General features: G+C 42.5%; 61 protein-coding genes, 2 pseudogenes and 1 riboswitch (1 of these 64 only partly in view). Of the genes and pseudogenes, 42 read left to right on the top strand and 21 right to left on the bottom strand.

Annotation, left to right across the window (positions count from 1 at the left end; all coding sequences use genetic code 11):
* The 3 genes from N482_RS08330 to N482_RS08320 form a co-directional block, all read right to left on the bottom strand.
* Positions 1–824: the 5' portion of a LysR family transcriptional regulator gene (locus tag N482_RS08330; protein ID WP_063376595.1), read on the bottom strand. 85 nt of this gene lie to the left of the window's left edge; the window shows 824 of its 909 coding nt (coding positions 1–824); it begins with the start codon at positions 822–824; the stop codon falls past the left edge of the window.
* A 109-nt stretch (positions 825–933) separates the two neighbouring features.
* The gene (locus N482_RS08325; RefSeq protein WP_063376594.1) at positions 934–2,460 is read right to left on the bottom strand and encodes a DUF3369 domain-containing protein; all 1,527 of its coding nucleotides are present in this window, start codon (positions 2,458–2,460) and stop codon (positions 934–936) included.
* Between the two features lie 57 nt (positions 2,461–2,517).
* Positions 2,518–2,916 carry a DUF2721 domain-containing protein gene (locus tag N482_RS08320; RefSeq protein ID WP_063376593.1) on the bottom strand — a complete coding sequence of 133 codons (399 nt, stop codon included), beginning with the start codon at positions 2,914–2,916 and terminating at the stop codon, positions 2,518–2,520.
* Between the two features lie 35 nt (positions 2,917–2,951).
* On the opposite strand from N482_RS08320, the gene N482_RS08315 reads away from it, so the two are divergent.
* The 3 genes from N482_RS08315 to tsaD are packed head-to-tail and all read left to right on the top strand — an operon-like array spanning position 2,952 to position 4,944.
* Positions 2,952–3,311, top strand: coding sequence for a DUF2007 domain-containing protein (locus tag N482_RS08315; RefSeq protein ID WP_231100815.1), 360 nt, complete (start codon positions 2,952–2,954; stop codon positions 3,309–3,311).
* A complete protein-coding gene (locus tag N482_RS08310; protein ID WP_063376618.1) occupies positions 3,295–3,894 on the top strand; it encodes a YjaG family protein in 600 nt (199 codons plus the stop codon). The genes N482_RS08315 and N482_RS08310 overlap by 17 nt, the downstream gene beginning before the upstream one ends.
* 33 nt (positions 3,895–3,927) lie before the next feature.
* Positions 3,928–4,944, top strand: coding sequence for a tRNA (adenosine(37)-N6)-threonylcarbamoyltransferase complex transferase subunit TsaD (tsaD, locus tag N482_RS08305; protein ID WP_063376592.1), 1,017 nt, complete (start codon positions 3,928–3,930; stop codon positions 4,942–4,944).
* On the opposite strand, the gene plsY is transcribed toward tsaD, so the two are convergent.
* Positions 4,941–5,540: a glycerol-3-phosphate 1-O-acyltransferase PlsY gene (gene plsY, locus N482_RS08300; protein WP_155730546.1), complete on the bottom strand. Its 600-nt coding sequence runs from the start codon at positions 5,538–5,540 to the stop codon at positions 4,941–4,943. The genes tsaD and plsY overlap by 4 nt on opposite strands.
* Positions 5,541–5,643: 103 nt before the next feature.
* On the opposite strand from plsY, the gene folB reads away from it, so the two are divergent.
* The 3 genes from folB to N482_RS08285 are packed head-to-tail and all read left to right on the top strand — an operon-like array spanning position 5,644 to position 7,286.
* A complete protein-coding gene (gene folB, locus N482_RS08295; protein WP_063376590.1) occupies positions 5,644–5,997 on the top strand; it encodes a dihydroneopterin aldolase in 354 nt (117 codons plus the stop codon).
* Entirely contained in the window at positions 5,997–6,476 is a 480-nt protein-coding gene (gene folK, locus N482_RS08290; RefSeq protein WP_063376589.1) for a 2-amino-4-hydroxy-6-hydroxymethyldihydropteridine diphosphokinase, read from the top strand. Before folB ends, folK begins: the two co-directional genes overlap by 1 nt.
* 6 nt (positions 6,477–6,482) lie before the next feature.
* The gene (locus tag N482_RS08285) at positions 6,483–7,286 is read left to right on the top strand and encodes an undecaprenyl-diphosphate phosphatase (protein ID WP_063376588.1); all 804 of its coding nucleotides are present in this window, start codon (positions 6,483–6,485) and stop codon (positions 7,284–7,286) included.
* Positions 7,287–7,330: 44 nt separating this feature from the next.
* On the opposite strand, the gene N482_RS08280 is transcribed toward N482_RS08285, so the two are convergent.
* Positions 7,331–7,861 (bottom strand): GNAT family N-acetyltransferase, encoded by a 531-nt coding sequence (locus tag N482_RS08280; protein ID WP_231100817.1) that lies wholly within the window; start codon positions 7,859–7,861, stop codon positions 7,331–7,333.
* Between the two features lie 74 nt (positions 7,862–7,935).
* On the opposite strand from N482_RS08280, the gene N482_RS08275 reads away from it, so the two are divergent.
* The gene (locus N482_RS08275; protein ID WP_063376586.1) at positions 7,936–8,607 is read left to right on the top strand and encodes a tRNA-uridine aminocarboxypropyltransferase; all 672 of its coding nucleotides are present in this window, start codon (positions 7,936–7,938) and stop codon (positions 8,605–8,607) included.
* Between the two features lie 96 nt (positions 8,608–8,703).
* Here the strand turns inward: N482_RS08275 and N482_RS24780 are convergent, their stop codons facing one another.
* Positions 8,704–8,853, bottom strand: a complete 150-nt coding sequence (locus tag N482_RS24780; protein ID WP_155730545.1) for a hypothetical protein — start codon at positions 8,851–8,853, stop codon at positions 8,704–8,706.
* Between the two features lie 465 nt (positions 8,854–9,318).
* Here N482_RS24780 and N482_RS08270 point away from each other — a divergent pair, with 465 nt between their 5' ends.
* Genes N482_RS08270 through N482_RS08255 form a run of 4 tightly spaced genes read left to right on the top strand, consistent with a single transcriptional unit; the run spans position 9,319 to position 13,938 of the window.
* Positions 9,319–10,323 carry a Fe(3+) ABC transporter substrate-binding protein gene (locus tag N482_RS08270; protein ID WP_063376585.1) on the top strand — a complete coding sequence of 335 codons (1,005 nt, stop codon included), beginning with the start codon at positions 9,319–9,321 and terminating at the stop codon, positions 10,321–10,323.
* Complete coding sequence (locus N482_RS08265) at positions 10,323–11,954, top strand: ABC transporter permease (RefSeq protein WP_063376584.1); 1,632 nt, start codon at positions 10,323–10,325, stop codon at positions 11,952–11,954. Before N482_RS08270 ends, N482_RS08265 begins: the two co-directional genes overlap by 1 nt.
* Positions 11,954–12,985 carry an ABC transporter ATP-binding protein gene (locus tag N482_RS08260; protein ID WP_063376583.1) on the top strand — a complete coding sequence of 344 codons (1,032 nt, stop codon included), beginning with the start codon at positions 11,954–11,956 and terminating at the stop codon, positions 12,983–12,985. Before N482_RS08265 ends, N482_RS08260 begins: the two co-directional genes overlap by 1 nt.
* Before the next feature lie 26 nt (positions 12,986–13,011).
* On the top strand, positions 13,012–13,938 hold the full coding sequence (locus N482_RS08255; RefSeq protein ID WP_063376582.1) for a Dyp-type peroxidase: 927 nt from the start codon (positions 13,012–13,014) through the stop codon (positions 13,936–13,938).
* Positions 13,939–13,941: 3 nt separating this feature from the next.
* Here N482_RS08255 and argR read toward each other — a convergent pair whose 3' ends face one another.
* A complete protein-coding gene (argR, locus tag N482_RS08250) occupies positions 13,942–14,409 on the bottom strand; it encodes a transcriptional regulator ArgR (RefSeq protein ID WP_063376581.1) in 468 nt (155 codons plus the stop codon).
* A gap of 242 nt (positions 14,410–14,651) precedes the next feature.
* Between argR and mdh the strand changes: the two genes are divergently transcribed.
* Entirely contained in the window at positions 14,652–15,587 is a 936-nt protein-coding gene (mdh, locus tag N482_RS08245; protein ID WP_063376580.1) for a malate dehydrogenase, read from the top strand.
* A 120-nt stretch (positions 15,588–15,707) separates the two neighbouring features.
* Here the strand turns inward: mdh and serA are convergent, their stop codons facing one another.
* From serA to N482_RS08220, 5 genes are all read right to left on the bottom strand, one after another.
* A complete protein-coding gene (gene serA, locus N482_RS08240; RefSeq protein ID WP_063376579.1) occupies positions 15,708–16,937 on the bottom strand; it encodes a phosphoglycerate dehydrogenase in 1,230 nt (409 codons plus the stop codon).
* Positions 16,938–16,949: 12 nt separating this feature from the next.
* Positions 16,950–17,603 (bottom strand): ribose-5-phosphate isomerase RpiA, encoded by a 654-nt coding sequence (rpiA, locus tag N482_RS08235; protein ID WP_063376578.1) that lies wholly within the window; start codon positions 17,601–17,603, stop codon positions 16,950–16,952.
* Positions 17,604–17,701: 98 nt separating this feature from the next.
* On the bottom strand, positions 17,702–18,334 hold the full coding sequence (locus tag N482_RS08230) for a 5-formyltetrahydrofolate cyclo-ligase (RefSeq protein WP_063376577.1): 633 nt from the start codon (positions 18,332–18,334) through the stop codon (positions 17,702–17,704).
* Positions 18,334–18,870 carry a hypothetical protein gene (locus N482_RS08225; RefSeq protein WP_063376576.1) on the bottom strand — a complete coding sequence of 179 codons (537 nt, stop codon included), beginning with the start codon at positions 18,868–18,870 and terminating at the stop codon, positions 18,334–18,336. The genes N482_RS08230 and N482_RS08225 overlap by 1 nt, the downstream gene beginning before the upstream one ends.
* A 265-nt stretch (positions 18,871–19,135) precedes the next feature.
* Positions 19,136–20,659, bottom strand: coding sequence for a S10 family peptidase (locus N482_RS08220; RefSeq protein WP_063376575.1), 1,524 nt, complete (start codon positions 20,657–20,659; stop codon positions 19,136–19,138).
* Between the two features lie 247 nt (positions 20,660–20,906).
* On the opposite strand from N482_RS08220, the gene N482_RS08215 reads away from it, so the two are divergent.
* The 4 genes from N482_RS08215 (at position 20,907) to mrcB (ending at position 26,334) form a co-directional block, all read left to right on the top strand.
* A complete protein-coding gene (locus tag N482_RS08215; RefSeq protein WP_063376574.1) occupies positions 20,907–22,175 on the top strand; it encodes a response regulator in 1,269 nt (422 codons plus the stop codon).
* 131 nt (positions 22,176–22,306) lie between these two features.
* The gene (locus N482_RS08210) at positions 22,307–22,645 is read left to right on the top strand and encodes a P-II family nitrogen regulator (RefSeq protein ID WP_063359370.1); all 339 of its coding nucleotides are present in this window, start codon (positions 22,307–22,309) and stop codon (positions 22,643–22,645) included.
* A gap of 11 nt (positions 22,646–22,656) precedes the next feature.
* Positions 22,657–23,886 carry an ammonium transporter gene (locus N482_RS08205; protein ID WP_063373147.1) on the top strand — a complete coding sequence of 410 codons (1,230 nt, stop codon included), beginning with the start codon at positions 22,657–22,659 and terminating at the stop codon, positions 23,884–23,886.
* 117 nt (positions 23,887–24,003) lie between these two features.
* Positions 24,004–26,334 (top strand): penicillin-binding protein 1B, encoded by a 2,331-nt coding sequence (mrcB, locus tag N482_RS08200; protein WP_063376573.1) that lies wholly within the window; start codon positions 24,004–24,006, stop codon positions 26,332–26,334.
* Between the two features lie 5 nt (positions 26,335–26,339).
* On the opposite strand, the gene N482_RS08195 is transcribed toward mrcB, so the two are convergent.
* The 5 genes from N482_RS08195 to N482_RS08175 all read right to left on the bottom strand — a co-directional run bounded on the left by N482_RS08195 (position 26,340) and on the right by N482_RS08175 (position 32,940).
* A complete protein-coding gene (locus N482_RS08195) occupies positions 26,340–28,181 on the bottom strand; it encodes a methyl-accepting chemotaxis protein (RefSeq protein ID WP_063376572.1) in 1,842 nt (613 codons plus the stop codon).
* Positions 28,182–28,299: 118 nt separating this feature from the next.
* The gene (hemL, locus tag N482_RS08190) at positions 28,300–29,619 is read right to left on the bottom strand and encodes a glutamate-1-semialdehyde 2,1-aminomutase (RefSeq protein ID WP_063376617.1); all 1,320 of its coding nucleotides are present in this window, start codon (positions 29,617–29,619) and stop codon (positions 28,300–28,302) included.
* A gap of 16 nt (positions 29,620–29,635) precedes the next feature.
* The gene (locus N482_RS08185) at positions 29,636–30,652 is read right to left on the bottom strand and encodes an aspartate carbamoyltransferase (RefSeq protein ID WP_063376571.1); all 1,017 of its coding nucleotides are present in this window, start codon (positions 30,650–30,652) and stop codon (positions 29,636–29,638) included.
* A gap of 151 nt (positions 30,653–30,803) precedes the next feature.
* A complete protein-coding gene (locus tag N482_RS08180; protein WP_063376570.1) occupies positions 30,804–31,238 on the bottom strand; it encodes a CopD family protein in 435 nt (144 codons plus the stop codon).
* Positions 31,239–31,257: 19 nt separating this feature from the next.
* The gene (locus N482_RS08175; RefSeq protein ID WP_063376569.1) at positions 31,258–32,940 is read right to left on the bottom strand and encodes a chloride channel protein; all 1,683 of its coding nucleotides are present in this window, start codon (positions 32,938–32,940) and stop codon (positions 31,258–31,260) included.
* A 210-nt stretch (positions 32,941–33,150) separates the two neighbouring features.
* Here N482_RS08175 and erpA point away from each other — a divergent pair, with 210 nt between their 5' ends.
* Together erpA and N482_RS08165 are read left to right on the top strand one after the other, a co-directional pair.
* Entirely contained in the window at positions 33,151–33,489 is a 339-nt protein-coding gene (erpA, locus tag N482_RS08170) for an iron-sulfur cluster insertion protein ErpA (protein ID WP_063376568.1), read from the top strand.
* 579 nt (positions 33,490–34,068) lie between these two features.
* Positions 34,069–34,314, top strand: a complete 246-nt coding sequence (locus N482_RS08165) for a helix-turn-helix domain-containing protein (RefSeq protein WP_023399554.1) — start codon at positions 34,069–34,071, stop codon at positions 34,312–34,314.
* Between the two features lie 45 nt (positions 34,315–34,359).
* Here the strand turns inward: N482_RS08165 and N482_RS08160 are convergent, their stop codons facing one another.
* Genes N482_RS08160 through N482_RS08145 form a run of 4 tightly spaced genes read right to left on the bottom strand, consistent with a single transcriptional unit; the run spans position 34,360 to position 38,109 of the window.
* Positions 34,360–35,739 carry an AmpG family muropeptide MFS transporter gene (locus tag N482_RS08160; protein ID WP_063376567.1) on the bottom strand — a complete coding sequence of 460 codons (1,380 nt, stop codon included), beginning with the start codon at positions 35,737–35,739 and terminating at the stop codon, positions 34,360–34,362.
* An 8-nt stretch (positions 35,740–35,747) separates the two neighbouring features.
* On the bottom strand, positions 35,748–36,371 hold the full coding sequence (locus N482_RS08155) for a peptidylprolyl isomerase (protein WP_063376566.1): 624 nt from the start codon (positions 36,369–36,371) through the stop codon (positions 35,748–35,750).
* Between the two features lie 16 nt (positions 36,372–36,387).
* Positions 36,388–36,951 (bottom strand): YajG family lipoprotein, encoded by a 564-nt coding sequence (locus N482_RS08150; protein WP_063376565.1) that lies wholly within the window; start codon positions 36,949–36,951, stop codon positions 36,388–36,390.
* 3 nt (positions 36,952–36,954) lie between these two features.
* Entirely contained in the window at positions 36,955–38,109 is a 1,155-nt protein-coding gene (locus N482_RS08145) for a methyltransferase (RefSeq protein WP_063376616.1), read from the bottom strand.
* A 40-nt stretch (positions 38,110–38,149) separates the two neighbouring features.
* Here N482_RS08145 and N482_RS08140 point away from each other — a divergent pair, with 40 nt between their 5' ends.
* From N482_RS08140 to N482_RS24265, 24 genes and pseudogenes are all read left to right on the top strand, one after another.
* Positions 38,150–38,731, top strand: a complete 582-nt coding sequence (locus N482_RS08140; protein ID WP_063376564.1) for an alpha-ketoglutarate-dependent dioxygenase AlkB family protein — start codon at positions 38,150–38,152, stop codon at positions 38,729–38,731.
* A 64-nt stretch (positions 38,732–38,795) separates the two neighbouring features.
* Complete coding sequence (locus N482_RS08135) at positions 38,796–39,110, top strand: BolA family protein (protein WP_063376563.1); 315 nt, start codon at positions 38,796–38,798, stop codon at positions 39,108–39,110.
* Between the two features lie 140 nt (positions 39,111–39,250).
* A complete protein-coding gene (fabV, locus tag N482_RS08130) occupies positions 39,251–40,441 on the top strand; it encodes an enoyl-ACP reductase FabV (protein ID WP_063376562.1) in 1,191 nt (396 codons plus the stop codon).
* A gap of 368 nt (positions 40,442–40,809) precedes the next feature.
* On the top strand, positions 40,810–42,153 hold the full coding sequence (locus N482_RS08125; protein WP_063376615.1) for a Na(+)-translocating NADH-quinone reductase subunit A: 1,344 nt from the start codon (positions 40,810–40,812) through the stop codon (positions 42,151–42,153).
* Positions 42,154–42,155: 2 nt separating this feature from the next.
* Positions 42,156–43,355, top strand: coding sequence for an NADH:ubiquinone reductase (Na(+)-transporting) subunit B (locus tag N482_RS08120; protein ID WP_063376561.1), 1,200 nt, complete (start codon positions 42,156–42,158; stop codon positions 43,353–43,355).
* On the top strand, positions 43,348–44,094 hold the full coding sequence (locus N482_RS08115) for a Na(+)-translocating NADH-quinone reductase subunit C (RefSeq protein ID WP_063376560.1): 747 nt from the start codon (positions 43,348–43,350) through the stop codon (positions 44,092–44,094). The genes N482_RS08120 and N482_RS08115 overlap by 8 nt, the downstream gene beginning before the upstream one ends.
* Positions 44,094–44,726, top strand: coding sequence for an NADH:ubiquinone reductase (Na(+)-transporting) subunit D (locus tag N482_RS08110; protein ID WP_063376559.1), 633 nt, complete (start codon positions 44,094–44,096; stop codon positions 44,724–44,726). The genes N482_RS08115 and N482_RS08110 overlap by 1 nt, the downstream gene beginning before the upstream one ends.
* A gap of 10 nt (positions 44,727–44,736) precedes the next feature.
* The gene (nqrE, locus tag N482_RS08105; protein ID WP_063376558.1) at positions 44,737–45,345 is read left to right on the top strand and encodes an NADH:ubiquinone reductase (Na(+)-transporting) subunit E; all 609 of its coding nucleotides are present in this window, start codon (positions 44,737–44,739) and stop codon (positions 45,343–45,345) included.
* A 19-nt stretch (positions 45,346–45,364) separates the two neighbouring features.
* On the top strand, positions 45,365–46,591 hold the full coding sequence (gene nqrF / locus N482_RS08100) for an NADH:ubiquinone reductase (Na(+)-transporting) subunit F (protein ID WP_063376557.1): 1,227 nt from the start codon (positions 45,365–45,367) through the stop codon (positions 46,589–46,591).
* A gap of 99 nt (positions 46,592–46,690) precedes the next feature.
* A complete protein-coding gene (locus N482_RS08095; protein WP_063376556.1) occupies positions 46,691–47,713 on the top strand; it encodes an FAD:protein FMN transferase in 1,023 nt (340 codons plus the stop codon).
* A 140-nt stretch (positions 47,714–47,853) separates the two neighbouring features.
* On the top strand, positions 47,854–48,066 hold the full coding sequence (gene nqrM / locus N482_RS08090; protein WP_039611686.1) for a (Na+)-NQR maturation NqrM: 213 nt from the start codon (positions 47,854–47,856) through the stop codon (positions 48,064–48,066).
* 168 nt (positions 48,067–48,234) lie between these two features.
* Complete coding sequence (locus N482_RS08085) at positions 48,235–48,720, top strand: histidine phosphatase family protein (protein WP_081227835.1); 486 nt, start codon at positions 48,235–48,237, stop codon at positions 48,718–48,720.
* Positions 48,711–48,864, top strand: a riboswitch (cobalamin riboswitch). Its footprint overlaps the gene before it by 10 nt.
* Before the next feature lie 86 nt (positions 48,865–48,950).
* Positions 48,951–49,784, top strand: a complete 834-nt coding sequence (locus N482_RS08080; RefSeq protein WP_063376555.1) for an ABC transporter ATP-binding protein — start codon at positions 48,951–48,953, stop codon at positions 49,782–49,784.
* Positions 49,775–50,767 carry a FecCD family ABC transporter permease gene (locus tag N482_RS08075; protein WP_063376554.1) on the top strand — a complete coding sequence of 331 codons (993 nt, stop codon included), beginning with the start codon at positions 49,775–49,777 and terminating at the stop codon, positions 50,765–50,767. Before N482_RS08080 ends, N482_RS08075 begins: the two co-directional genes overlap by 10 nt.
* 126 nt (positions 50,768–50,893) lie before the next feature.
* On the top strand, positions 50,894–51,316 hold the full coding sequence (locus N482_RS25590) for a nicotinate-nucleotide--dimethylbenzimidazole phosphoribosyltransferase (protein WP_231100814.1): 423 nt from the start codon (positions 50,894–50,896) through the stop codon (positions 51,314–51,316).
* Positions 51,303–51,836, top strand: coding sequence for a nicotinate-nucleotide--dimethylbenzimidazole phosphoribosyltransferase (locus tag N482_RS25585; RefSeq protein WP_419555016.1), 534 nt, complete (start codon positions 51,303–51,305; stop codon positions 51,834–51,836). Before N482_RS25590 ends, N482_RS25585 begins: the two co-directional genes overlap by 14 nt.
* 1 nt (position 51,837) lies before the next feature.
* Positions 51,838–52,571: pseudogene (locus N482_RS26105) on the top strand (adenosylcobinamide-GDP ribazoletransferase).
* A 36-nt stretch (positions 52,572–52,607) separates the two neighbouring features.
* Positions 52,608–52,826, top strand: a complete 219-nt coding sequence (locus N482_RS26100) for a bifunctional adenosylcobinamide kinase/adenosylcobinamide-phosphate guanylyltransferase (RefSeq protein ID WP_155730544.1) — start codon at positions 52,608–52,610, stop codon at positions 52,824–52,826.
* 173 nt (positions 52,827–52,999) lie between these two features.
* Positions 53,000–53,149, top strand: coding sequence for a bifunctional adenosylcobinamide kinase/adenosylcobinamide-phosphate guanylyltransferase (locus N482_RS26095; RefSeq protein WP_419555015.1), 150 nt, complete (start codon positions 53,000–53,002; stop codon positions 53,147–53,149).
* Positions 53,146–54,615, top strand: coding sequence for a cobyric acid synthase (locus N482_RS08055; protein ID WP_063376553.1), 1,470 nt, complete (start codon positions 53,146–53,148; stop codon positions 54,613–54,615). Before N482_RS26095 ends, N482_RS08055 begins: the two co-directional genes overlap by 4 nt.
* Before the next feature lie 9 nt (positions 54,616–54,624).
* Complete coding sequence (cobO, locus tag N482_RS08050) at positions 54,625–55,224, top strand: cob(I)yrinic acid a,c-diamide adenosyltransferase (RefSeq protein ID WP_063376552.1); 600 nt, start codon at positions 54,625–54,627, stop codon at positions 55,222–55,224.
* The gene (locus N482_RS08045) at positions 55,224–56,078 is read left to right on the top strand and encodes a cobalamin-binding protein (RefSeq protein ID WP_063376551.1); all 855 of its coding nucleotides are present in this window, start codon (positions 55,224–55,226) and stop codon (positions 56,076–56,078) included. The genes cobO and N482_RS08045 overlap by 1 nt, the downstream gene beginning before the upstream one ends.
* Positions 56,075–56,734 carry a uracil-DNA glycosylase gene (gene ung / locus N482_RS08040; protein ID WP_063376550.1) on the top strand — a complete coding sequence of 220 codons (660 nt, stop codon included), beginning with the start codon at positions 56,075–56,077 and terminating at the stop codon, positions 56,732–56,734. Before N482_RS08045 ends, ung begins: the two co-directional genes overlap by 4 nt.
* Positions 56,735–56,873: 139 nt before the next feature.
* Positions 56,874–57,282, top strand: a pseudogene (locus N482_RS24265) (transposase DNA-binding-containing protein); the annotation flags it as partial.

Genomic DNA, 57,282 nt, shown 5'->3' with positions numbered 1-57,282 from the left:
CCACTAATTTGATGGTTAGTATTAATAACCAACTGCTCGTGACTATCATCTTTATTAGTCTTTAAAAGTGCTAATTCAGGATCTTGCGCAATTGTTTTTGAGTGTTCAATACTCGCGATAGCAAAGCTTTGGCTACACTTCAAACCATCAATAACTTGCGTGATGTTACCTATTTTAACACTTGTTGATTTGTTCAGACCTTCAACAGCTTCGTTAAGCATGCTCTGCACCTGTTTGGATTGAGAGAAACAACCGTACATAGGGTACTGAGAAAGCTCTGCTCTGCGAATGCAATCCTGTGAAGCCAACGGATGCATTTTAGAAACGAAGAGAATAAGCTGATCTGGCAAATGGATATCACTTATTAAGCTTGTCGCAGAAGAAAGGTAAACACTAATGTCGACTTCACCGAGTTGCACCTTTCTCGTTAATTCGTGTTCGTTTAGAAGCTGCATCTCAATTTTCACATTAGGATAATCAGCTAAGAACTTACCGCAAGACATCGGCACAATTTCACTTGCTTTGGCCGTATAGCCTACGATTAGCTTTTGTTGATCTCTACCGAATAAGCTTTGCTTAATCGTGTTCTTAGTTACGTCAAGCTCACTTAGTGTGGTTTTACAATAGTTTAAAAACAGCTCTCCTTGTTCAGTTAATTTCACTGATCGTGTAGAGCGTTTAACGAGCTCACACCCAATTTCATCTTCCAGAGTTTGTATGCTTCTGGTCAACGCAGAAGTACTGATCTGGGTTTGTTCGGCAGCTTGTCTGAAATGACGAAGGTTGCCAAGAGCAACAAATTGCTCAAGTTGTTCAAATCTCATTTGAAATTCCTTTTATTTCAACAAAAATGCAATCATAACGTTGATTTCCTAATACTAATACAGATTAAGGAAACATCCAAGTGAATTTTTTACATTTCGCTACAAATTTTTAGTCGGGATGGTTATCCCTAATTAAAATGAATTGTTCCAGATTATTTATAAACAAATCAACTAATTTGGGATCAAATTGCTTGGCTTTTTGAGATTTAATCTCAGAAATCACTTTTTCAAGTGGCCAAGCCGTTTTATAGCATCTTTTACTGCCGAGGGCGTCAAAAACGTCAGCCAAGGCAGTGATTCTGCCTACTATGTCAATATTTTCGCCACTTAGACCTTGTGGGTAGCCACTGCCATCCCACTTCTCATGATGTTGATGGGCAATTGTTGCGCCACATTGTAAAATTTCATTCGTAGAATTTTTCAATATCTCGTAGCCTAACTGGGCGTGAGTTTGCATTAATTCCCATTCGCCACTGGTAAGCTTTCCTGGCTTGTTAAGAATGACATCTGGAATGCCTATTTTGCCGATATCATGAAGAGGTGAAGCCATTTTAATAATTTCAGCTTGATAGCTATTGATACCTGAAAGTTCAGCAAGTAATTTGCTGTACATTGCGACGCGCTTAACATGGGAGCCAGTTTCTTTTGAGCGTTTCTCTACGGCTTCGCCTAAAATATAAGAGAGTTCACGTTGAGATTCTTTTACGGTTTCTCTGAGCTTTAAATTATCGTGTGCAAGCGCAATATTGTTGGCAAAGAACTCAAGAAGTTGGCAATCCGTACTCTGCAAAGAACTTTTTTTGCTTACATAAAGCATCGTTTCGAGGCCGCCTTTTGAGGTAAAATAGCCCACATATTCATTGCAGGACTTGCAAGAAGTTTTTCTGTTATGTGTTTCAATAAAAAGGTTTTTTACGTTTGTGGGGATTTTTTCTGAGCTGGGCTCTACACCTTCCCCCGATGCGGCCAATAACTTAAATTGTGAACCAGAGTCGGTTTGTCGGTTAGTGGCCGCAGCACAATATATTTCAGAATCTGATAAGCCTAAAACCTGAGAAACGTGGTTGAGTATAGTAGACGCGAAGTCTTGCACATTATCACACTCTAGAAAACTCGAAGAGGCAGCGATAATGCGCTCAAGTCCTTTTTTGTGCAGTTCTATGGTCTGCAAATCTCGATGGGAGCGCAGTGCAGAGTAGAGAAGAGTTTTTAGCTTGACGGCTGTCAGCTCTGTTTTGTTTTTGTAATCATTGATGTCATAGTCACGTATGACAGATTCTTCAGGGGCTTCCCCAGGCTGCCCTGTTCTCAAAATCAATCGAATATCATGATTGGCGATATCGTTACGAATAAACTTGATTAAGTCTAATCCGGCATGGTTGTTTTCCATAACAACATCAATCAAACCAACTGAAATTGAGTTTTCGCCCTCTAAAATTTCCATGGCTTGCTGTGCCGAATAAGCATGATGAAATCTCAATGACTTTTCTTCAAACCTGAAGTCAGAAAGAACGAGCTTGGTTACCTGATGGATGTCTTCCTCATCGTCTACGACTAGTACTTCCCAGAAGGCATCCTCTTTTTGAGTACTCGCTTCTTCTCTTAGTTGTTCATTTGAAAAAAGAAAACCACTCACACACGGCCCGCCTTTTACTGTTGTTAATGTCAGTATAGTCAGGCCAAGACGAGATGCTTACTCTTGCATTGGCTTTTTTTCAATATTATTGAGTTCAATTTCGATTGCGTCGCAAGAAATATGGATTTCGTATAGGGAGAGCATCAGTGATGCTACTAGGCAACACAAGCTTGCCCCAAATAAAACAATACCAAGCAAATTTACCTCAATGAACAAGGCGAACATGGATAGGGTACAAAGTAAAAATGAAAAGACGCCCCAGACCTGCATCAGCCTAATTAGTTTGATGCGCTTTTTTAAATTATTGATTTGTTGCACAACAAGGGGGCGTAACGTGTCCCCCTCTCGAGCATTTAACTCTCGAATCAGTTGGGCCAATACTAAAAACCGATTAGTATATGCAAGCAATAGTAAGGAAATAGCAGGAAAAAGTAATCCCGGTGTTGTGAGAGTCATAGAGCTCTTCCGATTTACACACTACAATATTGTTTATGATAGCAAAATTAGACTTGAGCGCTATGGAAAACGAATTAGACACTTGGTGTTGTTTGTTTAGTACTGATAATGTAATTGAAGCACACCTGGTCAAAGGATTGCTAAATCAAGCAAGGATAACGACTAAAATTCAAGGGGAGGTGTTGAGCTCTTCATTGGGGGAATTGCCCTTTGCCAATAACGCAATAAAGATCCTTGTACCTGCGATAAAGTTGCCCCTTGGCGAAGAAATATTGGTAAACTACCACCAGTCAAAATCAAATGAAGATTGGCAGTGTCCAAATTGTAATGAGCAAAATGGTGCGGCATTTCAATGTTGTTGGCATTGCGGAAATGAATATGAACAAAGCAAATAACTTTCAGCGGATCAGAGAACTCAACTATCTACAAAAAGCCGTTCTTGCAGCTGCTATTTTGGAACGTATGACACCAAATTACGGGCTTTTTAGTGAAGCAACAGGTTTTGGTGATGAGCAAGTGTTCAGAAACGCATTAAATTTATGTTGGGAAAAGCTACTTTTACCAAAAAGTAAAATTAGTCTTGAAAAACAAATAGAGAAAATTGAACCAAACGTACCTGAACTATCAGACTTTGATATGTTCGGAACTTACCCTGCAATTGATGTATCAACAGCATTACTTGGCTTTATTCAAGGGCTTATGACTAAAGATGACTCTGAGTTTGTCAATGTAGCAAAAATTTCACAGGCGACTGTTGCAAGATACATAGAGTTTTTGTTGATGTCTGAAGATATTACGCCGGACAATAAGTTAGTGCGAGAGCACCCATTAATGCAGTACGAAATTGACGTGCTCTCAGAATTAATTGACTTTGTAGAACAGATGGGGAGAATCACTTCAGAATCAATTAAGCAGCTTAAAGCACAAGCTGTTAGTGATGGGCAGACCAATATTGGCCTGGCTATTGAGTCAGCGTAAGTAGTAGATAAAGTAAAGTAGTGGAGAACAAGGTTGCGTATTTTAGGTATTGAATCTTCCTGTGATGAAACCGGCATAGCCATTTATGACGATGAACAAGGTTTATTGGCCCATCAGCTGTACAGTCAGGTAAAAGTGCATGCTGATTACGGTGGTGTAGTGCCTGAGCTTGCGTCTCGAGATCATGTTAGAAAAACAATTCCATTAATTGAAGCGGCGTTTGAACAAGCCAACTGTGGCCCCGAGTCATTAGATGGCATTGCTTATACTGCGGGCCCTGGGTTGGTAGGTGCTCTGCTTGTAGGGACCTCCATTGGTCGCTCATTGGCGTTTGGTTGGAATATCCCAGCGGTTGCTGTCCATCATATGGAAGGACATTTACTTGCCCCCATGCTTGAAGAGGATAAGCCAGAATTTCCGTTTGTTGCTTTGCTGGTATCTGGTGGGCATACCATGATGGTGAAAGTTGCAGGCATTGGTGAATATGAAATTTTGGGTGAGTCGGTGGACGATGCCGCAGGTGAAGCGTTTGATAAGACTGCTAAATTGTTGGGCTTAGATTATCCTGGCGGTCCTTTACTTGCAAAGCTCGCAACACAAGGTATACCAGACAGATTTGTTTTCCCGAGACCTATGACAGACCGGCCTGGATTGGACTTTAGCTTCAGCGGCCTAAAAACAGCCGCCGCAAATACGATAAAAAGTGAAGGTAGCGACGAGCAAACCAAAGCAGATATTGCACATGCTTTTCAAACGGCAGTCATTGATACGTTAGCAATTAAGTGTAAGCGCGCCTTAAAACAAACGGGTATCAAGCGTTTGGTTATTGCAGGTGGAGTGAGTGCAAATATTGAATTAAGAGGAAAACTAGAGCGTATGATGCAAGGGATGCAAGGTCGCGTTTATTATCCTCGGACTGAATTCTGTACAGATAATGGTGCGATGATTGCGTTTGCCGGTATGCAGCGCCTTAAGGCAGGACAGATTGCTCCGTTAGATATGAAAACCCAACCGCGTTGGCCTTTAGACAGCTTACCACCTGTGTCTTAATCAGATTTATCTCCGCTTTTCTTACCGACCCTAGGTTCTTTGCCTTGTAAGAGCCTAGAGATATTCGCTCTATGTCGAAATATTATCAAGATAGTTAAAAAGCCCACGGGTAACGTGTATTGAGGTTTGATAAGCCATGTATATAAAGGTGCTGCTGCAACCGTGACAATAGCCGCGAGAGATGAAAAACGAAAGGCCCACAAAACCAACAGCCACGTCAAAATTAATAACCCAGCCAAAGGTAACCCAATTGGTAGCAGCGCACCAAATGCGGTGGCAACAGCCTTTCCTCCATTAAAGTGAAAAAAGACAGGATAAATATGACCAAGGCAGGCGCTCACTGCAACAGCACCTAACCATATAGGCTCGATATTAAGAAAGTAAGCTCCCCAAACGGGGATCGTGCCCTTTAGTACATCGAAAACAAGTACGAGTGCAGCAGGAAGCTTGCCGCCAAGTCGCAGGACATTAGTTGCGCCTGGGTTGTTCGAACCTGAAAAGCGAGGATCCGGCAAAGAAAAAAGCCGAGAGATTAAAATCGCGGACGAAATTGAACCAAATAAATAAGCACAAATACACATTAAAATGACTAACACAAGCTTCCTTATTTTTTCTTGCTTTAATTTGGGCTATGATCGCGATTCTTTTGTACGGCTATAAGTATTGAGCCGACCTGTTTTAGTCATGCTAGGAGTATACATGGACAAGGTCTATATCTCGCAATTGCACGTCGAGACCATAATAGGAGTTTACGACTTTGAGAAAGAAAGTAAACAAAGCCTTTATTTTGATATTGAAATGTCTACAGATATTACTCAAGCGGCCAAGACGGATGACATTAATCTCGCTGTAGATTATGCCAAAGTGAGCGAGCGAGTAATCGAGCTATCAACTTCTTGCCAAGTTGAATTATTAGAAACTTTATTAGAACGTTTGGCTGAGGCGATTTTAGCCGAGTTTTCTGTAAGTGATGTTAAAATAAGAGTGAGCAAGCCTGCAGCGGTTGCACAAGCCCAAACAGTGGGGATTGAGATCTTACGGACAAAAAACTAATGGCAGAAATTTACATCAGTATTGGCTCTAATGTGGACAGAGAGCGACATTTTAAAAATGGATTAGCCGCTTTAATTAAGCATTTTCCCGACTATTCTCATTCTAATGTATATGAGAGCGAGCCAGTTGGGTTTAGCGGGAGAAACTTTTTTAACTCAGTATTTGCAGCAAAAACAATAATTAGCGTTGAACAAGTTTGTCTCATATTAAAACAAATCGAACAAGATAATGGCCGTACGAGAAGTGATAAAAAGTTCAGCCCTCGTACACTAGACCTCGATCTATTAATGTACGATGACATGATTTGTGAAGAGCCCGCACAATTACCAAGAGATGAAATTACTAAAAATGCATTTGTACTCTTGCCTTTATCTGAAGTTGCCGCTGAGGTAGAGCACCCCGTTGCCGGTCAGAAAATAAAAGCGATTTGGCAAAACTATCACAACCCTTCTCAAAAGCTATGGAAAGTGGAGCTGTAAATTAAAATGAGTATTATCGAAATAATTGTATTGGCTCTAATTCAAGGGTTAACAGAGTTCTTACCAATATCGAGTTCAGCACACTTGATCCTTCCTTCTCAAGTACTTGGCTGGCAAGATCAAGGTTTAGCCTTTGACGTTGCGGTACATGTGGGTACCTTGTTTGCTGTTGTGATTTATTTTCGTAAAGAAGTGAGTGAGATTTTAACTGCGTGGTTCAAGTCCTTTGGAAGTCAGGGAGCCACTGACGATAGTAAGCTTGGGTGGTTTATTTTGTTAGCAACATTACCCTCCCTTATTATTGGCTACTTCGCGAAAGATTTTGTAGAAGAGTATTCGCGAAATGCATGGATCATTGCTGCAACGACAATTGGCTTTGGTTTGTTACTGTGGTACGCGGATAAGACAGCCAAACAAGTTAAAACCATCTATCAGGTCAATTGGTTTATGGCGTTATGCATCGGCTTATCTCAAGTTATTGCTATGGTTCTGCCTGGCACTTCGCGCTCGGGCATTACCATGACGATTGGGTTAATGATGGGATTGAATAAACAAAGTGCTGCTAGGTTCTCATTTTTGATGTCTATTCCTGTTATTGCTGCGGCAGGCAGTTATTTAACTTATAAGTTAATCTCTGAAGGCACAGAATTTAATGCCACAGATATCATTACCGGTGCGGTGCTTTCATTCTTTTCAGCTTATGCCTGTATCCACTTTTTCTTAAAAGTGATTGAAAGAATGGGCATGTTACCGTTTGTTATTTATCGTCTGGCTTTAGGCGGTTTCTTAGTGATTTTCTTATCTATGTAAGCGCGCATTAGCGGGAGAGTAATGACTCTGCCGCTATTAACCTTTTAAAGATGTCGCTCATACAAAACAACCTCGGTACCTCCGAGAGGGTCATGATGCAGTTTGGATTCTTTGTAAGTGAGGCCGAGCTTTTCCATTATTTTAATTGAGCCTACATTATCACGTAAGGTGATTGCTGTTAGTGTGTCATAGACTTGGTTTTGCATAAGTGAATTACTCACTTGAAGCGCGGCTTCAGAGGCAAAACCTTGGCCCCAGTGAGATTGCATGAATCGCCAGCCTATCTCAAGGTTATTACCTGTTCTTTGTTCAGTAAAAAAATTCATCGGGCGAACCAATACCCAGCCAATAAACTTGTTTTGAGGTTTCAAAAAACAGCCCCACAATCCCCAACCTTGCTGCTCGTTGGTAAATTGGCGTAGGCGCGGTATAAAAAAGTTGTCGATGTCATCTAGGGTGTTAGGCTTGCCACCGTTAATATATCGCATAACCTCAGGATCTTGATCTAGTGCAAACAGAAAATCACGATCTGAGGGCGTAAGTAGGCGGTAGGCTAACCGCGAAGAAGCACTGATTTTAATGGTATTCCATTTATCCTTTTAGAGTGAGACTTGGTACAATACCCCGTCGTTTTTTATCGGAGGTTATTTTGAGCAACTCTGTATTGGCTCTTCGTGCACAGCAAATTGCTGAATCTAAAAGAGAGTTTAAAGCCCGAGGGTCTAAACTCACCCGTTGTGAAACTTGCCTACTGGCTGAGCCTCTATGTATTTGTGACGGAGTGATACAGGCTGACTGTGACAGCGCAGTGTGCCTAATAATGTACCATAATGAAAGTTTTAAGCCATCTAACACTGGGCGACTTATTGCTGACATTGTGCCAAACAATTACGCTTTCAGGTGGGACAGAACAGAGCCTGATAAAGCATTACTAGCGTTATTGTCAAACGAGCAGTATCAACCCATTATTGTTTTTCCTGAAGAAAACGTTGAACCGCACAGAGTGATCAAAAAAGTAACTGGTGAAACTGGGAAAACACCGTTATACATTTTTTTAGATGGTACATGGCGTGAAGCTAAAAAAATGTTTAGAAAAAGCCCATACCTGGATGCGTTACCCGTATTGTCAATTTCACCTCAGAGTTTATCCAATTACAAGCTGCGTGTTGCGCCTCATGAGCACCAACTTGGTACGGCAGAAGTCGCTTGTGTGGTGTTTGCAGAAAATGGTGAAGCAGAAGCAGCAGCTTACTTAACACAGCATTTTATTGACTTTAGAGATGCTTATCTGAAGGGTAAAAGAAGTAAACTAAATAACTGAATGTCATCCAATGAAGATAGCGCGACTCTTTCGAGCCGCGCTTGACGGAATCTTCTAAACAGCATCCTGCTATGTTGATTTGATCAACTCCTTACATCATTTCCATACAACTTGCTTGGTGTTTTGGTTCTGCAAGTTCACATGCATCCTGCGCCTTTCCACTTGGGCCATCCAAACCCCGTCCATTCGCCTCAGCTTTTCCGTAAGCCAATTTCCTTTGCCTAGATCCTTATTTGGGTATTCCATAACCCTTCCTAAATCCCTCACATCCTAACTTCCTGTGTATCAACTTCCTTACTTTAATGTTTGCATCCTACAAACACATCATAATCCAAGTTCCATACTCCATGCGGGGACCTAGTTCCTTGTTTCGCCATTCACATCCGTTTTCCTTGCTTAAGCCTCTCCCCTAGAGACAGATTAAGTATATGTCTTGTCATTGGTATTGAACATTAAGTTGCAGTTCATAAAAAACAGACTATGTTCTATTGTGATATTAAAAATTATTAAATAACAAAGAGTTTCCAGAAAATAGGTGATAATATCAGCGCTATCTTCATAGATATCTACTCACAAAGTGAGAGATCTCGCACACAAAAATTGTCTTAAAGCGACATTAATCGCTTTGGCATGCTAATTAGTGGGCTGTAATTTATTCATAATCGCGTTAGAATTGCCTGAGAATAATAATTGTTTGGATTTGGAGTCCTCATGAAACGAGCTATTGCCACATTATTGACTGCCGTGACTTGCCTACCCGCATTCGCAGCAGATGAAGTAAATATCTATTCATTCCGCCAGCCATTTTTAATTCAACCAATTTTGGATGATTTCACTAAGCAGACAGGTATTAAAACAAAAGTCGTGTTTGCTAAAAAAGGGCTGATTGAGCGTGTCAAAAGAGAAGGCAAACACTCTCGTGCAGATCTAGTTCTGACTTCGAATTTCAGCGCAATGATCCAGTTAGAAGACCTAGGATTGACGCAAAAAATTGACAGTAAAACAGTTGAGTCTAATATTCCTTCTGCATTTAGAGACCCTGAGGGGCAATGGGTTGCATTAACTAAGCGTGTGCGCAACGTTTACTCATCGAAGTCTCGCCTAGGCAAGCTTGACTCTTTAAGTTATGAAGAGCTAGCGGACCCTAAGTTTAAAGGGAAAATATGTACTCGCTCTGGCAAACACCCATACAACCTTGGTTTAGTTGCTTCGATGATTGCACATCATGGTGAAGCAGAAGCAAAAGACTGGTTGGTGGGTGTTAAGAACAATTTAGCACGCAAGCCTCAAGGCAACGACCGCGCGCAAGTGAAAGCAGTGAAAGAAGGTTTGTGCGATGTTGCATTAGGCAATAGTTATTATTTCGGAAAGATGATGACAGATGCCAAACAAAAGTCGTGGGCAGAGTCGGTATTCATTAATTTCCCTAATCAGAACAACCGAGGTTCGCACTTAAATGTGTCAGGTGTGGTATTAACAAAGTATGCAAAAAATAAAGAAAATGCCTTGAAACTCATAGAGTTTATGACGGACAATAAGGCGCAAAATATGTATGCATCGACGAATATGGAGTACCCAGTTAAGCCGGGCGTCGAATTATCTAAAATGGTAGCTTCTTGGGGAGCGTTTAAGGAAGACAGCTTGCCACTTGCTGAGATTAGTAAATACCGTCCATTAGCGTTAAAGCTAATTGATGAGGTAAAATTTGACCTTTAATGCAACTAAAAAATAATCTGTCTCACTGGCAGCTAATCGCGTGGGTGATAGGCATTTGCCTGTCGACCCCGCTAGCATTTCTTATATTTGAATCTTTGCAGGGAGAGTCTGAAGTATTCTCCCACCTCTGGAATACCGTCCTATGGGACTACATCAGTAATACGATCTGGTTAATAGTTGGGGTTTTACTACTAAGTGCTTTGATAGCACTGCCACTTGGCTGGCTGACCGCTTATTGTCACTTTCCTGGAAAACGTATATTTGAGTGGGCATTAATGCTTCCCTTGGCAATGCCGACCTACATTATTGCTTACGTTTATACTGATCTACTGGATTATGCCGGCCCCGTACAAATCCAATTACGGGAATGGTTTAATTGGACCAGCCCTGATGATTACTGGTTTTTTGACATACGTACTCTGCCTGGTGCCATCGTGATGATAGCGCTCGTGCTGTATCCATATCTTTATTTAATATTTAAAACGGCATTGAGAGAACAGTCTTTTAAACTGGTTCAAGCTAGCCAGTTAATGGGGCTGTCTCCATTTCAAAGCTTTTTGAGAGTAAGCCTTCCTTTGTCGCGTGGTGCAATAGTCGCAGCTTTAGCACTGATCAGTATGGAAACTATGGCTGACTTTGCAACTGTGCATTATTTCGCGGTAAGCACGTTAACGACAGCGGTGTATGATACTTGGTTAGGATATTACTCGTTGACGGCAGCGGCTAAAATTTCCGGTATTATGCTGCTATTTTTATTTGTCGCACTCTCTTTAGAAAAAATGAGTCGTAAGAGCCAGGTTGTTCATGAGCGTCAAAGTAGTGTTAACGATACTTGCTTGTATGAACTCAGTGGTAAGGCTGGCTGGTTGGCGACGCTATTTTGTTGCGTAGTGCTCATTGTGGCATTTTTTATCCCTGTGGGGATACTGTTTAGCTACGCGATAGATTATTTTGATCAAGCGTGGAACGATGACTTTTTTACCTATGCATGGCAAAGCTTAAAAATCAGCTTTTATGTGAGTGTTATCGCTATTTTGTTTAGCATCTTAGTCGTGTTCTATCAGCGTATTGGAGAGCAAAAATCAAAAAGCTTACCAGGCAAGGTCTCTAGTATGGGGTATGCCTTACCGGGTACGGTTTTGGCGATAGCAGTCCTATTGCCGCTGACATTATTTGATGACTATCTGAATCGCTGGTTCAGTGGAACAGGCTTTGAGCCAGGTTTGTTACTCAGCGGTACTATTTTTGCTATGGTTTTTGCCTATGTTGTGCGCTTTTATGCGATTGCGCACGGCGCTGTAGAGGCAAGCTTTGTTAGGATCAGTCCAAGTATTGATATGGCGAGTGCCTCTTTAGGTAAGAACAACTTACAAACGTTAGGTCGTGTGCATGTTCCTCTGCTCAAACGTGGGATTTTAACCGCAGGTCTATTAGTATTTATTGAATGTATGAAAGAGCTACCAGCGGCTTTATTGCTCCGTCCCTTTAACTTTGAGACCTTGGCAACGCATGTTTTTCAGTTTGTGAGTGATGAACAATTAGAACTTGCTTCCATCTCAGCCCTATTCATCGTATTAGTAGGATTAATGCCCTTGTATTTAGTCAATCGCTCCATGGAACAGCAGAAATAATGTACAGTTTATCTATTGAATCCCTACAATATAGTTACGATGGCCATGTCGTAATTGACGACTTAGACCTACAAGTTAAAGAGAATGAAATAGTTTGCTTGCTAGGTTCGAGTGGTTGTGGAAAAACAACCACCTTAAAAGCAATTGCAGGACTCCTTAAACCTCAAAACGGTGCAATTCATATCGGCTCCATGTGCGTAAATAGTAAAGGCGTGTGTGTGCCACCTCAAAATAGAAACGTAGGCATGATGTTTCAAGATTATGCTTTGTTTCCGCATTTGACGGTGACTCAAAATATTGCTTTTGGACTGGGGAAGTTGAGCCGCGCCGAAAGACAAGCTCGCGTTGATGAAATGCTTGAATTGGTGCTCCTAAGTGATTTTGGCAAGCGCTATCCTCATGAGTTGTCTGGTGGCCAGCAGCAGCGCGTTGCGATCGCCAGAGCTTTGGCTTACAGGCCAAACCTTTTGCTGTTAGATGAGCCTTTCTCAAACATTGATGCACAAGTACGTTTTCAGTTGATAAGTGATATTCGCAGCATTATCAAAGACCAAAAGGTTTCTGCAATTTTCGTTAGTCACTCTAAGGATGAAGCGTTTGCTTTTTCAGATCGATTAGCCATTATGCACAAAGGTAAAATTGAGCAACTAGGCTGTCCTACGGAGTTGTTTCAAACGCCAAAGAGTAAAGTCGTTGCCGAGTTTTTGGGGCAGGGAGTATATTTAGATGCAAAGCCATCTGGCAATGATAGTTTTCAGACAAGCTTTGGGTTAGTGAATTCGTTAACTGAGCAGTCTAAATCTCAAGATCAAGGCAAAATTTTTGTTCGTCCCAGTAATATAGAGTTATTTAATACGGATGCGGGGGATGTAAAGGTGAATCAGGAACGTTTTGTTGGCACAGAGTACCTATATGCGGTAGAGCTACAAGGGCAACAACTCGAAATTGCCAAGCCAGCAGACAAACCACTGGATTTGTCTAAACCGATCTCTTTAAAAATTAAGCCTCATGCGGTAAATTTCTTTTCTTAAGAGTGAATAGTAAATAGGGAAAAGCGATGGCTCAGCCTCAATCTGGCGTATGTGCAGAAGCAAATTTGCATGGTTTACACTTATTTTTCAACGTACTTGAAGGCCAAGATGAGGCTGTTAGGGCTACGTTGGCGCAGGTTGGGCGGCTTCAAGACGAGCTCAGTGATCGCTTTTCGGAGTCGATGTTAAGCAGCTTTGTTGCAGTAGGAGCGCAATATTGGCCACACATTTACCCTGAATTTATTCCTCCAGAATTAAAAAGCTTCCCGCACATAAAGTCATCCGAACACCTAATTCACAGTCAACCATTTGATCTATTGTATGTGATTCGTTCAGACCGAGAAGATGTGAACCACTTATTTGCACAAAGTGTTATTCATATGCTTTCAGGGTATGTTGAGCTAGTAGCCCATGTGCGCGGCTTTCGGTTTTTGGATGGGCGCAATTTTAATGGCTTTATTTATGGCAGTGAGACTCCTCATGGTCGCTTTAAAAGGCAAGTTGCGTTAGTAGACAGCCCACAAGGGCTTGATCATCAGGGCAGTTATATTCACATTCAACGTGTAAAGTTTGACTTAGCGCGTTGGCAGCAGTTACCGGTTACGGATCAAGAAACTCTTATGGGCCGAACACGACTAGACAATCACCTGATCGAGCCAAAAGTTGCCTTTAGCCATGCAAGTAGAGTAGAGATCAAAGACGCAAATGGATTGGTTTTATTACTCGATCAGAGTATGCCGTTTGGAGATGTATTTGAGCAGGGAAGTATTAGTTTAAGTTGCTCAGCACACGGAAACGCCTTCGAAACGGTGCTGATGAGTCGTTTTGGACTGTTGTCCGGCCAAGAGTGCTATGACCCATTACTAGACTATTCAGAAGCCGATATGGGAGCCGCTTTTTTCGCGCCATCACTCCAGTTTTTAAGTCAGATGGCGCAGAATATAGAAGGTTAATGCTTACACGTTGTCAAACAGCGTTTTAACTTTTTCAAGCGTGGCATCAATCTCTGAAATTTTAGCTGGTGCAATAAAAATTGTGTCATCCCCAGCAATAGTACCCAGTACTCCATCAGCACTACCCAGCGAATCTAGCAGTCTCGCTATAAGTTGTGCAGCCCCCGGGCTGGTGCGGATAATAATCATCATTTCATTATGCATGATATCGATAACCAGTTGTCGCAATGGGCTTTTTGCTGTCGGTACTCCCATTTCGGCAGGAAGGCAATAAACCATTTCTTGTTTTGCATTACGAGTACGAACAGCGCCAAACTTACTTAACATGCGCGAAACTTTACTTTGACTAACATTATCAAAGCCTTGATCTTTGAGTGCATCAACGATTTCGCCTTGAGAACCAAAGTTTTCTTCTCTTAATAAGGCTTTAAAGGCTCTAACTAAAGCTTCTTGTTTCTCTTGCGCTTGCATATACATCTCTTCTTTCTTGTTTGGTTAGTCGATTTTACACAAATCGACACCGTTACCCAAATTTTCACGCCAGAGTAATTTTCATGCTGTATCGTAAAGTGAATTTGCTTAACAGTTTTCCGTTGTTTACAACTATAGTCGAAAAAATCTCGAAAATAACGCGGATAAATTTGTCTTTGCTCGCGCTTTTCATTATCTTTACAGCACACAAAATTCCTACCTTCAATATATGGAGAATTATAATGAAAGTTGCTGTATTAGGTGCCGCTGGTGGTATCGGTCAAGCGTTATCACTTTTGCTTAAAAACGGTTTACCTGCGGGCTCTGAGCTAGCACTATATGATGTTGCACCTGTTGTTCCTGGTGTTGCAGTGGATCTTTCTCACATCCCAACTGCTGTTAAAGTAGCGGGTTACGGTAAAGACGATTTAGACCCTGCTCTAGCTGGTGCTGATATCGTATTGATCCCGGCTGGTATGCCACGTAAGCCTGGTATGGACCGTGCGGATCTATTCAATGTAAATGCGAGCATTGTTAGAACTCTAGCTGAAGGTATCGTTAAAAACTGTCCTAAGGCGTTTGTTGGTATCATTACAAACCCGGTAAACGGCACTGTTCCAATCGTTCGCGAAGTATTCAAAAAAGCAGGTACTTATGACGCTGCTCGCGTATTCGGTGTAACAACACTTGACGTTATTCGTGCTGAGACTTTCATTGCAGAGCTTAAAGGTCTTGACGTTTCAGAAGTGAAAATTCCGGTTATAGGTGGTCACTCTGGTACAACTATCCTACCTTTACTTTCACAAGTTGAAGGTGTTGAGTTCACTGACGAAGAAGTTGCTTCTCTTACTAAGCGTATTCAAAACGCTGGTACTGAAGTTGTTGAAGCGAAAGCGGGTGGCGGTTCAGCTACACTTTCAATGGGTGCCGCAGCAGCACGTTTCTGCTTCTCTCTAGTTAAAGGTCTTCAAGGTGAAGAAAATGTACTAGAGTACGCATACGTTGAAGGTAACACTGGTGATGCAGAGTTCTTCGCGCAACCAATTCGCCTAGGTAAAAACGGTGTAGAAGAGCTTCTACCTTACGGTGAACTAAGTGCGTTTGAGCAAAAAGCAAAAGATGATATGCTTGCAACACTTGAAAAAGATATCAAAGAAGGCGTTGACTTCATGGCTTAATGCCTGAATGACACCTGAGATTGTTAAAAGCAGCTTTATAAGCTGCTTTTTTATTGACGCGATCTCCAGTACAAAAAACCGGCGAAGGCCGGTTTTTCAAAGTCGATTATTAAGCTGTAATTAATGTAGAATCCTAGCCCTTATTGTACCTTCAACAGCGCTTAATTCTTTTAGCGCAACTTCGGAGTGGTCGCTGTCTACGTCAATCACTACGTAACCAATACAATCGTCTGTTTGTAGATACTGAGCTGCTATATTAATACCGTGCTGGGCAAATGCTTGGTTAATTTGGGTCAGCACGCCAGGTCTATTTTCGTGCACATGAAGTAGTCGGCTACGATTTGATAACTCTGGCAACGAAACCTCTGGGAAGTTTACAGCAGTTACTGTTGAACCATTATCAGAGTATTTAGTGAGCTTGCCAGCAACCTCGATACCGATGTTTTCCTGCGCTTCTTGGGTAGAGCCACCTACGTGTGGCGTTAGAATGACGTTATCAAACTCTCTTAATGGAGAAACAAACTCTTCATCATTAGATTTTGGCTCGACAGGAAAAACATCAATTGCAGCGCCAGCCAGTTTTTCGTGCTGTAAGGCTTCTGCGAGCGCATCGATATCTACAACCGTGCCTCTAGATGCATTTATTAAGATTGCACCTTGCTTCATAACCTCAATTTCGGCCATACCAATGAGGTTTTTAGTTTGGGGTGTTTCTGGAACATGAAGACTTATAACATCTGCGCGTTGAAGCAGCTGCGTAAGGTTTTGCACTTGTTGGGCGTTACCTAGAGTTAACTTATCTTCGATATCATAAAACTCTACCTTCATACCGATATTTTCAGCCATGATACCAAGCTGAGTACCGATATGCCCGTAGCCAATAATACCTAATGTTTTGCCCCTTGCTTCATATGAGCCTATTGCTGATTTTAACCACTTGCCTCTGTGCGCCATTGCGTTTCGTTTCGGAATGCCACGAAATAACAGTAAAATCTCGCCGAGTACGAGCTCTGCAACCGAGCGAGTATTTGAAAAAGGCGCATTAAAAACAGCAATTCCTTTGCGCTTTGCTGAGTCTAAGTCAACTTGATTCGTGCCGATACAGAAGCAGCCTATAGCCACTAATTTTTCTGCTGCGTTTAGAACATTCTCAGAGAGGTGAGTACGGGAGCGGATCCCGATGAAATGGACTTGGCGGATCCGCTCAATAAGTTCATTTTCAGGTAGCGATGTCTTGAGGTATTCAATATTGCTATACCCATTGCGCTTTAGCGTTTCAACGGCGCTTTGGTGCACGCCCTCTAACAATAAAATTCTGATTTTATCTTTTGACAAAGATACCTTACTCATGACTCATTCCTGTTACCTAGTTTGCGGACCTTGCGGAGTCCCAGTAATAACAGTGTTGGCACCACGGTGAGCAAACAGTCCGTTGGTAACAACACCTACGATTTGATTTATTTGTTCTTCTAGTGCTTCTGGCTCAGTGATGTTTAACCCATGTACATCTAAAATGACGTTGCCATTGTCGGTAATTACACCTTGTCGATAAACCGGATCACCACCAAGCTTTAGTAGTTCTCGCGCAACATAGCTGCGTGCCATAGGAATAACCTCTACTGGCAATGGGAAAGTACCTAATGTATCTACATGCTTACTTTCATCGACAATACAGACAAACTTTTCTGCAACAGCGGCAACGATTTTTTCTCGAGTCAATGCTGCACCACCGCCTTTTATCATATGGCCTTGTGGATTTATTTCATCTGCACCATCCACATAAACGTCTAGCTGAGCAACATCATTTAATTCATATACTTCAATACCAAGCGCTTTCAGTTTCTCAGTCGATGCTTCAGAACTAGAAACTGCACCTTTGATGTCATCTTTAATACTGCCTAGCGCATCAATAAAATGATTTACAGTTGAACCGGTACCGACTCCAACAATTGTATTTTCGTTGACGTGCTCGAGTGCAGCCCATGCTGCCGCTTTTTTCATTTCATCTTGTGTCATAACGTAATCACTTTTTTGTACTTAATTAAGAGGGGATTATACGCTTAAACACTTAAATTGCATGTCAATAAAGGCCGAAAGCATGTGCTATTTTTTAGTCATTTTTGATGGCTTGGCCATTGATAGAAATTTGTTGGTGTTAGAATGGCTGGCAATGGTACATCCCAAGCTTCAATGGGGAGCTCATTCACTTTTTGGCAGTCATGAGCAAGCCCGATTAATTTTGGTTTTGACCAGCTTTGAGCATAATAAGTCGCCAACGTCCTATCATAGTAACCACCTCCCATTCCGAGTCGATTTCCATTATCATCAAAAGCCACGAGTGGCATGAATAAGATATCGAGCTGCGCAATTGGGCAGATTTCACTGCAATCTAATTTAGGTTCTAAGATAGCATAGCGATTCTCTTTCATGGTTGAGTTTTTCTCATATTTTTGAAAGAGCAAATGAGTGCCGCTAAAAGGGTGTATTACAGGTAGGTATACGTGATGATTATCTCTCCAAAGTCTTTGAATTAAAAGGTTTGTTCTTACTTCTCCGTCATTGGGTAAATAGATGCCAATAGCGGCGTTGCAAGGCGGTTTTTCGTGTTGAATAAAATTCATGCATAGGTCAAGTTCAGCTTGGGTTTGAAAATTTTCATCTAGTTTGTTTCTACATTTCCTGACCTCAACACGAATTTCTTTACGAACATGAGCTTTTTTTGATTGTGAACTTGAATTTTCTTTCATTAGAATTGAACCATTTCTGGAAAAGCTAAGCTAAAGCCTAAAACAATCAGTAAAACAAACAAGATAGATAGTAGGGTGTATAATAGCTTTTTGGATTTGGGCTTGGGGTCTGAGTCTAAATCCAATTCATCAAAAAGGTCATCGCTTTGCCACTGTTCTTCTTCTTTGTCGTCATCCGTTTTTTGTTGTCCATCTATACGCTGCTCTAACTCTTCAAGCTTTTCTTCTATTCTGATCAAACTACTAGTGATGTAGTCTAAAGCTTCAAACACTCGCTCATTGGCGGCATTATTGTTCGCAGTATGAGAGCTTGATGGTACTTCTTGAATTTTGCTTTGAAGACCGTAAATTGCTAACAGCTTCGCTTGCTTCAGGCATTTACTTTTATCCGAAATGCCAAAGAGAAACTTGCCTTGGGTAAAAGCTTCTACCTTTTGTTTCGGCACGCCGAGTTTCATAGCGAGTCTTTCGATGGCATTTTGTCCATCCGTATCAGCGTCAAATCCAACAAAGGTTACACGATATTGATCACTCATATTGATCCCTTACTTATTCTAATATGTTGAGTATACCCAAAAAATCATGACAAGCATTGATTAAATCTTGGAATGGCTTGAGCATCTGCATGGACGCAGAAGATACCAGATTAAACGGTGAGTGGCCTTGTTAAAACAGGGAGGGATTCGACTTTATGAGGGATGATTAGCTACACAGTTACCAGTTGTTTTTCTATTTACATATTGAGTAATAATAAAGCCAGACTCGGGGCGTCTGGCTTTATATGGTTGGAACTCTATACGATTAATATTTAGCGGCGTCCCCCGCTGCTGGTAAAGCATTTTTTATGAAGGCGCGTAGATCATTATTTGATAGCCTTAAGTCCTCGTAACGTAAGTACATCATGTGCCCAGAACGATACCCTTTAAAGCTCAATCTATCTTTCATTTTTCCGCTAGGGTCTAGATGCCACAAATTGTATTTACCATCAAAGTAGTTTGTTGCACCATCGTAGTAGCCCGACTGAACCATGACGTGTAAATAGGGGTTTTGTGCCATTGCTAAGCGTAATTGCTCACCAACGTTGTTATTAGTTCTATCCCAAGGGCGAACAGGGCCAAACATATTGTACTTTATGTCTGTTTTGTAATTTAATTCATGACGAAAGTAGTGATTAATTGCGGGTGTAAATGAGTGCAACCAAGATGTGAGCTCTGGCCAGTAGTCTGGTTTTTCGCCTGCTGAACGTTTATCAATACCAAGATAGCGTGAATCTAGCCTTCCCACTGTGAGTTCTTGATCACGGAGCAGTTCTTTCCAAAATGCAGATGTCGGAATATCCAAATTATTTTGCGCTACAAACTTTTCTGACAAACCACTGTATTTCGCGACTTTCTGGATAACAGCTTGTTTCTCAGCTGCGCTTATCATTGCTCCTTTAGCAAGGGCTGGTAAGTACTTGTCTAATGTATATTGCTCAACTTCTTCAAGTACTTCCAGTAGATCTTTGTTTTGTAAGTCACTCGAGAGCGCTTTGTGATACCACGCTGTAGCAGCGAAGTAAGGTAGCCTATTTACAACATCTACGGGGCCTTGGCGCTTAATTCCAATGTCGGTTGGTGAGACGAGTATTACGCCATTAAGATACATCCATTGGCTGTTTTGCAGCTCATGGGCTAGACCTGAAACACGTGTAGTGCCGTAACTTTCACCAATTAGAAATTTAGGTGAAAGGGCACGGCCATGTCGATTGATAAAGGTGTTCAGCCACTGTGCTAAATACTTGATATCTGCATTGACACCAAAAAAGCGCTCTTGCTGGCTCTTTTTACTTGGCATTTTACCTTCTTGGTTTGGTAGCACACGAGAATACCCAGTATTAACCGGATTTACAAACACGATATCAGTGGTATCAAGCACAGAATATGGGTTGTCTTTGAGGCCATAAGGCTGAAGAGGGTAGCCTTCATCATCAATTTTTAGCACTCGTGGGCCCGTATATGCAATATGCATCCACACCGACGCAGAACCTGGGCCACCGTTAAAAGAGATTAGTAAAGGTCTTTTAGCAATATCTTTTACTTTGTCTTTTTTATAATAAGTATAGTGAAGAGACGCAACAGGATTCCCTTCATTATCCCATAAAGGTTGCATCCCAGTTGAGACGGTATAGTTTAATCTTTCCCCGTTTATAGTTGCTTTGTGTTTTGTCACAACAGTGTGATCAATGTCGAAACTTAGTTTTTCTGGTTTTAGACTGTTAGCGACACTTGTTGCACTGATGCAAATTAGCAGTAAACCTGATAAGATTTTGGGTACAGCAGTCATGAGGATCCTCAATATTCACTTTGAGCATTTATTTAAGGCTTTTCTTGTGTTTTTTTCAAAGTTAATGAGACTAAATCGCAATATTTGTAGTTCATTACAATTTGTTCACGAATTAACGCCACAGCTTGTTTTTTTTGTCATAAAATTCGCGTATATTTCATCCTTATGTCTGTAGTATGAAAGTATTTAGCTCTGTTAAATTCTTGTTTATCTGCTTACCCAGTTGTAGTCATTAGAGATTTTTTCCATGCAAAGAGTATTAATTGTCGAAGATAGTAAGGTCGTTCAACAGATCTTGCGTCATTTGGCATCACAACACTTAAATGTCGAATTAGATTTTGCTTGGTCTCTCAAGGAAAGTAAGGCGCTACTTAAAAACACTCGCTACACTTTGGCCTTGGTGGATCTTACATTGCCGGATGCCATGGATGCTGAAGTTGTTCAGCTCACTCTGAGCCACAATGTTCCCACAGTTGTATTGACATCGAAGATTGATGAATATAGCCGCCAACAGATGCTTGAAATGGGCGTGGTTGACTATGTTATAAAAGATAATCGTGATTCCTATTTGTATGCCATAAAATTGGTTTCGAGGTTGCTGCGAAATCAAGGATGCAAGGCGCTTATTGCTGATGACTCAATGATTAGTCGAGCAGTTATGCGCCAGATGCTAGAAAAACAGCTTTTCACTGTTTTTGAAGCTCAAGATGGTGAGCAAGCACTTACTATGCTTAAATCTGATTACGATATCAAACTGTTATTAACGGACTACGCCATGCCTACGATGGATGGCTTTGAGCTGGTTAAAGCTGTGCGTAATTTTAGAGGGCGTGACGACCTAGCTATCGTTGGCTTGTCAGGAGCTGGCACGCATGGCTTGTCTGCAAAGTTTATAAAGTATGGTGCAAACGATTTCCTTATGAAACCTTTCATGAATGAGGAATTCCACTGTCGTGTCATGCAGACCATGGAACAACTTAACTTGATTGCAGACATTAAAGATTATGCACACAGAGACTACTTAACGGGGCTTTATAATCGCCGTTATTTTTGTCAACACATGGACAAAGCACTAAAAAATGGTCCGTTGCCAAGCTGTTTGGCATTGCTAGATCTCGATTTGTTTAAAGAGATCAATGACAAATATGGTCACTTAGGTGGCGATAGTGTGTTAACTCAGGTTGCTGAGCTACTAAACCAATCATTCGGGGACTGTTTAGTTTCGCGAGTCGGGGGCGAAGAGTTTGCCGTGTTGCTACCTGGTGACAGTTTAGAGGAGGCAGGCGCAATTTTTGACAACTTTAGATCGCGTTTTGCGGACAATATCTTTTACATAGAAGGCGAAGCATTACATTGTACTTTGAGTATCGGTATTGCAAAGTGTGAATATGCCACGTTAAGCGAAGTGATGAGACACGCGGATCAAGCACTTTATCGAGCGAAAGCACAAGGCCGAAATTGCGCGATGGCAGCCTGCACCAATTCACATCAAGCAATTGAAAAGTGCACCATATAAGTGCGCTTTTTCTCCAATTTTAACACCTGATTATCCTACCTACCTGAAAAATAGAGCTTTATTATTTTGGCATAATCGTTGGATTGATCCTGTCATCATCAACAGGAAAAAGACTCCTTTGGAGGCCAACAATGAAAATGATAAGTGCAATTATCAAACCGTTTAAACTTGACGAAGTTAGAGAAGCACTTGGTGATCTAGGTATAGAAGGCATGACTGTGGTCGATGTAAAAGGCTTTGGTCGACAAAGAGGACATACCGAGCTATACCGAGGCGCTGAGTATCAAGTTGACTTCATTCCCAAAATCAAGCTGGAAATAGCCACGCACAGCGAAAACTGTCAGCGAGTCGTGGATACGTTAGCAAAGGCAGCCAACACCGGAAAAATAGGTGATGGCAAAATATTTGTGTATGACCTGGAACAAATCGTTCGGATCCGCACAGGTGAACTAGACGAAGAAGCGATTTAAGGGGATAGACGATGGACAATGCAATAATAGAACTACAATTCTCGCTCAATACTTTCTACTTTTTAATTTCTGGCGTTTTAGTAATGTGGATGGCAGCTGGCTTTGCCATGTTAGAAGCTGGGTTGGTTAGGTCAAAAAACACCACAGAGATTTTGACTAAGAACATCGCGTTGTATGCCATCGCATGCACCATGTATTTGCTTATCGGCTATAACATAATGTATGTCGGTAATTCAGAGGGTGGGTTTGTGCCTAGTTTTGGTGCGCTCATTGGTGAGGCGGCAACTGACGCTGATCATGCATTAGAGTCTGATTTCTTTTTCCAAGTTGTCTTTGTTGCTACCGCTATGTCAATTGTATCCGGAGCAGTAGCAGAGCGGATGAAGCTTTGGGCGTTTTTACTTTTTGCGGTGGTGCTGACTGGGGTTATTTATCCAATAGAAGGTTATTGGACTTGGGGAGCTGGGTTTTTGTCAGAGCTTGGCTTTGTGGACTTTGCCGGTTCAGCCATAGTCCATGGTGCAGGCGCAGCGGCTGCGCTGGCTGGAGTATTGTTATTAGGAGCACGTAAAGGTAAGTATGGTAAACACGGAGAAATCTACCCAATTCCGGGCTCAAATTTACCTTTGGCAACACTTGGCACATTTATCCTTTGGATGGGGTGGTTTGGCTTTAATGGCGGCTCACAGTTGTTTTTGGCAGATAAAGAAAATGCAGTTGCTGTGAGTCAAATTATGCTCAATACTAATGCCGCAGCAGCAGCGGGTGCCATAGCTGCACTGCTTGTGTGCAAAATTATGTGGGGCAAAGCGGATCTGACTATGATTTTAAATGGTGCGCTTGCCGGTTTAGTGACTATTACTGCTGAGCCAGCATCACCAACGCCTATGTTGGCGTGTATCTTGGGTGCACTTGGAGGGAGTTTAGTTGTGTTTAGTATCGTTGGATTAGATAAATTGAAAATCGATGATCCTGTTGGCGCGATTTCGGTTCATGGTGTGTGTGGTTGCCTTGGGGTAATGATGGTGCCTTTCTCAAACAGCGACGCGAGCTTTATGACGCAGTTGATTGGGTTACTGACAATTTTAGGCTTTGTCTTTGTTACATCTTACTTAGTATGGGCTGCGCTCAAAGCAACCATGGGGATCAGAGTAAGTGAGGAAGAAGAACTCAGCGGTATGGACCAGCACGATTGCGGTGTTGATGCTTATCCGGAGTTTGTGACAATTCGCAACCACTAAACCACTAAACCACTAAACGATAGAAAAGCGAGCTTAAGCTCGCTTTTTTAGTTTCAGTGGCGGTTAATCTACGTTAATCTAGCATCATTGAAAATACAGCGAAAATTGTATAGGTACATGTCAGATAAAAAACGTACTACCGGTGCCAAATCCAAGCCTAAAAAAGCAACTCGAAAACCTTCTAAATCGAAAACGTCGTCACCTTCTTTTAAACAGCGCCTTAGTCATTTTAAGTCTCAACTTTTGAAAACACTATGGTCTTTGTTTTGGAAAGGCGGCTTGGCAGTCTGTTGTGCCGTTGCACTGTACGTTATTTATCTTGACGCCAAAGTGAGCAAACAGTTTGAGGGAAATAAATGGCAGTTACCGGTACAAGTTTACGCACGTGCGATGACATTTCACCCTGATCAATACTTATCTGAAGATGAAGTAATTTGGGAACTTGAACGACTTAACTACTCCCGAGTGAATCGCATTAAACGTACCGGTCAATATCTTGTTCAGGGTCGCACTATTACTGTTTATCGTCGTGCGTTTGAGTTTTATGAAGGTAATGAAGTTGCTACTGAATTCATGCTTAACTTTGCTGGTAAAAAGCTTGCGAGTATTGTAGATAAAGGTGGAAGAAGAGTAGCTACCGCTAGGCTTGAACCTGTGCAAATTGCACGCATTGGTAACGAAACCAACCAAGACCGAGAGTTTGTACCATTGAGTAAGTTTCCCAATGTTTTGAAAGAAGCTTTGTTAGTTGTTGAAGACCGCAATTTTTACGAACATCATGGTGTGTCTTTGTGGTCAATCATGCGTGCACTTTATAGCAATATTAGAGCAGGGCGCACTGTACAAGGTGGTAGTACACTCACTCAACAATTGGCAAAGAACTTTTACTTGACTCGTGAACGTTCTTTGGTGCGCAAAATCAATGAAGCATTTATCGCGCTAATACTAGACTATCGATACAGTAAAGACGAGATCCTCGAGGCCTATTTAAATGAAGTGTATTTAGGTCAGGCATACAACCAAGGGGTTCATGGCATGGGCCTTGCCTCAGAATTTTACTTTGCCAAGCCGGTCGATGAACTCGAATTTGATCAGGTCGCCCTGTTAGTGGCCATGGTCAAAGGGCCGTCGTATTATAACCCAAGGCGCTATACAGAACGAACGATGGAGCGCCGAGACCTAGTTTTAAGACTGATGGCTGAAAATGGTATTATTACTACCACAGAGTATCGCAGTGCATTAGATCGCAAAATTGAGGTCCAGCCATTAAAAGAGAGCCTACTTCAATCATATCCTGGCTATTTAGAACTAGTGAATCGCGAGATGAAAAAAATTGTTCCAAATAAAGATGTTATTCATGCAGGGGTAAGGATATTTACCTATTTTGAGCTACAAAAGCAAAGTGCGATGGAAGAGGCCATAACCTCAGGGTTACCATATTTGGAGAGACGTTTTAACACCTCAGGATTAGAGGTGGCAATGTTGTCAGTCAATACCGAAAAGTCAGGGGTTTCAGCTCTGGTCTCAGGAAGACAAATGCGTTTCTCTGGTTTTAACCGGGTGTTGGATACAAAGCGCAGCGTTGGTTCATTGGTGAAACCTGCTATCTATTTAACTGCGCTGCAGCAGGACTACAATTTAGGCTCATTGGTAGATGATTCACCACTGCAAGTCACGAATGCGGCGGGTAAAACATGGGCTCCTGAAAATTTTGATCATAAATTTAGAGGGCAAGTACCGCTATATCGTGCTTTTAGTGAAAGCTTAAACATTCCAGCGGTTAACTTAGGATTAGATGTTGGTGTCCATGAGGTTGCGAATACAATAACAGAGTTAGGTGTAGCGGGAAATATACCTACTTACCCGTCTATGTTACTGGGTGCAGTGGAGCTATCTAGTTTTGACGTTGCACAAATGTATACCACGATGGCGGCAAATGGTCGCTTTAGTGCATTGACTAGTATCTCTGCTATTACTGATGCCACTGGCAGAATACTTTACAAACACCAACCCGAAAAAGCTCCGCGGTTTGATCCCGCTTCAGTTTATATGACCAATTATGGCTTAAAAAGGGTAACAAAAAGTGGAACGGGCAAACGACTTAATCAGCACTTTCCCGCAATACAATTAGCGGGGAAAACGGGCACTAGTAATGACCTAAGAGACAGTTGGTTTGCGGGTTTTGATCATAATACAGTGACTGTAACATGGATTGGAAGAGACGATAACAAACCAGCTAAATTGACAGGGGGAAGGGGAGCGCTGGAGCTATATATCCGCTACCTTAAACCTCTTAACCCACAAGCAATCGCAGATGAGAGACCAGAGGGCATTCGCTGGGCATTCGTCAACAAACAAACTGGTAAACAGGCTGCACCACACTGCGGACCAACAATTCAGCTCCCACTAAGAGCTGAATTGTTTGACCCAAAACCAAAATGTAACTAGTTATATTAGGTTCTAAATTGACTCATGGCTGACTTTAAATGAGCGGCCATGTTACTCAGCTGGTGGGCATCGTCTTGGGTTGCCTCAGCGCTACCCAGCGTGTGTTCGGCCAGAGAGCTGATTTCACTGGACTCTGATAACGCTTGTTGAGTAGCCTGAGTCTGTTGTTGAACAAGCTCCCTAATTACATGACCTTGTTGATCAATGTCTGTCATACTTTGTTCTGCTGCACTCAAAATGGCATTGGTCTCGGTCGCAGCAGTCACACCGCGCTCCATTTTTTCAACACTACTGAGCATTTTTTGCTGCGTGTCATTAGATGCGTTTTGCAGAGACTTGATGATTGAATGGATCTCCTCAGTTTGTTGCTGGGTCCGTTTTGCCAGAGTACGAACTTCGTCAGCAACAACCGCAAAGCCACGACCTTGCTCACCTGCGCGAGCCGCTTCTATAGCAGCGTTCAATGCAAGTAGGTTAGTTTGTTCCGCAATTTCGCTGATCCCTAGGCTTACTTTACTGATGTTTTGACTATCTTGAGCTAGCTTATCAAGCGCTTGCCTGCTTTCTTCAAACTCTTGCTGCAATACTGTCATATGTTGTGCGAGCTCGGTTGTATTAATACTACCCTGCTTGACTTGCTCAGCCGCGGTGCTTGCTAATTCCGTGGCATGTTGAGCGGAGTTTTCAACGGCATCTGCGGCGTTAGCCATGTCAGACAAGGCAGTGTGGATCCCAGTTATCTTTATTTGCTGCTGCTCGACATCATGACGGGTGTCCTGGCTAATGTGGCTAAGCTTGTCAGTCGCATTGTGCAAATCACTGGAAGTATTGTGTACATCTCCCAAAAGCTCAATAAAAGCATCTAGCACACGGTTATACTGAGCTACAATGTCATTTAATTCGTCATCCCCTTGAGACTGTGCTTTCGCTCGTAAATCTCCTTGAGCCGCTTTTTGGGCTGAAACAGAAAACTCTGAAATGGTGTCGACTACAGCAAAGTAAAAACCTAGCATTAAATACAGTGCCACTAATAAACTAATAATTGAGGCAGTAGCGACAACATTTCGAATCATCTGTTCTTGCTCAAGCTTTTCTTGCAAAAGGCTTCTTAGGGTTGGCAAGGCGACTTCTACGAGTGTACGTGTTTTTCTTTGTACATCTTGATGAGCACTGGTGAAAGCTGCTGCACTTAATTCAATATCATCGGGCTCGAGTAGCTTTGTACGAATAGCTAGCTGATAACTATCTAATGCCCTATTTAAAGTATCCACCTGCTCAGATACTTGCGCTTTTACGTGGTTATTTTCCAGTGTGGCGACTTCGAGCTTGTCTAGAAGTTGGCCTTTCACGATAGGCAAGGCTTTATTGAGGTTAGACAAGGCGATAAATGAATCAGGGGTAAATCGACCTCTGGCAATAATAGCGTTTGCCTGCTCAGCAATGCTATTGACTTGATATACCAACTTGGGCAGCGACTCCACCAAGGAGCGGTTGAGGTAAGAGCGACTCAGGTCATTATCTATGGCAAGCTTAGATGCAATTGATACCTGCTCCAAAGGCGTGTTTGATGCTTGGCTATTTACCATCAAACCACTGCGGGCCAGTATTTGTTGATTTTCACTTTGACGGTTATTGATGATATTTTCAAGTAATTTGGGGTACAGGTTTAACCCTTGCTGCTGCTGTTTGCTGACCTCAATTGAATGCGTCAATGTGGAATTCAAGAAAAATAAACTGAGTGCCAGTGGTAAAATAAGAATACCAAAGACTAAGCTGATTTTTGTTTTGTATTTTAACTGCGCCATAAACGCAATGGCGGGGCTACAAACTGATCTGAGTCCTGTCATAATTTAATTCTTTGTTATTGAGTCACGAAATAAAGACCTTGTTAATACAAAGAATAGTTCAAAGAATTGATATTTTTTTTTGTGAGTGAAAAAAAGCCCTTATAGGGCTTTTATTTGATTATTTTTTGCCTGCTTCAGCTTGAAAGTGGCTGTTAAGCGCCAGTTTCGCAAAAGCGCGGTCTGCAGCTTGAATTGTCTCTTCGATATCTTGCTCGCTATGCATGGTGCTTACAAAGCCAGCTTCAAACGCAGATGGTGCAAGGTAAACACCTTCTTCAAGCATCAAGTGGAAGAAGCGTTTGAATTTATCTAAGTCGCATTCCGTAGCTTGTTGATAGCTGTCCACGCGTTCTGCTGAAGTAAAGAAGAAACCGAACATACCACCTGCGTAGTTCGTTGTCAGCGGAATATTATGCTTTTCAGCAGCAGCTTGGAAGCCTACACACAGCGCTTTAGATTTTGCCTCAAGTGCTTCATGTAATCCGGATTCAGCTAGTAGTTCTAGTGCTTTTAGTCCTGCCGCCATAGCAATTGGGTTACCAGATAAAGTACCAGCTTGGTACACAGGTCCAACAGGTGCAATGAAATCCATAATCTCTTGTTTGCCACCAAATGCGCCGACAGGCATACCACCGCCAATCACTTTACCCAAGCATGTAAGGTCTGGTTCGATGTTGTAGTATTGCTGCGCGCCACCAAGTGCGACTCTAAAACCAGTCATAACTTCATCAAAAATTAGGACAGATTTATGGTCGGTACACACTGAACGTAAACCTTCCAAGAAACCTTCTACCGGTGGAATACAGTTCATGTTTCCTGCTACAGGTTCAACAATAACACAGGCAATTTGATCTTTATACTGTTCAAAAATCGCTTTGACTTCATCCAAGTTGTTAAAAGATACTGTCAGGGTATGCTTGGCAAAGTCAGCTGGGATCCCAGGAGAATTCGGTACTCCCATGGTCAGTGCACCTGAACCTGCTTTTACTAGAAGTGAGTCTGCATGACCATGGTAACAGCCTTCAAACTTGAGAATTTTATCTCTGCCTGTGAAGCCGCGTGCAAGACGAATTGCACTCATTGTAGCTTCGGTGCCTGAGCTAACCATTCGCACTTTTTCTATTGAAGGTACTAGCTCCTTCACTTTCTCAGCCATTAGAATTTCAGTCTCTGTTGGCGCTCCGTAGCTTAAACCATTTTCAACTGCATCTAGCACCGCTTGCTTTATTTCAGGGTGATTATGCCCAAGGATCATTGGCCCCCAAGAACCTACGTAATCAATGTAGCGATTATTATCAGCATCAAAAGTAAAAGGGCCTTCAGCTTTTGTGATGAACAAAGGTGTACCACCGACACCATTAAAAGCTCTAACTGGCGAGTTTACACCACCAGGGATAGAAGTTTGGGCACGCTCAAATAAATTCTGGCTAATTGTCATAATGTGTCCTTTTTGATTAACTTTGGCGTTTTCTGCTGAACCAAGGTACATTTGTTTCGTATTGTTGTACTTTGTTTTCTACACCTAAAGTGAGTGCGAAAAGCGCCATACGGATCAGCACGCCATTTTGTACTTGTCTAAAAATGGCCAAGTTATCATTGGTATTTAAATCGTTATCTAATTCATTCGCATCGCTGCGGCTATCGCGTGGCAGTGGATGCATTAAGACTGATTCTGGCTTACAGTGCGCCTCGTAAATAGACTGACTAATTCTAAATCCACCGCGGTACTTATTAGCTTCTTCTTGCGAGGGGAATCGCTCTTCTTGAATTCGGGTTTGATAAACAATATCAGCCGCTAAGTTACCTTCCATTTGTGAGACCAACTCAATTTGGTGACCTGCGTTAGTTACCGCATCAAGGACATAGTCTGGCATTTGCAAACCGTCTGGTGCGACCATAGAAAATTTAATATTTTTATAGTGACACAATAATTTAGATAGAGAGTGTACTGTACGGCCGTATTTCAAGTCACCGACCAAGGCGATGTGCATTCCATCTACGCCACGACCGTAGCGGTCCAGCTCACGATCAATCGTTAATAGATCCAGTAGCGCTTGAGTTGGGTGTTCGTTGGGGCCGTCACCGCCGTTAAGTACTGGAACATCAGAGCCGGTAGCAAATTCTGCAACACTTCCCGCATCAGGGTGTCGCATCGCCACAGCATCAGCATAAGCTGAAATAACACGAGCGGTATCGTATAAGGATTCGCCTTTTGCCAATGCTGAGCTTTGCATACCAGTTGTTTCTCTTACCAGACCACCTAATAGGTTAAAAGCAGTACCAAAGCTGACACGTGTGCGGGTACTTGGTTCAAAAAATAGGTTTGCAAGCACTGCGCCTTCGAGCACTTTTGTACGCTTGTGCTTTTTAGCATAAGGCTCCATGCGCTTGGCGACTTCAAAAATAAGTTCTATTGCTTCTCTATCGAGTTGATTGACAGAAAGGATGTTTTCACCTTGGAAACTTAACATGCGGCGATTCCTAATCACAGATTGACAACAGGAGGCAAGGCTGCGCTCCTAACCGAGATAACCTTGGCAACACTAGGTTACTGGAACGACATAATAGCATAGTTCCTAGCTATCTGGTGAGTATGACGGCACTGTCGCCGCCATATTTAAGCTAAAAAAAGGGTTTTAATACTGCTAACAGAATAATTGGCAATAATAGGAAAACGGGGAACTCGTTATAGAAGCGATAGAAGCGTGTACTGCGAATGTTTCTATCATGCTTGAAGTCAGCTAATAATTTAAAGAAGTAGCCATGGTAAATGTATAAAATAATTACAAAAACCAGTTTATAATGAAGCCACATGTTGTATTTAAACCACTCTCGGCCATATTCAACAATGGTAAGGGTGCCAAATATACCTGTGAGGATGGCAAAAGGTGTAACAAAGTAAAGTAAGCGCCTCTCCATGATCTTAAGCATCGCCTTACATGCCTTTTCTTCGGTCATTGTGTGATAAATAAATAACCTTGGTAAGTAAAAAATACCTGCAAACCAAGCCACCATAAAAAAGATGTGCAAAGCTTTGTAAACCAACAGTGCGCTCATAATACCCCTTATGATTCGATTAAAGTAAACTATTTCTCATTGTCAAAATGTGCCGTAATTTATCCCACCGGACAATCCCCATGATTTGTAGGCTGTCTTTTTGGTTATAAACATAAACTGCACCAGATCTCTTGTCTTTTAATAATTCAAACGCTTCTGCCAGTGTCGCTTGCGTGCTTAGGCCCTGAAGAGGGACGTACTTAATGGTTGCGCTATCATCTGAAACGAGCGTTAAGTCATATTCGGCTAACTGATATCCAGTTTCTTCGTCATAGATGATAAGTGGCGTTTGGCTTTCTACGGCTGACAAAGTATCTTTGATTTGTTTTTTGTCATTGGAGTATAAAAGCTTGAAGTCCTCTTCCATCTCTTCGACAATCCCCACTTTTTGCAGGGCTTCTTTTGCTGGAGATACTTGATAGGGAAGACCTTGAAAGTCCAACTGTTGCAAAAATATCGAACGATTGCCAAATACTTGCAGGGCTGTCACGTAAGCCGTTGAGATAATTAACATGGCAGGTACTACAATTTGTGGGTTAGATGTCAATTCCATCACAGCACAAAGGGCTGCTAAAGGCGCATGTAGCGTTGCTGCGAGTAACCCTGCCATACCGAGGACACCATATGTACCGGCTACGGCGGTGTCTGGTGAAATAAATTGACCGAAAAAGGCCATTAAAGTACCTAGGATTACCCCAAGTCCGATAACTGGGCCAATTAGACCGCCAGGAATACCTAGGCCTATGGCGAACAAGGTCGCCAATAATTTAGCGATAAAAATAGTTGTTAATAGTTGCAGGTTATCTGGCGTTTCTACCGCAAGTTTAATCGCACTCATGCCGGAGCCCATTGCTTCAGGAACCAAGTAGCCGATTAGACCTGCGATGAGCCCCGCAAGTAGAAGACGAGGGAACATGCTGATAGGCTTAAATGTTTTGATAATTAACATGAGGTTTTGATTAAATGCAAACGCGACAGCGCCAAGGGCAAATCCACAAATGATTAAATAGGGGTAGTGCCAAAAGCTCAGCATCTCTATTTGAATTAATGAAAGCTCTGAAACATTACCAAATACAAATTGAGTGGCTAACGCACCAGTGACGGCGGCGAGCATAATCGGTACGAAAATATGAATTTTGTATTCTCTTAGAACAACTTCCATCACAAATATAACCGCTGCCAGCGGAGTATTGAATGAGGCTGCTATACCTGCCGCAACCCCGCAACCTGCCAAAGTACGTGCTGCGTTATGGGGAAGGTGTAATCGTTCAGTTAAGACACTTGCCCCTGTTGCCCCCATGTGTACAGACGGGCCTTCTCGACCTACTGAAAATCCACAGATTAAAGCAATTCCACCGCCAAAAAATTGGTTGACTGAATTCCAAATTGGCATATGGCCGTAATGATGTTTGATGCGATTAATCACAAACGGAATGCCTAGGCGATAATGTTTAAACCCAGTAAGGCTGGCAAATAATGCTATAACCAAAGCCGCGCCCACAGGCAGTAATAACCTTTGATGCTGTGCTAACGTAGTGAAATCATCGTGATTATCTAAAAAGGTTGACTGTACTAGTTCAATCATCAGACGAAAAAGTATGATCAGTATTGCTGCAATAAGGCCAGCACATACGCCAAGTACGCACAATTGTGCGGAAGTCTTTGGCTTTGCTAGACGGCGCCTGACTTGATCAAAGTTCATAATGTATCGCTGGAATTGAACAGGTCCTTATATTTTATCAAAAGATCATCGCTAAGTCCCTGACATAAATCTAGCTTTTTAATTAAAAATGTCGGTTGGTCTTGTTTACAATTAACCATTCATTCAAATAAAGGTACAAAGGGAGATACTTGATTAAAATAGTCGGGTATTAGATAATTCCGCTAATTAATGTACAAGGGTCGAATGCACATGTCAGAAGAGTTACCTATTAAATTTAGCGATGCTGCAGCTGCTCGCGTAAAAGAGCTAATATCTGAAGAAGAAAATCCGGATTTAAAACTTCGCGTGTATGTAACTGGTGGAGGATGTTCAGGCTTCCAGTATGGATTCACTTTTGATGAAAAAGTAAACCCAGGCGATTTAGAAATTGAAAAAAATGGTGTGGTCATGGTAGTTGACCCAATGAGTATTCAATATCTGATTGACGGTATTGTGGACTACACAGAAGGACTAGAAGGGGCGCGCTTCTTTGTTAATAACCCTAACGCGACAACGACATGTGGTTGTGGCGCAAGTTTCAGTGTGTAGTATCTTTCAATATTGAGAGAAAAAGCCATGCAATTGCATGGCTTTTTTATGCAGGGTTGGTAACGTGTATCATTAATACAAAAAAGCCCAACACAAATGCTGAAAATGCCAGAATATAAATAAATCCCCGCTTACCTTGTTTCAATGGAACGCCATTGACCTTCAAAAAGTAATACCAGCCAAAACAAAGAATCAGTGGTAATAAAAATAAGATCCGAATCATTTTTGCACCCTAATTTTTCAATTAAATTTAAGGTTAGCTCTAAATGGCTAATTTTTAAAGAAAAATAAATTATTTCAAATACTGGTACAAGATATAAAATTTTTGTTAAAGTGTACTTTGTACCCTACATGAAAAAAATGAATATAATTTTTCAAAATTTTATTAGGTTTTAGCGCTAAGATGGTCTATACCTTATTGGGTACACAGGAACAAGACCTGTTGGCAAAACAGGAAATACGCAAGATCTGTAGGGTCTGTAGCGAGTATTTTTTCTAGTATACGATGTGCAGCTGAGTGAGACGGGCAAATTTCACGAAGCTGTTTAAGGTAAATCATCAAGTAGGAGATGTTTATTTATGATGGGTAAAACGGTTTCTTCAGAAGAAAACGGAAAGTTAACAAAATGGTTGAAATCAAAGCGTCATGAGAAAGGCCACACAATGCGTAGCCTTGCTCAGGTTTTAGGTACGCCGCATTCATTTATCGGTAAAATTGAAAATCAAGAACGTCGTTTAGATGTCATTGAGTTTTTGCGTTATTGTGAGGCACTGGAAGTAGACCCATACGAAGGCCTTTCACTAATTAATAAAGAAGAGCTATAAATCCTACACAATGGGATTGAAAAGCAAGGTGCAAGGAAATGCACCTTAATTTTGTTTATGATAAGACGCCTCTATTTGATAAAGCTTATGTCTTATGAAATAGAGAAATATCAGGGAAGGAAGTACCATCAAAGCGGTAATAATAAAGAAAACCGCCCAGTCGCCATCCAGCCAGTCATCTATCACGACACCACTGTAACTCGATAGTAAAGTTCGACTTAAACTGCCCAAAGAGGCAAGCAGGGCATAGTGTGTCGCGCTAAATGTCCTGTCACATAGCATAGAGATAAACGCAACCAAGGCAACGAGTGACCAGGCTTGAGTAAACCCATCAATTACAATGGCCAATGCATACAGATGTTCTTTAGGGCCTGCAATAGCTATCCACGAAAACATTAAATTGGACGCGGCCATAGCCACACCGCTAATGAACAGACCTTTCACAATGCCGTATTTGTGATTGAAGATACTACCCAAGAAAGCGAAGATGATGGTGATTAAACCGGTGCCCAGTTTTGAGTACTGTGCTATTTGGGTATTGCTAAAGCCAATTTCTTTATAAAATACAATGGACATTCGGGCTAAGAATGCTTCGCCAATCTTGAACAAGAAAATAAATGAGAGTAGTGCTAATGCGGTGCTAACCCCGTTATTTTTGAAAAAGCTCACAAATGGTGCAACGATGGTTACGCCCAGCCATGCCAAGAGTTTATTCGCCCTTGAGTGACCATGCGTAGAAAGCTTATCTTCATAGGCTTTTTGAATTTCGGCTTGAGCTGTATCTCGGTGTGATTCTGGCTCTTTTGCTAGCAATGTAAAAACGACTAATAAGCTCATAATACCTGAAAGTAACAGGTACACATCGGGCCATTCGACGTTAGGTAAATCGGCAGCAAAAAATGGGATAGCACCGAGTAGCGCGTATCCAGTCCACCACCCAGAAGTGGCCATCGCTGCTGCTGCGGTTGATTTTTCGCTTTCTGCTTGAGGTAATATATCGATACGATAGCCATCTATCGCAATATCATGCGTTGCAGCAAAAAGTGCGATCAGAAAACACAGTAAAGCAGCATGAAACAAATTATTTTGTAAATCGACGAATGCCAAATTTACAGCACACAAAGTAACGACAATTTGACCAAGGAATATCCAACTACGTCGCTGGCCGAGCCGGGCGCCAATGAGTGGCAATTTAAGTCTATCAACAAGCGGAGACCACAAAAAGTTAATGGTATAAGCACCGAATACTATCCCAAACAGTCCTATCAGACTTCTACTTAGGCCTTCATCTTTCAGCCACGCAGACATCACTGAGCCGATCAATACCCAAGGAAACCCCTGACTCATACCAAAAGCAAATACAGTCAATAAACGCTTGTCTTGATAATAACTCAGGTATTTCAAGATACTTGTTGTGGTCGCCATAGTCTTTGTTAGAACTCTTCTGCTGGCAAAATATCAATGCTGTAGATGATCACGGCTGTTTTTGGAATAAAGCTATAGCCCAGCTTTTTATTGTAGCCAGTTTCAACTTGCATAATTTTATCGAGCGTTTCATACCCTTCAGTCACATTACCAAATACAGCAAAACCCCAACCTCTGCCTGGGTTTAGGTGATCATTGTCGTCCATATTAAAAAAGAACTGCCTCGTGCCTGAGTGTGGTTTGTTATCCTGATAGGCCATGGCAACAGAGTACATATCGTTTTTCATGCCATTACCACTTTCATTAAAGATAGGCTTTCTTTCAAACATGCCATCATAGTCTTTGTCGTAGCCACCACCTTGGATAACAAAGTCTTTTTCATTGGCTTCGTCGCGCTCTACACGGTGAAAAACAGAACCTTTATAGTCATCGTTAACCACGTAGGTCAAAAAGTTATTTACTGTGATTGGTGCGCGTGAGCGATCTAGTTCCACAGTAATTTTGCCAAGTGAGGTGTTGATCTGTACTTTCGGAAACAGGTTGTCTTTTTGTACAAATCGCCCTTCTTTATTACCTGCAAAGGCAAGTGCACTTGTAAGTAAGGTAATTATGAGTATCGCGCAGCGGATCATCTGTGTTCCTTATACTTTATTGTGAGATGAATTGAATAAGCTCTTCGTCTTTTATCATATGTGTTACGAGCTGTTGGGCAAGCACATTTAGTTGGCCCTCTACTTTTGCCTGATCATGTTTCAGTGAGCCGGTCAATTTTCTGTTACCCGAAAAAGATTTAACAAATGTGCTCTTACCTTTAGTGACGGTAACCATAAATTCAGCTTGTGCATTACTTTCGTGTTTAGTGTAAGTTTCTGAAACGAGCGCTAGAAACTGTTTGACTTGAACTGTTATTTGTACATTCGCGTTGCTAACAATGTTTGCGCCATTGGCTCTAAATGCATCATTTATCAGCGCTGATAAAGTAACAGGCAAGTTTGCATCAGGTAGATACACAGCAGGTTCTATGTCGAGCACCTTAACAGTAAACTTGGATGTTCTGAGGTCTTCTACTTTGACAGATACGGGTAGATTAATAGTATTTACTTGGCCTGCAGAGTAACTGGGACTTAGGATCACCGCTTTTGGTGAGCCGGCACACCCTGACAAAAGAGTCACGATGCCTACGACAGCCAGTGATTTAATGATATTCGCCATAGATTAGCTCCTTTTTATTACGCTTAACACGGTAAACTTTTTATTATTGCCTAGTACCTTACAGTTCCCAAACAAGCGCTGCAACTTGTCTTGATAATCTAAATGACGATTGCCGATAATCCTAAGCTCACCGCCATTTCGAAGCGTGTACTTGGCTTGTAAAAACATCTGCCATGCAATGTGGTCTGTGATGGCTTGTGCCTGATGAAATGGCGGATTACAAAGCACTAAATCGGCGCTATTGGGCTCAAAATCAGCGAGACAATCATTGTGTACAAATTGGCAGTCGGGCAGACGTGCGGGCAAATTGTGGCTGACATTTTGTTTTGCTGTCGCGACGGCCATTGCCGACTCATCAACAAAAGTAACTTTGCAATTAGGCATGCGGTTTAAAGTTTGTAGCCCAATTACGCCATTACCGCACCCTAGGTCGATGATGTTCATCGGCTTTTTTCCGGCTGGTAGGTAATTTAGGAAAAACCTTGCGCCGATATCTAGGGAGTCCCGAGAAAAGACATTCGCATGGTTAATGAGTGTGAAGTCTGTATTTTCTAGAGGCCAAGATATGGGGAATTTGCTATCTACTGGCTTAGCCATCGTTTTCGAAAAAATTAAACGCGACTTTTTAACTGCAAGGCTGGTTTTGGGTTCTGATAAAAAGTGATTGAACGATTTTAGCGTCGAGGTATGAATCTCTTTCGCTTTACCTGCGGCGATGACAGGAATACCCGCAGGTAGATGACTTAAAAGAGAGAGTTGATACTGTAAAAACCCCGCATTTTTTGGGATTTTAATAAGCACTAAGTCAATGTCTGTTGGTAAGTTTTCTAAACTGTCTAAAAACGTTACGTGTTCAGTAGGTAACTGGTTTTCCGCTAAGTTGTGCTGACAAGCCGCCTTGCTTACAAAGGAATCACTGACAAAGAAAAGGGTTGGTAGTGCCTGTTCCTTACGAAAGATAACACTTGAAGCACAGCACAGAGCACCAAAACTATCGTTGAATATTAGGATTTTTTGTGCAGTTGGGTACTCTGATACTATATGATCAAGGAGGTATTCGTCTGCGGCATCCCATGCTTGTAGACTGCGATTTTTTTGTTCAAGAGGAAATCGATGTAATATGAACGGGTGGTTTGCAAGTACCGCTTCGATTGTCATAGTTTTATATTTTTCACTAATATTGTGGGTGCATAATAACATGTCAAAGCTGAACAAAGAATGTTTGCCCGAAGGCTTTCACTATTTTCCTCAAGGCATTTCATTTGATAAAAGCTTAGCGTTGTATGAGCACTTGTGCGCTCAATTGCCTTGGCAGCAACCTGAAATACGGGTTTACGGGAAATCACATCGAATACCCCGCTTACAATGCTTTATTGCTGAGCAAAGTGTCAATTATGGCTATTCAGGTAAACGGTTGGAAAGTTGTGATTGGTTGCCGGTTTTAAGTGCAATTCGAGCACGTTTACAGCAGCAGTATGGTCAACCTTTCAATGCATTGTTGCTAAATTGGTATCGCGATGGGCAGGATACCATGGGATGGCACAGTGATGACGAGCAAGAACTGGGTAAGGATCCAATGATTGTATCCGTCTCCTTGGGGGCGTCGAGGTTATTTAAAATCCGCGACAAAGTGACACGACAGACCTATTCAATAGTGCTAGAAACGGGCAGCTTTCTGGTAATGTCTGGGCGCAGTCAGCATGACTTTGAACACAGTTTGCCCAAGCAAGTTAAAGTGTCTCAAGGCCGAATAAACCTGACATTTAGAACGGTTGGTTAATTCAATCTATCCGCGTATAGTATAAGGCAATTTCCAAGACCAATCTGAAAAGGGCACTATATAGATGTCAATGCAGCAACAGATCCATGCAAAGCTTGCCGACGCCATTGCGTGTACGCACCTCGATGTTATTAATGAAAGTCATATGCACAGCCGTGGTAGTGACTCACATTTCAAAGTGATCGTAGTAAGCGAGGAGTTTTCTGGATTACGATTATTGCCACGACACAGGCGTATTAACGAAGTCCTAAAGTCAGAGTTGGCAAATGATATTCATGCATTAGCGATTCATGCATACACCCCTGAGGAGTTTGACGAGTCAGAGCACCAAGTGCCTGCATCACCTAACTGCTTAGGTGGCTCAAAGTTTGATAAATAGCTGATCAGACCTGTATTTAGGCGATCAGACATTACACTATAGGCAATTTTTGGCACCCTCTTTGACCAGTTTCATGACTTTATGTGATAGAGATGTGCCTAAATCACTTGAAACATATTCAAAATTTAGTAGGAAACAAAATGGTAATTAAGCCGAAGATCCGTGGTTTTATCTGTACCAATGCTCACCCAGCTGGCTGTGCAGCGCATGTTGAAGAGCAAATAGCATACGTAAAGCAGCAAGGTGAATTACAAAATGGACCAAAAAACGTACTGGTTATCGGTGCGTCAACTGGTTATGGTTTAGCATCACGCATCACTGCTGCATTCGGTTCTGGCGCAAAAACACTGGGCATTTTCTTTGAGAAAGAAGGCACAGAAAAGAAAACAGCTTCAGCGGGTTGGTATAATACAGCAGCATTCCAAAACGCCGCTGACAAAGCCGGTTTATGGTCTAAGAACATCAACGGCGACGCGTTTTCAAATGAGCTAAAAGAAAAAGCTGTTGAGACGATTAAAGCTGAGATGGGTAAAGTTGACTTAGTTATCTATAGTTTGGCATCTCCACGTCGTACAGATCCAAAAACTGGTGAAACACACAGCTCTGTGCTCAAACCAATCGGCGAAGCAATCACAACTAAAAACTTAAATACTTCAAAGCGTGTTATTGATGAAGTAAGCGTTGAAGCTGCAAATGAAGACGAAATTGCCAACACTGTAAAAGTGATGGGCGGTGAAGACTGGGAGCTTTGGCTAGAAGCATTGAAAGAAGCTGATGTATTGGCTGACAACTTCAAAACAACTGCATACACGTACATTGGCAAGGAACTCACTTGGCCAATTTACGGTCATGCAACAATTGGTAAAGCGAAAGAAGATCTAGACCGTGCAGCTGAAGCGATTAAAGCATCAACAGCTGTATTAAATGGTGAAGCCTATGTTTCTTCTTTAAATGCGGTTGTTACACAAGCAAGCTCTGCGATTCCAATTATGCCTCTATACATCTCTGCACTATTTAAAGTGACCAAAGAAGATGGCACTTATGAGGGGACGATTGAGCAAATTCATGGCTTGTTTAATGAAAACCTTTACGGTGAGACGCCTCGTTTTGACGATGGAGGCCACCTGTTCCAAAATTATAAGGAATTGGAAGGTGGTGTTCAGGCACGTGTTCAACACATCTGGGATACTGTGGATACCGATACTATAGATTCATTGACCGATTACGAAGGTTACCACAATGAATTCCTAAAATTATTTGGCTTTGGTGTCGACGGTGTCGACTATGATGCCGATGTGAATACTATTGCCGAAATCAATGGTTTAGTGTAATTTTTATACTATAGGCGGGGCGCTCAAGCTTCGCCTTTATGTTTTTCTTTCCTTAATCCAGTCACTTCACTTTCTCATTCAATACCACTTTGGTCTATATTGAATTAATCGCAATTAGCTGTACTGAGCTAAAACCATTGTTAAGTCGTATTAATTTGATAATTGTACTCGCATAGTCAGGGCGATTAATGTTAAAATTGCGGAAATATGTGAGGACTATAATATCACGGCGCTTTTTTTGGTTGATTTGGCTTTTGTCAAGTCAAAACATGATTGGCGAGTTCTTTGATACCGAAAACTAGATGAGATGGCTGCCGTGGTAAGTAAAGATTTTTCAATTTCTTTCCGTTAATGTAATGCAAGTGCGTATGATCAACATAAAAAAAGGTCTGGACTTACCCATAGAGGGCGCACCACAGCAAGCTATTCATGATGGCGCAGCCATCAAACGCGTAGCTGTGCTTGGTGAAGAGTTTATCGGTATGCGTCCAACCATGCATGTCCGCGTGGATGACCAAGTCAAAAAAGGCCAAGTTCTTTTTGAAGACAAAAAGAACCCAGGTGTCAAGTTTACTGCGCCAGCCTCTGGTGTAGTTAAAGAAATTAACCGTGGTGCTAAGCGTGTACTTCAATCAGTAGTGATTGAAGTACAAGGCAATGAGCAAATCACTTTTGACAAGTTCTCGGCTGCTGATTTAGGCAATCTAGATCGTGAAAAAGTGAAAGAAGTGCTTATTGAATCTGGTCAATGGCCAGCGCTTCGTGCACGTCCATTTAGCCGTGTAGCAGTGCCTAGTGCAGCTCCGAGCTCAATTTTCGTGACAGCCATCGATACTAACCCATTAGCAGCAGATCCAGCAGTGATCATCGCTGATAACGTTGAAGCGTTTGAAGCAGGTCTAGCAGTTGTATCTCGTTTAACTGATGGCAAAGTTTTCGTGTGTAAGCAGTCAGGCAGTAAAGTGCCTAGCTCTTCATTGTCACAAGTTGAAGTTCATGAGTTCGCTGGTGTGCATCCAGCTGGCTTAGTGGGCACTCATATCCACAACTTAGATGCAGTTGGTGCAGACAAGCAAGTTTGGCACTTAGGTCACCAGGACGTTATTGCGTTTGGTAAACTGTTCCTTACTGGCGAGATCTACACTGACCGAGTTGTTTCTTTAGCAGGTCCTCGCGTAAAGAATCCTCGTTTAGTTAAAACTCAACTTGGTGCGTCGCTAACAGATTTAGTATCAGGTGAAGTTGAAGACGGTGATAACCGAGTCATTTCTGGCTCTGTGTTAGCTGGTAAAACAGCAACCGGCCCTCATGCTTTCCTTGGCCGTTACCACGTACAGGTTTCTGTTCTTCTTGAAGGTCGTGAGAAGGAGCTATTTGGTTGGATTGCGCCAGGTAGCAATAAGTTCTCAGTAACACGTACATTCATTTCACACTTAGCATCTAGTCGCTTGTTCAAGATGACAACGTCTACTGGTGGCTCTAAGCGTGCGATGGTGCCAATCGGCAACTATGAGCGTGTTATGCCTCTGGACATTCTACCAACGCTATTACTTCGTGATCTGATCGCAGGCGATCTAGACAGCGCTATCTCATTGGGTGCGCTAGAGCTTGACGAAGAAGATTTAGCATTGTGTACCTTCGTATGTCCGGGCAAATATGACTTTGGTTTAATCCTGCGTGATTGCCTGACTACTATCGAGAAGGAAGGTTAAAAATGGCCTTAAAGAAATTTTTAGAAGACATTGAACCTCACTTTGAACCAGGTGGAAAACACGAGAAGTGGTATGCGTTATATGAAGCGATCGCGACAGTTTTCTATACTCCTGGTTATGTAAACAAAGGCGGCACGCACGTTCGTGACAACATCGACCTTAAACGTATCATGATTTTGGTATGGATGGCGACGTTCCCGGCTATGTTCTTCGGTATGTTCAACATCGGCCACCAAGCAGCATTAGCAATTGGCAACGGTTTTGATATCGCAAACACTTGGCAGGCGGGTATTTTCCAAGCGCTAGGTGGTGAGCTTACAGCTACTTCTGGCTGGGCCGCGAAAATGTTTTACGGTGCATGTTTCTTCCTACCTATTTACGGAACAGTGTTTATCGTAGGTGGCTTCTGGGAAGTACTATTTGCATCAGTGCGTAAGCACGAAGTAAACGAAGGTTTCTTCGTCACTTCCGTATTATTTGCATTGATCCTGCCTGCAACAATTCCATTATGGCAAGTTGCACTAGGTATCACGTTCGGTGTTGTAGTCGCTAAAGAAGTATTCGGTGGTACTGGCCGTAACTTCCTTAACCCTGCACTAGCTGGCCGTGCGTTCCTTTTTTTCGCGTACCCAGGTGATATCTCAGGTGACACAGTATGGACAGCAGTAGATTCATTCTCTGGTGCTACATACCTAGGTCAAGCAGCAATTGGTTCACTAGATTACAACAACATGCAGTTGTGGTGGAATGCTTTCTACGGCTTCATCCAAGGTTCAGTGGGTGAAACGTCGACGCTAGCACTTGCAATTGGTGGTTTGTTCTTGATGTATGTTCGTATCGCGTCATGGCGCATCGTACTAGGTACATTCCTAGGTATGGTTGTGATGGCTACGCTATTGAACATGATCGGTTCTGACACAAACGCGACATTTGCTATGCCCTGGCATTGGCACTTAGTACTTGGTGGTTTTGCATTTGGTATGTTCTTTATGGCGACAGACCCTGTTTCAGCGTCTTTCACCGATAAAGGTAAATGGGCATACGGTGCACTAATTGGTGTTATGGTTGTACTTATCCGTGTTGTTAACCCTGCATACCCAGAAGGTATGATGTTAGCAATTCTATTCGCTAACCTATTCGCACCGCTATTCGACCACTTTGTAGTGCAGTCTAATGTGAAGAGGAGATTGGCACGTGTCTAGTAACAATGAAACTATCGGCAAAACGTTAGGCGTTGTTGTTGGTTTGTGTTTAGTGTGTGCAATCGTCGTATCTTTTGCGGCAGTACAGTTACGCCCACTACAGCAAGCTAACAAAATTGAAGACGTTCAACGTAACATTCTAGCTGCGGCTGGTATTAAAGACGTTGAAAACGTAGCACAAAAGTACAATGAAGTAATTGATGCACGCGTTGTTGACTTTAAGTCAGGTGACTTTGTTGAAACAGATCCTAACTCGTTCGACTTCACAATGACTAAGTTCGACGCTGAGCGTAGCTTTGCACTTCCTAAAGAAGATGACTTAGCCGGCGTGCTTCGTATGACATATGAGTCTCCAGTATACCTAGCTAAGAACAGCAATGGTCAGGTTGAATCAGTGATTCTTCCTATCCAGGGTTACGGTCTATGGGGCATTATGTACGGTTTCATCGCGCTAGACCTTGATACGAAAACGATTAAAGCAATCAATTTCTATCAGCATAATGAAACAGCGGGTCTTGGTGGCGAAATCCAGAACCCTAAGTGGACTGCTACTTGGGAAGGCAAGCAACTACCTGTAGATATCGTAAAAGGCACAGCTGGTAACGATATTCACAAAGTTGATGGTCTATCTGGCGCAACATTAACGTCGAACGGTGTTGATAACACATTCAAGTTCTGGACAGGCGACAAAGCGTTTGGTCCATTCCTAGCGAAAGTACGTGAAGGGGCATTGAACTAATGGCTAATGCAAAAGAAATGAAGGAAGTCTTGTTTGGACCGGTCTTCGCAAACAACCCGATTGCTCTGCAAGTACTGGGTATTTGTTCTGCGCTAGCGGTTACTTCAAGCCTTAAAAATGCACTTATCATGTCACTTGCTTTGACTGTGGTAACTGCGTTCTCAAGTTTATTTATCTCGTTGATCCGTAACCACATTCCGTCAAGTGTACGTATCATCGTTCAAATGACAATTATTGCATCTTTGGTAATCGTTGTTGACCAAACACTTCAAGCATTTGTATATGCAACGGCAAAAGAACTAACGGTATTCGTTGGTCTGATCATTACAAACTGTATCGTAATGGGCCGTGCAGAAGCATATGCAATGAAGTCACCACCACTAATGTCATTCTTAGATGGTATTGGTAACGGTCTTGGTTACTCAGTAGTTCTACTTACAATCGGTTTTGTACGTGAGCTATTTGGTGCAGGTGCACTATTTGGTGTTGAAATCCTTCCGCTAGTTTCTGACGGTGGTTGGTACCAGCCAATGGGTCTATTAATTATGCCATTCAGTTCATTCTTCTTAGTTGGTTTCTTCATTTGGGTACTTCGTACTTATAAGAAAGACCAAATAGAAGCGAAGGCATAAGGGGAGAAAGATGGAACATTATCTTAGCTTATTTGTAAAAGCGGTTTTCATCGAAAACTTAGCGCTATCTTTCTTCTTAGGTATGTGTACATTCCTTGCGGTATCTAAGAAAGTAACTACCTCATTCGGTCTTGGTGTTGCTGTAATCTTCGTACTAGGTGTAGCTGTACCGGTAAACAACATTGTTTATCACGCAGTATTAGCACCGGGCGCGCTAGAGTGGCTTGGTTTCCCAGAGGCTGACTTAAGCTTCTTGAAATTCTTGACTTTCATCGGTGTAATCGCGGCACTTGTACAGATCCTTGAAATGACTTTGGACAAGTTCTTCCCAGCGTTATACAACGCGCTTGGTATTTTCTTGCCACTTATCACAGTAAACTGTGCGATTTTCGGTGCGGTAGCATTCATGGTTGAGCGTAACTATAACCTTACAGAGTCTGTTGTTTTCGGCATCGGTTCTGGTGTGGGTTGGGCGCTTGCAATCGTATTGCTAGCAGGTCTTCGTGAGAAAATGAAGTATGCTGATATCCCAGATGGTCTTCGTGGTTTAGGTATTACCTTTATCACCGTTGGTCTAATGGGCTTTGGCTTCTTGTCATTCTCTGGTATTTCACTTTAATTAGCGAGGAAACTATACGATGGAAACTATTGTATTAGGTGTAAGTATGTTCATCGCTATCGTTGTGATCTTGGTGCTAGTCATCATCGCAGCGAAATCGAAGCTTGTACCAAGCGGTGATATTATAATCGGCATCAATGGTGATGCAGATAAAGCAATTACATCAGCACCAGGTGGTAAGCTACTAGGCTCACTAGCTGACGCAGGTATCTTCATTTCATCAGCATGTGGTGGTGGTGGTTCTTGTGGCCAGTGTCGCGTACATGTTCATTCTGGTGGTGGTGATATCCTTCCAACTGAGCTTGACCACATCACTAAAGGTGAAGCACGTGAAGGTTGTCGTCTAGCATGTCAGGTTGCTGTTAAAACTGACATGGAGATTGAAGTAGAAGATTCTATCTTCGGCGTTAAGAAGTGGGAATGTAAAGTTATCTCTAACGATAACAAAGCAACGTTCATTAAAGAGCTTAAGCTTGGTATCCCTGAAGGTGAGGTTGTACCTTTCCGCGCAGGTGGTTATATCCAGATTGAAGCACCAGCTCACCACATTAAATACGCAGACTTTGATATTCCTGACGAATATCGTGGCGATTGGGAGCGTTTTGGCTTCTTCAATCTTGAGTCTAAAGTTGACGACGAGACGATCCGTGCATACTCAATGGCTAACTACCCAGAAGAGTTCGGTATCATCATGTTGAACGTGCGTATTGCGACTCCGCCGCCAAATAATCTAAGCCTACCTTGTGGTAAGATGTCGTCGTACATCTGGTCACTGAAAGAAGGTGATAAGGTAACTATTTCTGGTCCATTCGGTGAATTCTTCGCGAAAGAAACTGATGCAGAGATGGTATTCGTGGGTGGTGGTGCAGGTATGGCGCCAATGCGTTCACACATCTTCGATCAGCTTAAGCGTCTTAACTCAGAGCGTAAGATATCTTTCTGGTACGGTGCGCGTTCTAAGCGTGAGATGTTCTATGTAGAAGACTTCGACGGCCTAGCTACTGAAAATAATAACTTTGAGTGGCACGTAGCACTTTCTGATCCTCAGCCAGAGGACAACTGGGAAGGTTACACAGGCTTCATCCACAATGTATTATTAGAAAACTATCTGAAGGACCATGACGCGCCTGAGGATTGTGAGTTCTACATGTGTGGTCCTCCAATGATGAACGCGGCTGTTATCAACATGCTGAAAGATCTTGGTGTTGAAGACGAAAACATCCTACTTGATGACTTTGGTGGTTAATTAGGTCTTAAATATGATGTTCAATCGTATTTAAAAAAGTTTAACCCCTAGGGCATTCCCTAGGGGTTTTTTTTGTATGATGTAAGGACTAAAAAATAGATGCAAAAATTTGGTTATTTCTTCTCTGTTATCTTTTTAGTGTTTTTCTTATCTGCATGTGGTGAGCAAAAGGCGCAACAAAAACCTGTTGAAATAAACGGTAAAACAATGGGAACAACCTACAATATTAAGGTCTTTCCTGGTCCGGTCAGTTTGGAAGCCGCGCGTTTTAAAAGTGAAGTTGATGAGGCACTTATTGCTGTAAACCAGTCTATGTCGACGTATATTCCAGATTCTGAAATTAATCGTTTTAATCGACTTGAAGCGAATACAGTGATGCCAATCAGTGCGGGTTTTAGAAAAGTAACGGCAGAGTCTATCCGTTTAGGTCAATCTACTCAAACCTTGGATGTAACCATGGGTCCTTTAATAGATTTATGGGGTTTTGGCCCAGACAAGCGACCAACTAAGAGACCAACACAAACTGAAATAGAGGCGATGCAAGCCAATATAGGTGTTGATAAACTTAGCTTAACGAGCGAAGGGCTATCTAAGTCTCTCAGTCATCTAGAGTTGTCTTTTTCTGCAACGGCTAAAGGCTATGGCATTGATAAAGTAGCGGAGCTTATTGAGGGCAAGGGCATCGAAAATTACATGGTCGAAATTGGTGGAGAACTTCGCATTTCTGGTAGCAAGCCCAACAAAACACCTTGGCGAATTGCAATTGAAAAGCCGGATGCACCCGCAGGTCAACGTCAAATTCACAGGGTGATAGAACCCGGAAAAAACAGTGTAGCGACTTCTGGGGATTACCGTATTTTTTACGAGGTGGATGGAGAGATATTTACGCACCTGATCGATCCTGCAACGGGTAAGCCTGTTAAACATGACTTAGTGTCAGTTACCGTGCTGCATCCTTCGGCAATGACCGCAGATGGTTTAGCTACCGCGCTGACGGTAATGGGAACTGAACGTGCCAAGGCGTATGCACAACAGCATAATTTGCCTGTTTATCTCATCAGTAAAACGCCGCAAGGCCTTAAGACGTATTCGAGCCCAGCATTTGCACCTTACTTGAATTAAGGCTGAAGGCAAAAAATATCATTGTTTTTTGTGAGGTAAATTCATTCAACTTTGTCGGGTTTAGATATATAATATCGTGTATATACCGTCAGTTGCTTGGGATTAACCTAAGCTGGTTCGTTAATTAAGGGGCTTAGCCTATGTCACTTTTTATTCTTACTTTTGGATTACTTATTTTGATTGCAGCAGCAATGGCTGTGGGCGTAATCGTACAGAAAAAATCAATGGCAAGTAGTTGTGGTGGTCTAGGCTCTATGGGCATTGATAAAATATGTGACTGTGACGATCCATGTGATAAGCGCAAAAAACGCTTAGCGAAAGAGCAGTCATGGCGAGAAAACCAAATTTTATAATTTGGGTCTAATAAAAACGCAGGCAAGCCTGCGTTTTTTTGTGCGTAAAATTTAATGCTACAAACAATTTATCTTATAAGGTGTACCGAAACCGTAAAAAGAGGTCATCTTTTAGGGGTGACAGATGCCAAATTAACGCTCGAAAGTAGTAAGCAACTTCTGAGTTGATTGGCTCTGTGTACAAATGTTCAACGTATATTTTCATCGCCTAAATTGCGGTGCTATGAAGCCGCAAAAGCTTTCAGTTGCGCAAATCAACTGCCATTAACTATTGAACCCAGAATACAAGAAATTGATTTCAAAGATTGGGATGGGCTTTCGTATGAATGGTTATGGCAAAATACGAATAATCCAAGTATTGGCGATTTTTGGCAAGACCCTTGGGCTTATACACCGCCAAATGGTGAGTCTATGACGACTTTTGAAAAGAGAGTGGAGTCGTGGTGGAATAAAATTGTTTCCTCACCCAAAGATGACACTATCTTGGTGGTAACCCATGGTGGTGTCATCAGAAAGCTACTCGGTCTTGCACTATCGTTACCCTATAAGAGTACAACGCATTTAAATTGTTTTGAAGTCGGCTATGGTTGTACCTTTCGCCTTTCGATTTACTATGATAATAACGGAGTTGCATGGCCTAAAGTTGTCTTTTAGACATCTAGACTTCATAATACACAGAATCATTTCAGTGCGGCTTGGGAATGGGGTGAAAATCCTCAGCTGTCCCCGCAACTGTATTCGTAATGCCTTAATAAAGTGTCGAAGAGCCAGATACCAAGGCTGAAATAAGAACTTAAGCGGGCGCACTTAAGTGATATCACAACACCCTATTGGAGCTGTTAATGCCCATCTTGTGATCTGTGCTGCCCGAAACAAGAGGACATATGGTAGCGGCACAAGTTTCTGTAAATAACCTCAATTTGGTTATTAATAACAAGCACATTTTATCTGGCATTTCTTTTTCCGCAGCACCAGGTCAATTTATTGGGCTGATTGGTCCTAATGGTGCTGGAAAATCATCACTATTGCGATGCCTGTATCGTTTTCAAATACCGATGTCGGGCAATATTTTGATAGATCAAACCGATATTAATCAATTTGATAGGCTGACCTATGCAAGAAAAGTAGCTGCAGTACTGCAAGAGATCCCCAGTCAGTTTAATTTAGCAGTGTTTGACGTCGTGGCAATGGGGTTGACTCCACATAAACGGTTGTTTTCAAGTGTCTCATTGAGAGATCGTCAGTCGATTCAAGAAGCGCTACAGAAAGTTGGGTTAACCCACAAGCAACAGCAGTCGTATGAGTTGTTATCTGGGGGAGAGAAGCAACGTGTCATGATAGCCAGAGCAATTGTCCAGCGCCCGAGTCTATTATTGATGGATGAGCCGACTAGCCATTTAGATGTAAAGTATCAGATAGAAATAATGGCTTTGGCTAAGTCGTTGGGAATTACCGTCATTGCGTCGTTTCACGATTTAAACCTGGCATCGGCGCTATGTGACTCTATTTTAGTGCTTGAACATGGGCAGTTAGTCGCAGATGGGACTCCTCAAAGCGTAATGACTACCGAGATGCTATCTACAGTGTTCGGAGTAAAGGCTGAGGTATCATTGCAATCATCGATTCAGGGGGGGCAAACTCCACATATTCGCTACCAATATCAACTCAGTGAAACAGATTTAAGTGTACAAGTTTCAAGGAGGCTAGAGTGCGACTAGCCGCAAGCAGTATTTTGATTTTAGTCTGCCTTTTTAGCTTTATGAGTGCATTGAGTATAGGTGCCATTCACGTAGATTTTTACGATGTGTGGTTGGCGTTATGGTCATATGACGAGACACAACTAGCGCAAAAAATCATTGTTGAACTTAGGCTGCCTCGCACCGTTTTAGCGTTTTTGGCCGGAGCAGGCCTCGCGACTGCCGGCTTAATTTTGCAGACAGTGACGCGTAATCCTTTGGCAGATCCCTATCTATTCGGTATATCTTCTGGGGCATCTTTTGGGGTGGTACTTCTTCTAACTCTATTCGGCATTCAAAATGGTTTAGCTATGTCGGGGGCCGCATTGCTAGGCAGTGTATGTGCGATGAGCCTATTGTTATTGATTGCGTACCATAAAGGGGCCGCGCAAATTGAAAATATGTTGCTTGCTGGGGTCGCACTGTCGTTTTTATTTAATGCGTTTACAAGTTTGTTATTGTATTGGAGCGATCCGCAAGCCATAACAGCGATTATCTTTTGGAGTTTAGGCAGTTTCAGCCGAGCTGATTGGGCTTGGATGTGGCTGCCATCCTCGGTAGTCATTATAGGTTTTTTGAGTGTGATTTGTTTTAGGCGTCACCTTAATGCGCTTTTGCTGGGAGATGAAAGTGCGGTGACGCTGGGTGTTAATGTGCACAGACTGCGTTTGGGCATGCTTTTAGTGAGTTCTTTGCTGACTGCTGTGTTAGTGGCAGCGTGTGGCGGGGTGGGTTTTGTCGGTCTAATGATCCCGCATATTGTGCGTTTCTTTATCTCTCAAGCCAGAGTACTAGGTATGTTGATGACGGCATTGAGTGGCGGCTTACTGATGTTGTGGGTAGATGTTCTTGCACGCAGTTTAATCGACAATCAAGAGTTACCAATTGGCGTGATCACAGCCGCCATTGGCAGTGTATTTTTCCTTTCTCTATTGATGTTTAAAAAGCGCTCTGCAACTATTTAATTGGATTGTAATATGACTAAACCTCTGGATTTAAAGCACAGTTAAAGTGTGCAACAAAAGCTGAATATGAAAACCAAGCCGCTTGGCTCTTTGTGAAAACTAGAAGCATTAGCTAAACAGCTCGTTTTGATTTTCTCACAGGGGATGTCAGAGGATGAATTGAGAACCGCCGATTTCTCAATTACTCATCCATGTATCTGTGTATTTGCAGGCGATTATGGCATCGCAAGTGAAGGCGTATCGATTGCGTCAAGTGAAGTAACAAGTCAGATGGTTACAAATTTTGCTCAAGGAGGCGCAGCAATCTGTGTACTTGCGCGGCAGTTAGGGTGGCGTTTAAACGTAGTCGATTGTGGAATTCTCACAGCGCCACACAATAATACGGTGATTGACTGTCGACTTGGTGTGTCAACGAATTCATTTCATCATCAAGTAGCCATGACCCAGTCGGCAACTGGAGAGAGGGCTGACGAATGCCGCAGCATTGGTCGAAGAAGAATTAGAGCGGGGATGCAACTTATTTGCCTTTGGAGAAATGGGCATAGGTAACACGACATCAGCAGCGGCGATATTCATAGCACTGTCTGGAGTTGCTCCTGAATTAGCCGTTGGAAAAGGGACCGGTGTGGCTGACGATGTGGTTAAGAATAAGCAGCTTTTAATTGAGCAGGCCTTGCAATTACACCGATTATCTCCGGAGCAGCCACTGGACATTCTTCAATGTCTTGGCGGGTTTGAAATCGTACATCTGGTCGGTGCTATGCTTGGTGTTGCCAGCGCTCAAAAAGTCATTGTTGTAGATGGTTTTATAGCAACAGCAGCTGCAATGCTGGCAGTTGCAATTGAGCCAAACAGTAAAGCCCATATGGTATTTGCACATTGCTCAAGTGAGCAAGGGCATCAGAAAATGCTCGAGTGCTTGGCTGTTGAGCCTTTATTAAATTTAGGCATGCGGTTGGGTGAGGGGAGTGGTGCTGCGCTAGCGCTACCAATTATTCAAAGCGCGCTCGCCATTTATAATGACATGGCGAGTTTCGAAGAAGCTGACGTAACTCAGGTTGTTAAATAATATGTCTCAGTTTGTGTTGTTCAAGCTTGCGTTGATTTTCCTGACCCGAGTGCCTGTGAAATTGAGTGGCAGTGTCAGTGATGAGGATATTAACTTATCTAGCAGTTACTTCGCTGCGGTAGGTTTTTGCATCGGCCTGTCCATGGCTTTTACATTGTGGATTATAGCCTATTGGTTACCTATGAATTTGGGCATACTCTTCACATTGGGCTTGGGGCTGATAGTCACTGGCGCATTTCATGAAGATGGCTTTGCGATGTTTGGGATGGTTTTGGCGGCGGTTGGAGCCAGCAGCAAAAGCTGGACATCATAAAAGACAGCAGAATTGGCACCTATGGTGCAGTTGCGCTAATCATTTTAATGCTGAGTAAGTATCAACTGCTACTGGCGCTAAGTGAAGATATAGTCACGTTGCTGTTCGCTATAGTGATAGCGCAGACACTTAGTCGTATGACGGCAACGAGTCTTATCGGTAAGCTGTCATATGTGCAATTGGACGCGCAAAGCAAAGTTAAACCTATTGCAAAAAATTTGCAGCCGACCTGTAGAGCGATCTTATACGCCTCTGGGGGGATAGTGTTTTTACTTGGTTTAGGTTTATTTGAATTCTCAATTTGGCATATGTTGGGTCTGTTTGTAACACTTTGGTTTACGCGGTGGGGGTGTCGGAATGGTTTGCTCGCCAGCTCGGTGGTTATACCGGAGACTGCTTGGGGCTACACAGCAAATCTGTGAAATCGCCATTTATACCTTTTGTGTTGTGAGCTTGTTATGACTGGTCGAGTGGAATTGATCATTGGTGGCGCACGCTCGGGGAAAAGTACACTGGCAGAAAGGCGAGCTGAGCATTGGTTATCAACAGGCCGTGTAAAAGAGCTGATTTATATTGCCACAGCACAAAGTAAAGACGATGAAATGGCAGCACGCATCGCATATCACCAAGCGATGAGATCAGAGCTTTGGCAGGTCCATGAAATTCCTTGGGGATAGCTGGTCTCATCGTGCAACTGGCGCCTGAGCAATGTGCCCTCGTTGATTGCCTAATACTTTGGCTAACTTATGGTTTGTGCGAAGTGAGCGACAGTGAGTATTACAACAATAAATGAAAATTACTTGATGTACTAAAGACAACACAGGGCCAGGTAATATTGGTAAGCAATGAAGTGGGGCACGGTATTGTGCCTTTGGGCGCCTTAAGTCGACGCTTTGTTGATGAATCTGGTTGGCTCAATCAAGATATTGCCGCTATCGCCAACGGAGTGGATTTCGTGATGGTAGGTTTGCTCATTAACTTAAAAAGTGAGAGAAAATGAAGACATTGATGGTGCAAGGCACCACGTCAGATGCTGGTAAAAGCACACTTGTCGCAGGGTTGTGTCGTGTTGCTGCGCGTAAAGGTATCAAAGTTGCACCATTTAAACCGCAGAATATGGCACTAAATAGTGCGGTTACACCATGCGGAGGTGAAATAGGTCGCGCTCAGGCTCTTCAAGCTGTTGCTGCGAATGTTCCCTTAAGTGTGGATTTCAATCCCATTCTATTAAAGCCCAATACAGATACCGGTGCTCAGGTGATAGTACATGGCAAGGCTCTAAGTAACATGGAAGCCGGGAAATATCATGACTATAAAGCTGTTGCAATGGATTCAGTCATTGAATCTCACACACGCTTAGCAAAACAATTTGCGTATTGCATAGTGGAAGGGGCGGGCAGCCCTGCCGAAATAAACTTGCGAGAAAACGATATTGCGAATATGGGGTTCGCCTGTAAAGTATCTTGCCCCGTGATTATTGTTGCTGATATCGATAAAGGTGGTGTGTTCGCTCATTTAGTTGGCACTCTGGCGCTGCTTAGTGAAGAAGAGCAAACTTTGGTAAAGGGTTTTGTTATCAATCGGTTTCGCGGAGATATTGGCTTGTTGCAGTCGGGGTTGGATTGGCTAGAAGACTACACTGGCAAGCCTGTTTTAGGTGTATTACCCTATTTACATGACTTGACACTGGATGCGGAGGACGCAGTCACCACTGCTAATCGTACAGAAAATGCCTGTTTAAAGATTGCAGTGTTGTTGTTACCACATATCAGCAACCATACAGATTTTGACAGTTTGCGGCTCAACCCTAAGGTTGAACTTAAATACGTGAGGCATGGTGAAAAGATCGGGAGTGTTGATCTGGTAATCATACCGGGTAGTAAAAATGTCATTAACGATCTGCGCTTTTTAAAGTCTGAAGGGTGGGATATAGAAATTAACCATCACCTTCGATATCAGGGCAAGGTTTTGGGTATTTGTGGTGGCTTACAAATGCTAGGCCGAGCAATTTTTGATCCGCAGCATATTGAATCTTCAGTTGAGCAGGTGACAGCACTTAATTTAGTCCCGTTCAGCACTGAGCTGACTGAAACCAAGCAACTCACCAATGTGCATGGTATGTGTTTATTAAATGATGAACATGTCGCGATACGTGGCTACGAAATACACTGTGGAATAAGTTCGGGAACGGCTTTGGAGAAACCATTTCTTACGTTTTCAAAACACCCCCTAGATGCAACCAGAGATGGGTTTATTTCTGATGATAATTTGATAGCAGGTACCTACCTACATGGGTTATTTGATGAACCAAACACCTGCTCCGCAATTTTGAAGTGGGCGAGCCATGGAAAGTTTGGTCATGACGGATTTGATTTAGACGCGCACAGAGAAAAGCAGCTAGATAAGTTAGCAGATATTTGTGAGCAACATTTGGATATAGAAAAGATTTTTTCACTCGGCGAATAGGAATCAGACATGACAGAAAAAAATCAAGAAAAGCATAAAGCTAGGCAGCAGAAAGTGAAAGAAAAAGTGGACCAAAAAGTCGCTGAAGCGAATATAGAACAAGGGATTTTGCAGGTCATCTCAGGTAATGGAAAGGGCAAATCAACTTCTGGTTTTGGCACCGTTGCTCGCTGTGTTGGGCACGGAATGCAAGCGGCTGTGGTGCAGTTTATTAAAGGAAACTGGGAGTGTGGGGAGCGTAATTTGCTTGAAAAAGTAGGTGTCCCATTCGCGGTGATGAAAACAGGGTTCACGTGGGAAACGCAAAACCGAGAAACCGATGCTCAGGCTGCTCAGGCAACGTGGCAAAAAGCAAAGGCATGGTTACAAGATGAAAGCATCGACTTAGTCTTGCTAGATGAACTGACGTATATGGTCAGCTACGATTATTTAGATTTAAATGAAGTGCTTGAAGCGCTTCGAAACAGGCCCAAAATGCAGTCTGTGATCATTACAGGGCGAGGCGCGCATCGGAGTTTAACGGAACTTGCAGATACGGTAAGCGAAGTTAGAAATGTAAAGCATGCATTTGAAGCTGGTATTAAAGCGCAGAAAGGATTCGACTTCTAATGGCCATTAAATGGACCCTGGCGAGCGTACTGCTAGTAGTGAGTTCATGGGTAAATGCTCAGTCACAGCAGGTACCTAAACGGATCATCGCTCTAGCCCCGCATATTGTTGAAAACTTGTATGCCATAGGTGCAGGTGAACGTATCGTCGGTACTGTTGAGTATGCCGACTATCCTGAAGCTGCTAAGCACATCCCAAGGATTGGGGGCTTTCATGGTATTCAGCTTGAAAAGGTGCTTGCACTGCGCCCTGACCTTGTTGTCGTATGGAAAAGCGGCAATAAAGAAGCAGATATTGAAAAGCTGAAAGCGCTAGGAATTCCAGTAGCTTATAGCGTCTCTCAAGATATTCATCAAGTTCCTAAAGAGTTGATGAAACTGGGCAAATTAACGGGACTTGAAGCGCAAGCGAAAGTACAAGCCGACAAGTTTATAAGTGACTATCAGCAAATAGTAGATACATATAAAAGCAAAGAAAAGTTAGATGTTTTCTACCAACTTTGGCCTTCACCATTGATGACCATTAATGGTAAAACATGGATACACCAGACGCTCGCCACCTGTGGTGCGCGAAATGTTTTTGCGGACGCAACCACTGAGTATCCCCAGATAAGTCTTGAGAATGTTATTGCTAAACATCCACAAGCTATTGTCATACCCAATGAAAGGGCGGCAAAACAACCACCAAAAGTTGACTGGCAACAGTGGCAAGAAATTCCTGCTGTAAAGCATCAACAATATATAGAGGTTGACGCCGATCTATTGCATCGTTTTAGCACTCGAATGCTCATAGGAGTGAGGGATATGTGTGATAAACTCCACGCTTCAAGAACTTATTATGGAAAACCGCAATGACAACATGGCGAGACCTTTTAGGGGCTGAAAAGCAACAAACATACTTTCAAGATACGATGAATTACGTGGCACAACGCAGAGCGGAAGGTGTAACAGTTTATCCACCAGAAGACAAGGTATTTGAAGCATTCAAAACTACTGAATTAGAACAGGTTAAAGTCGTGATTTTAGGTCAAGATCCGTATCATGGCCCAAATCAGGCTCACGGTTTGTGTTTTTCTGTTCTGCCAGGTGTTAAATCTCCGCCATCTTTGGCAAATATGTATAAAGAGCTCGCACAAGATATACCTGGGTTTGAAACTCCCAATCACGGTTATCTCTTACCTTGGGCAGAGCAGGGAGTATTGCTGCTAAATACGGTGTTGACCGTTGAGCAAGGTCAAGCACACTCTCACAAGCATTTAGGTTGGGAGCACTTTACCGACGTAGTGATAGACAAAATCAACACGCACTGTGAAGGCGTTATCTTTTTACTTTGGGGCTCGCATGCTCAAAAGAAAGGTAAGGCAATTGATAGCACACGACACCATGTGTTGCGAGCGCCACACCCCTCTCCGTTGTCTGCGCACAGAGGTTTTTTTGGCTGCAAGCATTTCTCTCAAGCCAACCAGCTCCTGCAATCAATGGGAAAAACACCTATTGATTGGCAAGTCTAACTAGGATATTACTGATAAGCAAAAAGGCTCTAAGAGCTGTCTCTTATACACAAATCCCTGCTAAGAAATTAGCGGGGATTTTTTTGAACTAAACCTCAATCTCATGATCAGATCTTCAAATACTATATGGAGACACATTGTGATTAACGCGCATACTCACTGGGCAGAGCTGCAATTTGGTCAATCGGACTTAGGCGACCCAAGAAGAACAGCGCGTCTGGTAAAGTTAGCATCAACTCTCGCAAATGAACCAGGAAAATCACTCGTGAATATCACTCAATCCCCGCCGATATGGAAGGAGCCTATCGGTTTATCCGTAACGAGAACATTGATGCAAATGCCATAGCGGAGTCAGGCTTTCAAGCAACGGTTGAACAAGCACAAAATCATCATTTATTACTCGCATTAGAAGACATGACCACACTGATTTATAAACCCCCCTCCATTCGAGGTGACTTGGGTCATGTCGAACGTCATTTCAGTATGTGACCGAGAAGCCAACATCTACGAATACTTGCAATACAAACTGGCCGAGCAACAAAGGTTCG

The sequence above is a fragment of the Pseudoalteromonas luteoviolacea NCIMB 1942 genome (genome assembly GCF_001625595.1).
GTDB classification, from domain to species: domain Bacteria; phylum Pseudomonadota; class Gammaproteobacteria; order Enterobacterales; family Alteromonadaceae; genus Pseudoalteromonas; species Pseudoalteromonas luteoviolacea_A.
The sequence above is the reverse complement of the archived record's forward strand: the minus strand, read 5'-3'. Positions and strand labels throughout refer to the sequence as shown.

Coding starts and splice junctions, on each gene's coding strand:
- N482_RS08320 (WP_063376593.1), bottom strand. CDS start 2,916: ATGACTCTCACAACACCGGGATTACTTTTTCCTGCTATTTCCTTACTA.
- N482_RS08315 (WP_231100815.1), top strand. CDS start 2,952: ATGATAGCAAAATTAGACTTGAGCGCTATGGAAAACGAATTAGACACT.
- N482_RS08310 (WP_063376618.1), top strand. CDS start 3,295: ATGAACAAAGCAAATAACTTTCAGCGGATCAGAGAACTCAACTATCTA.
- folB (WP_063376590.1), top strand. CDS start 5,644: ATGGACAAGGTCTATATCTCGCAATTGCACGTCGAGACCATAATAGGA.
- folK (WP_063376589.1), top strand. CDS start 5,997: ATGGCAGAAATTTACATCAGTATTGGCTCTAATGTGGACAGAGAGCGA.
- N482_RS08285 (WP_063376588.1), top strand. CDS start 6,483: ATGAGTATTATCGAAATAATTGTATTGGCTCTAATTCAAGGGTTAACA.
- N482_RS24780 (WP_155730545.1), bottom strand. CDS start 8,853: ATGGAATACCCAAATAAGGATCTAGGCAAAGGAAATTGGCTTACGGAA.
- N482_RS08270 (WP_063376585.1), top strand. CDS start 9,319: ATGAAACGAGCTATTGCCACATTATTGACTGCCGTGACTTGCCTACCC.
- N482_RS08265 (WP_063376584.1), top strand. CDS start 10,323: ATGCAACTAAAAAATAATCTGTCTCACTGGCAGCTAATCGCGTGGGTG.
- N482_RS08260 (WP_063376583.1), top strand. CDS start 11,954: ATGTACAGTTTATCTATTGAATCCCTACAATATAGTTACGATGGCCAT.
- N482_RS08255 (WP_063376582.1), top strand. CDS start 13,012: ATGGCTCAGCCTCAATCTGGCGTATGTGCAGAAGCAAATTTGCATGGT.
- argR (WP_063376581.1), bottom strand. CDS start 14,409: ATGCAAGCGCAAGAGAAACAAGAAGCTTTAGTTAGAGCCTTTAAAGCC.
- mdh (WP_063376580.1), top strand. CDS start 14,652: ATGAAAGTTGCTGTATTAGGTGCCGCTGGTGGTATCGGTCAAGCGTTA.
- serA (WP_063376579.1), bottom strand. CDS start 16,937: ATGAGTAAGGTATCTTTGTCAAAAGATAAAATCAGAATTTTATTGTTA.
- rpiA (WP_063376578.1), bottom strand. CDS start 17,603: ATGACACAAGATGAAATGAAAAAAGCGGCAGCATGGGCTGCACTCGAG.
- N482_RS08230 (WP_063376577.1), bottom strand. CDS start 18,334: ATGAAAGAAAATTCAAGTTCACAATCAAAAAAAGCTCATGTTCGTAAA.
- N482_RS08225 (WP_063376576.1), bottom strand. CDS start 18,870: ATGAGTGATCAATATCGTGTAACCTTTGTTGGATTTGACGCTGATACG.
- N482_RS08220 (WP_063376575.1), bottom strand. CDS start 20,659: ATGACTGCTGTACCCAAAATCTTATCAGGTTTACTGCTAATTTGCATC.
- N482_RS08215 (WP_063376574.1), top strand. CDS start 20,907: ATGCAAAGAGTATTAATTGTCGAAGATAGTAAGGTCGTTCAACAGATC.
- N482_RS08210 (WP_063359370.1), top strand. CDS start 22,307: ATGAAAATGATAAGTGCAATTATCAAACCGTTTAAACTTGACGAAGTT.
- N482_RS08205 (WP_063373147.1), top strand. CDS start 22,657: ATGGACAATGCAATAATAGAACTACAATTCTCGCTCAATACTTTCTAC.
- mrcB (WP_063376573.1), top strand. CDS start 24,004: ATGTCAGATAAAAAACGTACTACCGGTGCCAAATCCAAGCCTAAAAAA.
- N482_RS08195 (WP_063376572.1), bottom strand. CDS start 28,181: ATGACAGGACTCAGATCAGTTTGTAGCCCCGCCATTGCGTTTATGGCG.
- hemL (WP_063376617.1), bottom strand. CDS start 29,619: ATGACAATTAGCCAGAATTTATTTGAGCGTGCCCAAACTTCTATCCCT.
- N482_RS08185 (WP_063376571.1), bottom strand. CDS start 30,652: ATGTTAAGTTTCCAAGGTGAAAACATCCTTTCTGTCAATCAACTCGAT.
- N482_RS08180 (WP_063376570.1), bottom strand. CDS start 31,238: ATGAGCGCACTGTTGGTTTACAAAGCTTTGCACATCTTTTTTATGGTG.
- N482_RS08175 (WP_063376569.1), bottom strand. CDS start 32,940: ATGAACTTTGATCAAGTCAGGCGCCGTCTAGCAAAGCCAAAGACTTCC.
- erpA (WP_063376568.1), top strand. CDS start 33,151: ATGTCAGAAGAGTTACCTATTAAATTTAGCGATGCTGCAGCTGCTCGC.
- N482_RS08165 (WP_023399554.1), top strand. CDS start 34,069: ATGATGGGTAAAACGGTTTCTTCAGAAGAAAACGGAAAGTTAACAAAA.
- N482_RS08160 (WP_063376567.1), bottom strand. CDS start 35,739: ATGGCGACCACAACAAGTATCTTGAAATACCTGAGTTATTATCAAGAC.
- N482_RS08155 (WP_063376566.1), bottom strand. CDS start 36,371: ATGATCCGCTGCGCGATACTCATAATTACCTTACTTACAAGTGCACTT.
- N482_RS08150 (WP_063376565.1), bottom strand. CDS start 36,951: ATGGCGAATATCATTAAATCACTGGCTGTCGTAGGCATCGTGACTCTT.
- N482_RS08145 (WP_063376616.1), bottom strand. CDS start 38,109: ATGACAATCGAAGCGGTACTTGCAAACCACCCGTTCATATTACATCGA.
- N482_RS08140 (WP_063376564.1), top strand. CDS start 38,150: ATGTCAAAGCTGAACAAAGAATGTTTGCCCGAAGGCTTTCACTATTTT.
- N482_RS08135 (WP_063376563.1), top strand. CDS start 38,796: ATGTCAATGCAGCAACAGATCCATGCAAAGCTTGCCGACGCCATTGCG.
- fabV (WP_063376562.1), top strand. CDS start 39,251: ATGGTAATTAAGCCGAAGATCCGTGGTTTTATCTGTACCAATGCTCAC.
- N482_RS08125 (WP_063376615.1), top strand. CDS start 40,810: ATGATCAACATAAAAAAAGGTCTGGACTTACCCATAGAGGGCGCACCA.
- N482_RS08120 (WP_063376561.1), top strand. CDS start 42,156: ATGGCCTTAAAGAAATTTTTAGAAGACATTGAACCTCACTTTGAACCA.
- N482_RS08110 (WP_063376559.1), top strand. CDS start 44,094: ATGGCTAATGCAAAAGAAATGAAGGAAGTCTTGTTTGGACCGGTCTTC.
- nqrE (WP_063376558.1), top strand. CDS start 44,737: ATGGAACATTATCTTAGCTTATTTGTAAAAGCGGTTTTCATCGAAAAC.
- nqrF (WP_063376557.1), top strand. CDS start 45,365: ATGGAAACTATTGTATTAGGTGTAAGTATGTTCATCGCTATCGTTGTG.
- N482_RS08095 (WP_063376556.1), top strand. CDS start 46,691: ATGCAAAAATTTGGTTATTTCTTCTCTGTTATCTTTTTAGTGTTTTTC.
- nqrM (WP_039611686.1), top strand. CDS start 47,854: ATGTCACTTTTTATTCTTACTTTTGGATTACTTATTTTGATTGCAGCA.
- N482_RS08080 (WP_063376555.1), top strand. CDS start 48,951: ATGGTAGCGGCACAAGTTTCTGTAAATAACCTCAATTTGGTTATTAAT.
- N482_RS25585 (WP_419555016.1), top strand. CDS start 51,303: ATGGGCATAGGTAACACGACATCAGCAGCGGCGATATTCATAGCACTG.
- N482_RS26100 (WP_155730544.1), top strand. CDS start 52,608: ATGACTGGTCGAGTGGAATTGATCATTGGTGGCGCACGCTCGGGGAAA.
- N482_RS08055 (WP_063376553.1), top strand. CDS start 53,146: ATGAAGACATTGATGGTGCAAGGCACCACGTCAGATGCTGGTAAAAGC.
- cobO (WP_063376552.1), top strand. CDS start 54,625: ATGACAGAAAAAAATCAAGAAAAGCATAAAGCTAGGCAGCAGAAAGTG.
- N482_RS08045 (WP_063376551.1), top strand. CDS start 55,224: ATGGCCATTAAATGGACCCTGGCGAGCGTACTGCTAGTAGTGAGTTCA.
- ung (WP_063376550.1), top strand. CDS start 56,075: ATGACAACATGGCGAGACCTTTTAGGGGCTGAAAAGCAACAAACATAC.